At 71.8% G+C, this 56665-nt stretch carries 51 protein-coding genes and 2 tRNA genes (1 of these 53 cut by a window edge); 30 read left to right on the top strand and 23 right to left on the bottom strand.

Going from position 1 to position 56665, the window contains the following annotated elements; genetic code table 11:
- Positions 1-116: the 3' end of a VOC family protein gene (locus ACFV6X_RS24160; RefSeq protein ID WP_385386640.1), read on the top strand. It extends 319 nt beyond the left edge of the window; only the last 116 of its 435 coding nucleotides appear in the window; its start codon lies beyond the left edge, outside the window; the stop codon is at positions 114-116.
- A 66-nt stretch (positions 117-182) separates the two neighbouring features.
- Here ACFV6X_RS24160 and ACFV6X_RS24155 read toward each other — a convergent pair whose 3' ends face one another.
- Positions 183-887: an FG-GAP repeat domain-containing protein gene (locus ACFV6X_RS24155; protein WP_385386638.1), complete on the bottom strand. Its 705-nt coding sequence runs from the start codon at positions 885-887 to the stop codon at positions 183-185.
- A gap of 65 nt (positions 888-952) precedes the next feature.
- Positions 953-1519 (bottom strand): Uma2 family endonuclease, encoded by a 567-nt coding sequence (locus ACFV6X_RS24150; RefSeq protein ID WP_385386636.1) that lies wholly within the window; start codon positions 1517-1519, stop codon positions 953-955.
- A gap of 391 nt (positions 1520-1910) precedes the next feature.
- On the opposite strand from ACFV6X_RS24150, the gene ACFV6X_RS24145 reads away from it, so the two are divergent.
- Positions 1911-2618 (top strand): site-specific integrase, encoded by a 708-nt coding sequence (locus ACFV6X_RS24145; RefSeq protein ID WP_385386733.1) that lies wholly within the window; start codon positions 1911-1913, stop codon positions 2616-2618.
- Between the two features lie 7 nt (positions 2619-2625).
- On the opposite strand, the gene ACFV6X_RS24140 is transcribed toward ACFV6X_RS24145, so the two are convergent.
- From ACFV6X_RS24140 to ACFV6X_RS24130, 3 genes are all read right to left on the bottom strand, one after another.
- Positions 2626-2698: transfer RNA gene (locus tag ACFV6X_RS24140), tRNA-Arg, on the bottom strand.
- 144 nt (positions 2699-2842) lie between these two features.
- Entirely contained in the window at positions 2843-4516 is a 1674-nt protein-coding gene (locus ACFV6X_RS24135) for an IclR family transcriptional regulator C-terminal domain-containing protein (RefSeq protein WP_385386634.1), read from the bottom strand.
- A gap of 82 nt (positions 4517-4598) precedes the next feature.
- Positions 4599-5882: a M6 family metalloprotease domain-containing protein gene (locus ACFV6X_RS24130; RefSeq protein WP_385386632.1), complete on the bottom strand. Its 1284-nt coding sequence runs from the start codon at positions 5880-5882 to the stop codon at positions 4599-4601.
- 367 nt (positions 5883-6249) lie between these two features.
- Between ACFV6X_RS24130 and ACFV6X_RS24125 the strand changes: the two genes are divergently transcribed.
- Positions 6250-6897, top strand: a complete 648-nt coding sequence (locus ACFV6X_RS24125; protein ID WP_365459424.1) for a helix-turn-helix domain-containing protein — start codon at positions 6250-6252, stop codon at positions 6895-6897.
- Between the two features lie 182 nt (positions 6898-7079).
- Positions 7080-8609: an MFS transporter gene (locus ACFV6X_RS24120; RefSeq protein ID WP_385386630.1), complete on the top strand. Its 1530-nt coding sequence runs from the start codon at positions 7080-7082 to the stop codon at positions 8607-8609.
- A 65-nt stretch (positions 8610-8674) separates the two neighbouring features.
- Here the strand turns inward: ACFV6X_RS24120 and ACFV6X_RS24115 are convergent, their stop codons facing one another.
- Positions 8675-9202 carry a MarR family winged helix-turn-helix transcriptional regulator gene (locus tag ACFV6X_RS24115; RefSeq protein WP_385386628.1) on the bottom strand — a complete coding sequence of 176 codons (528 nt, stop codon included), beginning with the start codon at positions 9200-9202 and terminating at the stop codon, positions 8675-8677.
- Positions 9203-9311: 109 nt separating this feature from the next.
- On the opposite strand from ACFV6X_RS24115, the gene ACFV6X_RS24110 reads away from it, so the two are divergent.
- Positions 9312-10103: a dioxygenase gene (locus ACFV6X_RS24110; protein ID WP_385386626.1), complete on the top strand. Its 792-nt coding sequence runs from the start codon at positions 9312-9314 to the stop codon at positions 10101-10103.
- A gap of 15 nt (positions 10104-10118) precedes the next feature.
- Here ACFV6X_RS24110 and ACFV6X_RS24105 read toward each other — a convergent pair whose 3' ends face one another.
- Entirely contained in the window at positions 10119-10706 is a 588-nt protein-coding gene (locus ACFV6X_RS24105; protein ID WP_385386624.1) for a GNAT family N-acetyltransferase, read from the bottom strand.
- Positions 10707-10889: 183 nt separating this feature from the next.
- On the opposite strand from ACFV6X_RS24105, the gene ACFV6X_RS24100 reads away from it, so the two are divergent.
- Positions 10890-11888 carry an RNA polymerase sigma factor RpoD/SigA gene (locus tag ACFV6X_RS24100; protein WP_385386623.1) on the top strand — a complete coding sequence of 333 codons (999 nt, stop codon included), beginning with the start codon at positions 10890-10892 and terminating at the stop codon, positions 11886-11888.
- Positions 11889-12325: 437 nt separating this feature from the next.
- Positions 12326-13006, top strand: a complete 681-nt coding sequence (locus ACFV6X_RS24095) for a TetR/AcrR family transcriptional regulator (protein WP_385386622.1) — start codon at positions 12326-12328, stop codon at positions 13004-13006.
- 72 nt (positions 13007-13078) lie between these two features.
- Here ACFV6X_RS24095 and ACFV6X_RS24090 read toward each other — a convergent pair whose 3' ends face one another.
- The gene (locus ACFV6X_RS24090) at positions 13079-14041 is read right to left on the bottom strand and encodes a helix-turn-helix transcriptional regulator (RefSeq protein WP_385386621.1); all 963 of its coding nucleotides are present in this window, start codon (positions 14039-14041) and stop codon (positions 13079-13081) included.
- Positions 14042-14103: 62 nt separating this feature from the next.
- Here ACFV6X_RS24090 and ACFV6X_RS24085 point away from each other — a divergent pair, with 62 nt between their 5' ends.
- The 4 genes from ACFV6X_RS24085 to ACFV6X_RS24070 all read left to right on the top strand — a co-directional run bounded on the left by ACFV6X_RS24085 (position 14104) and on the right by ACFV6X_RS24070 (position 20205).
- Positions 14104-15636 (top strand): MFS transporter, encoded by a 1533-nt coding sequence (locus ACFV6X_RS24085; protein WP_385386619.1) that lies wholly within the window; start codon positions 14104-14106, stop codon positions 15634-15636.
- A 186-nt stretch (positions 15637-15822) separates the two neighbouring features.
- The gene (locus tag ACFV6X_RS24080; protein ID WP_385386617.1) at positions 15823-16584 is read left to right on the top strand and encodes a DeoR/GlpR family DNA-binding transcription regulator; all 762 of its coding nucleotides are present in this window, start codon (positions 15823-15825) and stop codon (positions 16582-16584) included.
- Positions 16581-17528 carry a 1-phosphofructokinase gene (pfkB, locus tag ACFV6X_RS24075; protein ID WP_385386615.1) on the top strand — a complete coding sequence of 316 codons (948 nt, stop codon included), beginning with the start codon at positions 16581-16583 and terminating at the stop codon, positions 17526-17528. The genes ACFV6X_RS24080 and pfkB overlap by 4 nt, the downstream gene beginning before the upstream one ends.
- A 292-nt stretch (positions 17529-17820) precedes the next feature.
- Positions 17821-20205, top strand: coding sequence for a fructose-specific PTS transporter subunit EIIC (locus tag ACFV6X_RS24070; RefSeq protein ID WP_385386613.1), 2385 nt, complete (start codon positions 17821-17823; stop codon positions 20203-20205).
- Positions 20206-20345: 140 nt separating this feature from the next.
- Here the strand turns inward: ACFV6X_RS24070 and ACFV6X_RS24065 are convergent, their stop codons facing one another.
- From ACFV6X_RS24065 to ACFV6X_RS24050, 4 genes are all read right to left on the bottom strand, one after another.
- Complete coding sequence (locus ACFV6X_RS24065) at positions 20346-21092, bottom strand: DUF6227 family protein (protein ID WP_385386611.1); 747 nt, start codon at positions 21090-21092, stop codon at positions 20346-20348.
- Positions 21093-21257: 165 nt separating this feature from the next.
- Positions 21258-22478 carry an Ig-like domain-containing protein gene (locus tag ACFV6X_RS24060; RefSeq protein ID WP_385386609.1) on the bottom strand — a complete coding sequence of 407 codons (1221 nt, stop codon included), beginning with the start codon at positions 22476-22478 and terminating at the stop codon, positions 21258-21260.
- Between the two features lie 143 nt (positions 22479-22621).
- Positions 22622-23650: a P1 family peptidase gene (locus ACFV6X_RS24055; protein ID WP_385386607.1), complete on the bottom strand. Its 1029-nt coding sequence runs from the start codon at positions 23648-23650 to the stop codon at positions 22622-22624.
- 91 nt (positions 23651-23741) lie between these two features.
- Positions 23742-24980 (bottom strand): low temperature requirement protein A, encoded by a 1239-nt coding sequence (locus tag ACFV6X_RS24050; RefSeq protein ID WP_385386605.1) that lies wholly within the window; start codon positions 24978-24980, stop codon positions 23742-23744.
- Positions 24981-25078: 98 nt separating this feature from the next.
- Here ACFV6X_RS24050 and ACFV6X_RS24045 point away from each other — a divergent pair, with 98 nt between their 5' ends.
- Positions 25079-25261: a hypothetical protein gene (locus ACFV6X_RS24045; RefSeq protein WP_385386603.1), complete on the top strand. Its 183-nt coding sequence runs from the start codon at positions 25079-25081 to the stop codon at positions 25259-25261.
- A 40-nt stretch (positions 25262-25301) separates the two neighbouring features.
- On the opposite strand, the gene mscL is transcribed toward ACFV6X_RS24045, so the two are convergent.
- The 6 genes from mscL to ACFV6X_RS24015 all read right to left on the bottom strand — a co-directional run bounded on the left by mscL (position 25302) and on the right by ACFV6X_RS24015 (position 31021).
- Positions 25302-25787 (bottom strand): large conductance mechanosensitive channel protein MscL, encoded by a 486-nt coding sequence (gene mscL / locus ACFV6X_RS24040; RefSeq protein WP_385386601.1) that lies wholly within the window; start codon positions 25785-25787, stop codon positions 25302-25304.
- 141 nt (positions 25788-25928) lie between these two features.
- Positions 25929-26519, bottom strand: a complete 591-nt coding sequence (locus ACFV6X_RS24035; protein WP_385386599.1) for a hypothetical protein — start codon at positions 26517-26519, stop codon at positions 25929-25931.
- 151 nt (positions 26520-26670) lie between these two features.
- A complete protein-coding gene (locus tag ACFV6X_RS24030) occupies positions 26671-27504 on the bottom strand; it encodes an S-methyl-5'-thioadenosine phosphorylase (protein WP_385386597.1) in 834 nt (277 codons plus the stop codon).
- A gap of 106 nt (positions 27505-27610) precedes the next feature.
- Positions 27611-27928, bottom strand: coding sequence for an FmdB family zinc ribbon protein (locus ACFV6X_RS24025; RefSeq protein WP_385386595.1), 318 nt, complete (start codon positions 27926-27928; stop codon positions 27611-27613).
- Between the two features lie 67 nt (positions 27929-27995).
- Positions 27996-29270, bottom strand: a complete 1275-nt coding sequence (locus ACFV6X_RS24020; RefSeq protein ID WP_385386593.1) for an MFS transporter — start codon at positions 29268-29270, stop codon at positions 27996-27998.
- Between the two features lie 251 nt (positions 29271-29521).
- Complete coding sequence (locus ACFV6X_RS24015; RefSeq protein WP_385386731.1) at positions 29522-31021, bottom strand: potassium/proton antiporter; 1500 nt, start codon at positions 31019-31021, stop codon at positions 29522-29524.
- Positions 31022-31221: 200 nt separating this feature from the next.
- On the opposite strand from ACFV6X_RS24015, the gene ACFV6X_RS24010 reads away from it, so the two are divergent.
- Entirely contained in the window at positions 31222-34032 is a 2811-nt protein-coding gene (locus ACFV6X_RS24010) for a penicillin acylase family protein (RefSeq protein WP_385386591.1), read from the top strand.
- A 79-nt stretch (positions 34033-34111) separates the two neighbouring features.
- Here ACFV6X_RS24010 and ACFV6X_RS24005 read toward each other — a convergent pair whose 3' ends face one another.
- The gene (locus tag ACFV6X_RS24005) at positions 34112-34738 is read right to left on the bottom strand and encodes a 5-formyltetrahydrofolate cyclo-ligase (RefSeq protein WP_385386589.1); all 627 of its coding nucleotides are present in this window, start codon (positions 34736-34738) and stop codon (positions 34112-34114) included.
- A 94-nt stretch (positions 34739-34832) separates the two neighbouring features.
- Here ACFV6X_RS24005 and galU point away from each other — a divergent pair, with 94 nt between their 5' ends.
- The 7 genes from galU to ACFV6X_RS23970 all read left to right on the top strand — a co-directional run bounded on the left by galU (position 34833) and on the right by ACFV6X_RS23970 (position 40475).
- The gene (gene galU / locus ACFV6X_RS24000; RefSeq protein WP_385386587.1) at positions 34833-35735 is read left to right on the top strand and encodes a UTP--glucose-1-phosphate uridylyltransferase GalU; all 903 of its coding nucleotides are present in this window, start codon (positions 34833-34835) and stop codon (positions 35733-35735) included.
- A gap of 4 nt (positions 35736-35739) precedes the next feature.
- Positions 35740-37062 (top strand): gephyrin-like molybdotransferase Glp, encoded by a 1323-nt coding sequence (glp, locus tag ACFV6X_RS23995; RefSeq protein ID WP_365452986.1) that lies wholly within the window; start codon positions 35740-35742, stop codon positions 37060-37062.
- Positions 37063-37145: 83 nt separating this feature from the next.
- Positions 37146-37658, top strand: a complete 513-nt coding sequence (gene moaC / locus ACFV6X_RS23990; RefSeq protein ID WP_365452989.1) for a cyclic pyranopterin monophosphate synthase MoaC — start codon at positions 37146-37148, stop codon at positions 37656-37658.
- The gene (locus ACFV6X_RS23985; RefSeq protein ID WP_385386585.1) at positions 37655-38191 is read left to right on the top strand and encodes a molybdenum cofactor biosynthesis protein B; all 537 of its coding nucleotides are present in this window, start codon (positions 37655-37657) and stop codon (positions 38189-38191) included. Before moaC ends, ACFV6X_RS23985 begins: the two co-directional genes overlap by 4 nt.
- A gap of 23 nt (positions 38192-38214) precedes the next feature.
- Positions 38215-38865 (top strand): GNAT family N-acetyltransferase, encoded by a 651-nt coding sequence (locus ACFV6X_RS23980; RefSeq protein ID WP_385386729.1) that lies wholly within the window; start codon positions 38215-38217, stop codon positions 38863-38865.
- A gap of 185 nt (positions 38866-39050) precedes the next feature.
- A complete protein-coding gene (gene glpR / locus ACFV6X_RS23975; RefSeq protein WP_385386583.1) occupies positions 39051-40319 on the top strand; it encodes a gephyrin-like molybdotransferase receptor GlpR in 1269 nt (422 codons plus the stop codon).
- 82 nt (positions 40320-40401) lie between these two features.
- Positions 40402-40475, top strand: a tRNA-Ala gene (locus ACFV6X_RS23970).
- Positions 40476-40567: 92 nt separating this feature from the next.
- On the opposite strand, the gene ACFV6X_RS23965 is transcribed toward ACFV6X_RS23970, so the two are convergent.
- Complete coding sequence (locus tag ACFV6X_RS23965) at positions 40568-41044, bottom strand: GNAT family N-acetyltransferase (protein WP_385386581.1); 477 nt, start codon at positions 41042-41044, stop codon at positions 40568-40570.
- A 68-nt stretch (positions 41045-41112) separates the two neighbouring features.
- Here ACFV6X_RS23965 and ACFV6X_RS23960 point away from each other — a divergent pair, with 68 nt between their 5' ends.
- A complete protein-coding gene (locus ACFV6X_RS23960; protein ID WP_385386580.1) occupies positions 41113-41916 on the top strand; it encodes an exodeoxyribonuclease III in 804 nt (267 codons plus the stop codon).
- 58 nt (positions 41917-41974) lie between these two features.
- Here ACFV6X_RS23960 and ACFV6X_RS23955 read toward each other — a convergent pair whose 3' ends face one another.
- Complete coding sequence (locus ACFV6X_RS23955; RefSeq protein ID WP_385386578.1) at positions 41975-42625, bottom strand: MerR family transcriptional regulator; 651 nt, start codon at positions 42623-42625, stop codon at positions 41975-41977.
- Positions 42626-42767: 142 nt separating this feature from the next.
- Here ACFV6X_RS23955 and ACFV6X_RS23950 point away from each other — a divergent pair, with 142 nt between their 5' ends.
- From ACFV6X_RS23950 to ACFV6X_RS23935, 4 genes are all read left to right on the top strand, one after another.
- The gene (locus ACFV6X_RS23950; RefSeq protein WP_385386576.1) at positions 42768-44282 is read left to right on the top strand and encodes a flavin-containing monooxygenase; all 1515 of its coding nucleotides are present in this window, start codon (positions 42768-42770) and stop codon (positions 44280-44282) included.
- A complete protein-coding gene (locus tag ACFV6X_RS23945) occupies positions 44279-45205 on the top strand; it encodes an alpha/beta fold hydrolase (RefSeq protein WP_385386574.1) in 927 nt (308 codons plus the stop codon). The genes ACFV6X_RS23950 and ACFV6X_RS23945 overlap by 4 nt, the downstream gene beginning before the upstream one ends.
- The gene (locus ACFV6X_RS23940; RefSeq protein WP_385386572.1) at positions 45202-46086 is read left to right on the top strand and encodes an SDR family oxidoreductase; all 885 of its coding nucleotides are present in this window, start codon (positions 45202-45204) and stop codon (positions 46084-46086) included. Before ACFV6X_RS23945 ends, ACFV6X_RS23940 begins: the two co-directional genes overlap by 4 nt.
- Positions 46087-46161: 75 nt before the next feature.
- Positions 46162-46356: a hypothetical protein gene (locus ACFV6X_RS23935; protein WP_385386570.1), complete on the top strand. Its 195-nt coding sequence runs from the start codon at positions 46162-46164 to the stop codon at positions 46354-46356.
- Between the two features lie 93 nt (positions 46357-46449).
- Here ACFV6X_RS23935 and ACFV6X_RS23930 read toward each other — a convergent pair whose 3' ends face one another.
- Entirely contained in the window at positions 46450-49689 is a 3240-nt protein-coding gene (locus ACFV6X_RS23930; protein WP_385386568.1) for a S41 family peptidase, read from the bottom strand.
- Positions 49690-49877: 188 nt separating this feature from the next.
- Between ACFV6X_RS23930 and ACFV6X_RS23925 the strand changes: the two genes are divergently transcribed.
- From ACFV6X_RS23925 to ACFV6X_RS23910, 4 genes are all read left to right on the top strand, one after another.
- Positions 49878-50480, top strand: coding sequence for a TetR/AcrR family transcriptional regulator (locus tag ACFV6X_RS23925; RefSeq protein ID WP_385386566.1), 603 nt, complete (start codon positions 49878-49880; stop codon positions 50478-50480).
- Positions 50481-50620: 140 nt separating this feature from the next.
- On the top strand, positions 50621-52834 hold the full coding sequence (locus ACFV6X_RS23920) for an MMPL family transporter (protein WP_385386564.1): 2214 nt from the start codon (positions 50621-50623) through the stop codon (positions 52832-52834).
- A 164-nt stretch (positions 52835-52998) separates the two neighbouring features.
- Entirely contained in the window at positions 52999-53496 is a 498-nt protein-coding gene (locus tag ACFV6X_RS23915) for a YbaK/EbsC family protein (RefSeq protein WP_385386562.1), read from the top strand.
- A complete protein-coding gene (locus tag ACFV6X_RS23910; RefSeq protein ID WP_385386560.1) occupies positions 53493-54332 on the top strand; it encodes an EamA family transporter in 840 nt (279 codons plus the stop codon). Before ACFV6X_RS23915 ends, ACFV6X_RS23910 begins: the two co-directional genes overlap by 4 nt.
- A 29-nt stretch (positions 54333-54361) precedes the next feature.
- Here the strand turns inward: ACFV6X_RS23910 and ACFV6X_RS23905 are convergent, their stop codons facing one another.
- The gene (locus tag ACFV6X_RS23905) at positions 54362-55864 is read right to left on the bottom strand and encodes a metallophosphoesterase (protein WP_385386558.1); all 1503 of its coding nucleotides are present in this window, start codon (positions 55862-55864) and stop codon (positions 54362-54364) included.
- 169 nt (positions 55865-56033) lie between these two features.
- On the opposite strand from ACFV6X_RS23905, the gene ACFV6X_RS23900 reads away from it, so the two are divergent.
- Positions 56034-56309, top strand: coding sequence for a DUF1876 domain-containing protein (locus tag ACFV6X_RS23900; protein WP_365453043.1), 276 nt, complete (start codon positions 56034-56036; stop codon positions 56307-56309).
- The last annotated feature ends 356 nt before the right edge of the window (positions 56310-56665 follow it).

The raw sequence follows: 56665 nt of genomic DNA, 5'->3' as shown, positions 1-56665 counted from the left end.
GCGCACGACTCGTCGCGCTCGGCGCGACCCGCGTGCGAGTGCTGCTCGCCGATGACCACAACGAGTCGTGCATCGCGATGCAGGACATCGAGGGCAACGAGTTCTGTCTCGACTGAGAGGGACGAAGGAGTCCGCCGTCGGCGCGGCGACCGCGTCGACGGCGAACTCCCCACACCTCGGTCTCAGAACAGGCCCTTGAAGCCGTTCCAGCCCCCGCTGCCGATCAGCACGCGGCCGCCGTACGTACCGGCCCCCGTGGAGGCGTACCGCCACAGCTTCCCGGCGGTGTCCCGCGCCAGGAGATCGGGGCGTCCGTCACCGGACAGGTCACCGGTCCCGACGAGAGCGGAGTATCCGCCCCATCCGCTGCCGACCCGCACCCGTGTGGTGACGCCACCGGTGGACGTCCCGTAGTAGCGCCACAGCACACCGGCGGAGTCGACCCCGAGCAGGTCGCCACGCCCGTCCCCGTTCAGGTCCCCGGCCCCGACGACCCGCTTGTACAGCTTCCAGTTCGTCCCGATCCGCACCCGGGTCTTCAGCCGGTGATCAGCCATGCCGGCGTAGAAGTACATGTCGCCGGTGGATGCCTGACGTGCGACGAGGTCGACGAAACCGTCCCCGTTGACATCACCCGGGGACGTCAGCTGGTTGTACTGGGCCCATCCGGTGCCGATCAGCGTGTACGGCGACGAGGCGGCGACGATCTTCCCGCAGCCCGGCCGGTAGGCGCGCAGCTGGTCACCCACCCGCGCGAACACATCCGCGCACCGGTCCCCGTTCACGTCCCCGACGGGCAGGAGCACGGAGGTGGTGGCGAACTTGGTGCCGGACCCGGCGATACGGGAGGACAGCCCACCGGTCCCGTTACCCCGGTACAACGACACGGCCCCGGTCAGGCTGTCCGCTCACGCATCGCTCACGCGGTGTCGGCTGCTGAGCAGCGCGTGGGTCAGATCTGGCCGAGGTCGATCTCCACCGAGAAGGGGGCCGTTACCTTGAGGACGCCGGTGAACACGTCTCCGTCCCGGTAGGTTTTCGTCGCGGGGTCGAGAATGTAGGTGTACACGAGAGGAACGCCTGTGGCGGCCTGCTCGATCCGCCAGTAGAAGCCGATGCCTGCCTTGGCGTACTGGTCGACCTTCACGATCCGGTCGGTGGTCTCTGAGCCCGGCGACACCACCTCCGCGACCAGCAGCACGTGCTCAGGGCGGGTGGGGGTGATGTCGATCGTGTCTGCGCGGTACACGACGACGTCCGGACGGCGATTGGTGAGCGGGACGTCCTGAAGCCGGACGTCGAAGTCCGTGTCGGCGTTCCACTCCGGGCCCGCTGCGGCATCCAGGGCGTTCGTCAGAATCCGGGCCAACCTGTTGTGCCGCTTGGATGCACTCGGACTCACGACGATCATGCCGTCCACGATCTCGATGCCGGCGCACTGCTCCTCGGACCAGGACTCGTACTCCTCCGCCGTGATCTGCTCATGCATCCACGCCGGGGCCACCATCTCGGCCGTCATGAAGCACCTCCCGGACACTGTGCCGCGGGCCCGATCCCGCTGGGTTCAGCGTACTGTCTGCCGTCCGTGCGGCATGCTGATCTCGTTCACGCCCCTCCCCGTCGGCCGGCATCCGACCAGCGAGCCCACGACAAGTGAGGAAGCGGCGCGGTGGACTCATCACCAGGGGATCGGAGGGGCGGCTGGCTGGGTCCTGGCTACCAAGGTCATGGCAGGATGTCCCGCCGACCAGTCGTCAGTGACTTGCTTCAGGCGCATCAGCCGGCGATTCCGGCGACTGGACGGATACGGCAGCCGACGGAGGACCGCCTGTACGCGCTGTTCCACCTGATCGCGTTCCGCGGACTGCGGCGGGGCGAGGCGTGCAGGCGGAAAGTGGACCGACACCGACCTGGACGCCGGCCTCATCACCGTCGCCGAGCAACTCGTCGTAGACGGCTGGGAGGTGTACGAGGACGACCCCAAGACCGGTGCCGGCGCTCGCACCATCACGCTGGACTCCGACACGGTCCAGGCCCTCAAGCGGCACCGCGCCCAGCAGGACAAGGACCGTAAGGAGTGGGAGAACGCCTGGGTGGAGACCGGCCGCGTCTTCACCCAGGAGAACGGCGAGATGCTCCACCCCGCCAATGTCACACGGCAGTTCATCGAGCTGTACGAGGAGATCGACCTCCCACCTGTCCGGCTCCACGACCTCCGTCATGGCGCCGTGAGGCCGGCTCATGCGGCCGGGGCCGACCTGAAGGACATCCAGGAGATGCTCGGCCACTCCTCGATCACCATCACGGCCGACACGTACACGAGCCTCCTCCCGGAGGCGGACTTGGCGATCGCCGAGGCAGCAGCTCGGCTCGTACCGCGTGCCCGCGCCACCTCGGAGAACACCGCTCCCGAAGCGGAGCCCGAGGAGCCTGGGGAGCCCGACGAGGCCGATGAGGCGGAGGTGGATTCCGTGCCGGATGGTGCTGGTCCGTCAGGAGAGATATCGGAGCCTGACCCCCATCCGCTCACGCACCCCTCACGCAAACGGCCCCGGACGAGGAGTCCGAGGCCGAGTAGGAGCCTTCCCTGGGGGAGAAACCCCAGTTCAGAGCGGTAACGCGTTGTGCCCCCGGCAGGATTCGAACCTGCGACACCCGCTTTAGGAGAGCGGTGCTCTATCCCCTGAGCTACGAAGGCGGGGCTCCCTGAGGTGGATCAGGGTGCTCGGTCCACAGGGTACCGGATCGGGATGGGGCGAGGGTGCGGCCCGGGGTTGGGGTTGCGTGGACGCCGGGCGGGCGCGGGCTCGCCGGTCTGCCCCGCCGCGTGACCGGGCGTCGGCTAGCTCAGGGGGATCCGGGTGAACCGTGCCGACACGTGCAGGTCCGCCTCGATGGCGTCGGCCGTCTCGCGGAGGGCCGGGGCGAGGTGGTCGACGCATTCCCGGAGGGTGTGCCGGGAGGTGTGCATCGCCGTGTTGAGGGCGGCCACCGCCCGGCCCGTGCGGTCGCGGACAGGTACCGCCAGCGAGCGCAGGCCCTCCTCCAGTTCCTCGTCGACCAGCGCGTAGCCCTGGTCCCGTACCTCGTCCAGGGCGCGGGTCAGGGCCTTCGGGTCGGTGAGGGTGCGGGGGGTGAGCGGGCGCAGCGGGCCGAGGACGCGGTCGGCGGGCGGGAGGTCCGCCAGCAGGACGCGGCCCATGGACGTGGCGTAGGCGGGCAGCCGGGTGCCCACGGTGATGTTCACGCTCATCACCCGGGCGGTCGCCACCCGTGCCGTGTACTGGATCTCGTCGCCGGCCGCCGTCAGCACGGCGAGTGACGTCGACTCGTGGATGCGCTCGGCCAGGCTCGCCAGGTGCGGGGCGGCGATGTGGGGCAGCGAGGTGCGGGACAGGAGCGGGTAGCCGAGGCCGAGGACCCGGGGGGTGAGGGTGAAGGTGCCGGGGCGGGGCTGGGCGACCAGGCCGAGGTGTTCGTAGGTGATCAGGGCCCGGCGGGCGGTGGCGCGGGCCAGGCCGGTCGCCTTCGCCACCTCCGTCAGGGTGAGTTCCGCCCGGCCCGCGCCGAACGCGGTGGGGACGGTCAGGCCGCGGGCCAGCGACTCCACGAACTCCCTGCCCAGTTCCTGCTTCGAGGCGCCCGTCCAGGTCGCGAGGCCCGAGGGGGCCGGGGCGGGCTCGGGGCGCGGCGCCGCGCGCAGGTCCTCCTCCATCGCCGCCACCGCCGCGCGCAGCCGGGGCAGCAGCGTGTCGCGCAGGCCGGCCGCGGTGTGCCGGCTGGTGTGGCTGACCACGCTCGCCGCGCACGTGATCCGGCCGGTGCGGGGATCGCGTACCGGAACCGCCACCGCGACCAGGCCGGGCTCGATCAACTGGTCGTCCAGCGTCCACCCGTCCGCCCGGGCCCCGGCCGAGCGCCGGGTGAACTCCTCGGCGGTCAGCGGGTGTTCGGCCGGGGGTACGGCGGGGAAGCCGTGGTTCGCCGGGTCCGCCGCCCGGCGGGCCCGCCAGCGCTTCCAGTCCTCGCCCGTCCACTCCGTGGCGAACAGCGGGCCCGGCGCGGTGCGTTCGGCGGGCAGCAGGTCGCCGATGCGGAAGCTCAGGGACATCGCGCGGCGCCGGGTGGCCTGGTGGATGAAGCGGATGCCGTCGCCGTCGGCGACCGCGAGGGACACCGACTCGTCCAGTTCGTCGGCGAGGGCGTCCGCGTGGGCGTCCAGCAGGGCGGGCAGGCGCAGGGCGGCCAGATAGGCGTTGCCGAGCTCCATCAGGCGGGGGGCGAGGACCGCGTCGCGGCCGTCCAGGCGGACGTACCCCATGTGCGCGAGGGTCGAGGTGATGCGGTCGACCGTGGAACGGGCGAGGCCGGTGGCGCGTTCCAGGGCGCTCAGGCTCAGGGTGCCGCCCGCCTCCGTCAGCTGCCGCAGCACGGCGATCCCGCGGATCAGCGGTGTGACCGCCTCGTCCGGCACGGCCGGTGCGGCGGCCTCCTTCAGGGTGGGGTTGGCGGGCATCTTCTCTCCGGTACGGCGATCGCGGCAGGCCTACCGTAACGGCGGATCCCCCTCCCGCGTCCGGCCACCGCGGTGCGCGCCCCTAGCGTCGCGTGACCCGCACCGTGTGGTTCCCCTTCACGTCCGCCCCCGCGACCACGATCCGCACGCCCCGCTCCCGGTCCTCGAAGGCCTCCCCGGGGGTGAACGTGGCGTCCGACAGTTCGGCGTGGACGTTGGGGCTGCGCGTGCAGCCGCCGCTGTCCCGGCGGGAGTCGTACACCCGTATCGGGCCGTGGCCGGTGTCCACCTCCGCGTCGACCTTGTAGATCAGCAGACCCGGCCGGCACACCGCCTCGTCGTTGCCGTCGGGGGTGCGCAGCTCGACGGCGTACCCCGAGCGCCGGTCGATGGGTATGAAGATCAGCTTGACCCCGCCCGAGCGGGCCAGCGGGGTGAGGGTGTGCTCGGTGGTGCCGGGGGAGGACGCGCAGTGCACCTGTGCCGTGTCCAGCCACCCCAGCTTCCACTTGTGCCAGCCGAGGAGGTCGTTGTTGGCGCCCCAGTCCTCGCTCATGATGTCCCAGTGCCCGACCGTGCCCCCGCCTTCCTGCGTGTAGAGGTCGGGCAGACCGAAGACATGGCCGTTCTCGTGCGGCAGGACGCGGTAGCCGGTGTCGGAGTAGGTGCCGGAGCCGTCGTCCTGGCGGGAGTAGACGAACGAGGCGTTGGCGACGGGCACCCCGTCCGCCGTCGGCGCCTCGTCGTTGCCCGCGAAGGTCACCGAGAGGACCGTGTCCAGTGCCGACGGGCCCGCGTTCGGCGTCACCAGCACGTTCAGCAGGTCGTACTCGCGGAAGTCGACCTTGGGGTCGGCCGCGGCCACTATGTCCCGCACCAGCTCCCGGTAGCCGGGGTCGAAAGGGGCGCCGCGTTCTATGCCGTACGCCTGGAAGGACTTCGGCATCCGCAGCCAGTCGGCGATCGGGGTCTGCGGGCGGTAGTCCAGGCGGCCGTAGGAGCTGGTGCGGAACCACTCCTGGGTCTGCGGGAAGAACTCGTCGAACCGGTCCAGCGCCTTGCCCTTGCCGGGCGCGTCGGAGAAGTCGACCATCACCGTGAGGGCGCGGACGGTGCCGGTGGAGCGGGAGTAGCCGTCGGGGGTGGGTATGCCCTCCGACATCTGCACGTCGGCCTTGCCGCTGATCATGCACGGCCCGTGGGCGGAGGATCGGGCCAGGGCGGTGGTCGGCCGCGCTCCCGCCGTCGCCGAGCCCACCGTATGGTGGCCCGTGCCGGCCGAGGTGCTCACTGCGAGGGTCACTGCGGTCACGGCGCCGAGCGCGGCCGCTCGGCGCGGGCGTATCCGACGGCGGGACGGCTGCATGCTTGGACCTTTCGCTCCAGGCAGCCACCCGTCTCCGGCTGCACCCTTGCGATTCACCCTGTGCCGGGTGTGGCGCGGGCGCGCGCTGGAGCCGACCGATCGTGGGTTCGCGGTGAGTAAGCGCAGGTCGGTGGGGGTGTGGTCGAGCGGATGGAGCACTGTGACGCGGGTCATAGGAAATCATTCGGCGGGTGGGAAATAACCGGGGATCGATTCCCCGTTTAACCACGCGTACGAGCGAAACGGGGGATCACTCCCCGGAACGCGCCACCGACGAGCGCCATCACCCTGAGCCACGGCTACCCGGCCGCTCAGCCGGCCAGCTACTCATCCATTCACCACTCATCCACTCATCCAGGAGTACGCCGTGCAGACCGCCACCCCCGAACGACGCAAGGCGACCCGGCCGCGCGCCGACGCCCTGCGCAACCGGGAGCGGATCGTCACCGCCGCCCGCGAGATGTTCGTCGAGCACGGGCCGGACGTGCCCCTCGACGAGATCGCCCGCCGGGCCGGCGTCGGCAACGCCACGGTGTACCGCAACTTCCCGGACCGCGACGCCCTGGTCCGCGAGGTCGTCTGCTCGGTCATGGACCGTACCGCCCTGGCCGCCGAGCAGGCCCTGGCCGAGAACGGCGACGCCTTCGCCGCGCTGGAGCGCTTCGTGCACGCCTCCGCCGACGAGCGGATCAGCGCGCTGTGCCCGATGATCTCCAGCACCTTCGACGAGCACCACCCCGACCTGCTGGCCGCGCGCGGCCGGGTCGAGCAGCTCGTCGACGAGGTCATGGCCCGCGCCAAGGCGGCCGGGCAGCTCCGCACCGACGTGGGGGTCGGCGATCTGATGATCGTCGTCGCCCAGCTCAGCCGGCCTCCGGCCGGTGCCGCGTGTTTCAGCGTCGACCGCTTCGTGCACCGGCATCTGCAGATGTTCCTGGACGGCCTGCGGGCACCGGCCCGCTCGGGCAGCCTGCCCGGCACGGCCGTGACCCTGGAGGACCTGCGCCAGGCCTGACAGCCGATCCCTTTCCGTTTACCTCCGTTCTGTTCCGTAGCTCCGTAGTCCCTGGCTCCGGGGCCCGCTCCGTAGCCCGCGGCTCCGTCAGCTCGGTAGCTCCGCAAGTCCTTGTCGTCCCGAAGTCATTTTTTCGTCCCGAAGTCTCTTTTCCGTCCCGAAGTCCCGAAGTGGGTACACCCATGTCTGAAACAGCCGTCAAGGCTCCCGGCGTCCCCGACGCCAACCGCTGGAAAGCGCTGGTCTTCATCGCGCTCGCCCAGCTGATGGTCGTCCTCGACGCCACCATCGTGAACATCGCCCTGCCCTCCGCCCAGCAGGACCTCGGCATCTCCGACGGCAACCGGCAGTGGGTCGTCACGGCCTACGCCCTCGCCTTCGGCGGGCTGCTGCTGTTCGGCGGCCGGATAGCCGACCTGTGGGGCCGCAAGCGCGCCTTCGTGGTCGGTCTGGCCGGCTTCGCCCTCGCCTCCGCGCTGGGCGGTGCCGCCACCAACGAGGCGATGATGTTCGGCGCCCGCGCCCTCCAGGGTGTCTTCGGCGCCCTGCTGGCCCCCGCCGCGCTCTCCCTGCTCGCCGTGATGTTCACCGACGCCAAGGAGCGCGCCAAGGCGTTCGGCATCTACGGCGCCATCGCCGGTGGTGGCGGTGCCGTCGGTCTGATCCTCGGCGGTTTCCTCACCGAGTACCTGGACTGGCGCTGGACGTTCTACGTCAACGTCCCGTTCGCGGTGGTCGCCGCGGCCGGTGCCTGGTTCGTCATCCGTGAGCCCGGAGGCGCCCGCAACCGCTCCTCGCTCGACATCCCCGGCGTCATCCTGTCCACCTTCGGCCTGGTCGCGCTGGTCTACGGCTTCACCCGCGCCGAGTCCGAGGGCTGGAGCGACGCCGTGACCATCGCGATGTTCGTCGCGTCGGTCGTGCTGCTCGCCACGTTCGTGTTCGTCGAGGCGCGGGTCAAGGCCCCGCTGCTGCCGCTGCGCGTGATCACCGAGCGCAACCGCGGTGGCATCTACCTCTCGCTCGGCCTCGCGATCATCGCGATGTTCGGCCTGTTCCTCTTCCTGACCTACTACCTCCAGGTAGTGAAGGGCTACTCGCCGGTCAGGACGGGCTTCGCGTTCCTCCCGATGATCGCCGGCATGATCACCGGCTCCACCCAGATCGGCACCCGCCTGATGACCCGGGTCGCCCCGCGCCTGCTGATGGGCCCGGGCTTCCTGGTCGCCGCGCTCGGCATGCTGCTGCTGACCCAGCTGGAGATCGGCTCCTCGTACGCCGCTCTGCTGCTGCCGGCGATGCTGCTGCTCGGCCTCGGCATGGGTACGGCGTTCATGCCTGCGATGTCCCTGGCCACGCAGGGCGTCGAGCCGCGGGACGCCGGTGTCGCCTCCGCGATGGTCAACACCTCGCAGCAGGTGGGCGGCGCGATCGGCACGGCCCTGCTGAACACCATCGCCGCCTCGGCGACGACCTCGTACATCGCCGACCACATCGGCTCGGCGACCTCCCGCTCGCAGCAGCAGCTCGTCCAGCTGGAGGGCCAGGTCCAGGGCTACACCAGTGCCATCTGGTTCGCCGTCGGAATCCTGGTCGTCGCCGCGGCGATCGCCCTGACCCTCGTCAACGCCGGCCGCCCGGACATGGGCGCGGTCACGGGCGCGGGCAAGGGCGCCGACGACGAGGTGCCGGTTCCGGTGGTCGCGCACTGACCGCCTGACGGCCCCCGTCCAGTCGTACCCCTTCGGGCGTACTCCTTCGGGCGATCCGTACGACCTCAGCGAAGCCAGGGCAGATCCGCCCCGGCCTCGCTGGGCTGAAGTCCCTCGGCGACGATCCGCATGATCTCGCCGAGGGACTTCTGCTGTTCCGGGGTGAGCCGCTCGAACACCGCCTGCCGCACGGCGGCCACATGGCCCGGGGCCGAGCGCTTCAGCACCTCCAGGCCCTCCTCGGTGAGCACCGCGAACTGACCCCGCTTGTCGGAGGGGCAGTCCTCGCGACGCACCCAGCCGTTCTTCTCCAGCCGGGCGACGGCGTGCGAGAGACGGGAGCGGGTGATCTTCGCGTGCATCGCCAGCTCGGTCATCCGCAGCCGGCGGCGCGGGGACTCGGCGAGCTTGACGAGCAGGCCGTAGTAGATGTGCGGCATGCCGGCGTCGCGCTGGAGCTGGCGGTCGAGGTGGTCCTCCAGGAGGGTGGCGGCCTCGATGTACGAACGCCACACGCACTGCTCCTCGTCGGTGAGCCAGGTCGGCTCGTCGCCGGGCGCGGACGCGGGTGCGGATGTGGATGCCGTCTTCATGGGACCACTGTACGAGACTCCTCTTTGAAACTTAAACAACTGCGGCGTAAGCTCTGCAGGCGAGATTGAGAGTTCAAGTAAGTCGGTCCAGCCGGAGGGAGTCGCGGTCATGTCCGCCGCCGCTCAGGAGCGCATGCCCGTCCTGTACCTCAGCCACGGCGCCCCACCGCTGGCTGACGATCCGGTCTGGCCCGGTGAGCTGGCGGCCTGGTCCGCCGGACTGCCCCGGCCGCGCGCCGTCCTCATCGTCTCCGCCCACTGGGAGGAGGCCCCGCTGGCCCTCGGCGCCACCCGGACCGTCCCCCTGGTCCACGACTTCTGGGGCTTCCCCGAGCACTACTACCAGGTCCGCTACGGAGCTCCGGGCGCCCCCGGACTCGCCGAGTCCGTACGCAAACTGCTGCGCGCGCCCGGCATGCCCGTGCAGGACGTGCCGGACCGGGGCCTGGACCATGGCGCGTACGTGCCTCTGGTCGAGATGTACCCCGAGGCCGACCTCCCCGTCCTCCAGATCTCCATGCCGACCCTCGACCCGGTGCGGCTGATGGAGATCGGCCGGCGGCTGGCCCCGCTGCGCGACGAGGGCGTGCTCATCGTCGGCTCCGGCTTCTTCACCCACAACCTCGCCGCGCTGCGGCACCCCGGCGGGGGAGTGCCGGGCTGGTCGGCCGAGTTCGACGACTGGGGCCGGCGGGCGCTGGCGGCCGGTGACGTGGACGCGCTGCTCGACTTCATCCACACCTCCCCGGCCGGGCGGCTCGCCCATCCGCGTACGGAGCACTTCGCCCCGCTGTTCGTGACCATGGGGGCGGCGGACGCGGCGGGCGAGCTCGGGGAACAGAAGTCCGTGATCGACGGGTTCTGGATGGGACTGGCCAAGCGGTCGGTGCAGTTCGGCTGAGCTTCGGGGTTTACGTCACCGGGGACCGAGGTACCGGGCTTGGACCGCCGGGATCGAGGTACCGGGCCGAACCGCGCAGCTGGACTGCAGGGGCTTCTCGTACCAGGCCACGTCCCAGTAGCGGCCGAACTTGCGGCCGACCTCGTGGTACGTGCCGACGTGCCGGAAGCCGAAGCGCTCGTGCAGCCGCGTGGACGCCTCGTTCGGCTGCGCGATGCCGGCGTAGGCGCGGTGCAGGTCCTCGCCGGACAGGGCCTCGAAGAGGGCCTTGTACAGCAGCGTGCCGACGCCGCGGCCGGCGGCGTGCGGGGCGGCGTAGACCGTGACCTCCACGGAGGTGGAGTAGGCGGGCTTCGCGCGATAAGGGCTGGATGTGGCGTACCCCAGGATTTCCTGGGAGTCCGCGTCCGTGGCAACCATCAGGCGGTGCGGCCCGTCTACCGGATGGGAGAGCAGCCAGGGGCGGCGCTCCTCCGGAGTGAAGATCACCGTGTCGAATGTGATGGGCGTCTCACGTACATAGTGGTTGTAAAGGTCGGTGAGGGCCGCGAGATCACCCTCGACTCCTGGTCTGACCTGCACCTCTGTACGTTCCGACGGCATCGAGCCTCCTCGTGTGGCCGGACAGGGTACTGCATGATCAGAAAAATCGAGGGGTGGGTTGGGAATTGTGTCCGGATTCCAGTCGTTGTTTCCATCGGATGCAGGGCACCCGAGGACTGACCGGAGAGGGTGCCGAGCGTCTGAAGGACCACCCGCTGACCTCACCATCGCAAGGGAGCACGCATGGCAACCCGTGCCGTCGCCCGTCGTACGTCCGCCGCCGGCGAGACCGTCGACGCGGCACGCAGTGTTCGCGCCCATGGCGGCGAGATCGCGGACCGCGATCTGGTCGGCATGTATCTGGACGAGATAGCGCGTACACCTCTGCTCGACGCCGCCAAGGAGGTCGAGCTGTCCCAGACCATCGAGGCGGGTGTGTTCGCGCGACAGGTCCTCGACGGGTACGAGGAGTCGAAGGCGGACGCCAGCCGTGAGGAGCTGGAGGCCCTGGTCGCCGCGGGCGAGCGGGCCAAGGACGTCTTCATCCGCTCCAACCTCCGTCTGGTCGTCGCGGTCGCCCGTCGCTACCCGCGCAGCGGTCTGCCCCTGCTGGACCTGATCCAGGAGGGCAACGCGGGCCTGGTGCGCGCGGTCGAGAAGTTCGACTACCGCAAGGGCTTCAAGTTCTCGACGTACGCCACCTGGTGGATCCGTCAGGCGATCACCCGCTCCATAGCCGACCAGTCGCGCACCATCCGGCTCCCCGTCCACCTGGTGGAGGAGCTGGGCCGGATCCGGCGCATCCAGCGCGAGTTCAACCGCGACCACGGCCGGGACCCGGAGCCCGCCGAGATCGCCGGGGAGCTCGGCTCCACGCCGGAGCGCATCACCGACGTCCTGGACTGGGCGCGCGACCCCGTCTCGCTGAACATGTCGGTGGACGACGAGGGCGAGACCCAGTTCGGCGACCTGCTGGAGGACACCTCGGCGGTCAGCCCCGAGCAGTCCGTGATGACCCTGCTGCGCAGCGAGGAGCTGGACGACCTGATCGGCCGCCTCGACCAGCGCACGGCGTCCATCATCAAGATGCGGTACGGCATCGAGGACGGCCGGGAGCGGACCCTGACCGAGGTCGGCAAGGAGCACGGACTGACGCGGGAGCGCATCCGCCAGATCGAGAAGCACGCGCTGCTCGAGCTGAAGAAGCTGGCACGTCAGACCGGCTTCGACGCGGCCGCGTGAGGCTCGCCCGAAGTACCGCACGGAGATCGTTCCGGGGGCGTACGCCGGGGGGCGAAGGCCAGCGTGAACATGGCTGTGTAACGCCGCTTCAAAAGCGCCCGCCCGGGAACAAGACATCAGAGCACGAGAGTTCGGGCCCGAGGGTGAGACCCCCGGGCACCGGCGGCCTCCACGGTCCCACCCACGGCACCGCCCGTGACCAGCAACTGCCGTACGCCACACCACAAGCCACGTCCCGACGCACTCCCCCCGGCGCCGGGACCTCCCTGAGCCGGGCTTCGGCGCCTTCCCCCGGGCGTCGGGGCCCGGCTCTTTCCCGTCGCGTGCGTCCATCGGGCCGGTCGCGGACATGCCTGGGCGGCGGGGCACCCCGTACCTGAACCACGGGGTGGCCCGCCGGGATGGCAGATTGTGCCACATGGGCATAGCCTGCCGACGTGAGCAGCACCACCCCAGCAGAGCACTCCCGGCCCTCGTCGCCGTCCTCCTCCCTGACCGAACGGCGCAAGGCGGAGACGCGGATGGAGATCGCCCGCGCGGCGGCGGGTCTCTTCGCGCGGCGCGGGCTGCGGGCCACCCGCGCCGAGGACATCGCGCAGGCCGCGGGCATCGCACCGCGGACCTTCTACCGCTACTTCGCGTCCAAGGAGGAGGCCGTCGCCCCCCTCTACGCGGCCGGCGCCCAGCGCTGGGTGGAAGCGGTCCGCCGGGCCCCGGCCGGGCTCTCCCTCCCGCAGGCCCTGGAGCACGCCGTACGGCACACGCTGACGCCGGGCGTGGGGGTGTCGGCGCCGTCGTGGGAGTGGGTGCGCACGCTGATCCGGATGGCCGAGGCGAGTCCGGCCCTGCGCAGGGTGTGGGCCGAGGTGTGCCGGGCATCGGAGGACACGCTGGTGACGGCACTGGTGGAGCGGGCGACCGGGGTCACCGAGGGTGACGACAACGTTGCCGCGAGCGTGTCGCCGGAGTTGCGCTTCACCGCGGCGGTCGCGAGCGCGGCCGTACGGGTGGCGGTGGAGTCGTGGTCGGCCGGGACCGCCCCGGCGGCGGGACCGGAGGGGCCGGCGGAACTGGCACTGCGCAATCTGGGGGCGTTGCGAGACTTCCGGTGGACGTGACCCCCCATGTCCCACGGCGCTCCGTGCTGCCCTCACCTCACCGTCCCGGCCCATGCCTCACCGTCCCGGCCCTCACCCCGCCGCCCGGCTCAGCCGGCCCCCCAGCTCGCGGACGTGGTCCACGAGTTCCGTGGGCTCACGCACCGTGAACTCGCACCCCACCATCGCCAGCCGCGCCGCCACCCACTCCAGCGGATCGGCCGTACCGCCCCGCACCGCGCAACGGGACTCGTCGAGCGGCTCGGGCGCGCCCAGCCACCCCCGCAGCCGGGCCGCGACGACCTCGGCGGGTGCGTCGAACGTGACGCCGACCTCGTACGTCTCCTGGCGGCGCCGGATCGACTGCCGCAGGTACTCCGCCGCACTCCCCGTCGGCAGCTCCCGTGGTGTGAACCGCGCGCCGGTCGCGAACGGCTCGCTCACCCGGTCGACGCGGAAGGTCCGCCAGTCCTCGCGCCCGAGGTCGTAGGCGACGAGATACCAGCGCCGCCCGGTGGACACCAGCCGGTACGGCTCCGTCAGGCGCCGCGACTCGCTGCCGTCCCCGGCCCGGTACGCGAACCGCAGCCGCTCCTGGCCGGCCACCGTCGACGCCATCACGATCAGCGTCTCCGGCGCGATCGACGGGCCGTCGCCGCTGGTCAGTGCGGTGGTCGCGGTCTGCAGGGTCGCCACCCGGTGCCGTAGCCGGCTCGGCAGCACCTGCTCCAGCTTCGCCAGCGCCCGTACGGACGCCTCGTCCACGCCCTCCAGCGCGTGCCCCGCCCCGGCCCGCAGACCCACGGCGATCGCCACCGCCTCCTCGTCGTCGAGGACGAGGGGCGGCATGGCCTTGCCCGCGACGAGCCGGTAGCCGCCGTCCGCGCCCTTGGACGCCTGCACGGGATAGCCCAGCTCCCGCAGCCGGTCGACGTCCCGCCGCACCGTGCGCCGCGAGACCCCGAGCCGGTCGGCGAGCTCGCCGCCGGGCCATTCGCGGGGCGTCTGGAGGAGGGAGAGCAACTGAAGGAGCCGAGCCGGAGTGTCCGTCGTCATGAGTCCGAGGATGCCGCACAAGTAGGACACAATCTGACCTAATGCCGGCCTAGCGTGAAGCCATGACCTCCACCGAGACCTCACTGCCCCGGCCCCGGCCCGCCGCGCCGTCCATACCGGATCGACGCCGCTGGTTCGCGCTCGCGATCGTGATGACCGCCGCCTTCATGGACCTCGTCGACGTCACGATCGTGAACATCGCGATCCCGTCGATCCAGCGCGACGAGGGCGCCTCCTTCAGCCAGATCCAGTGGATCACCGCCGGTTACGCGCTCGCCTTCGCCGCGGGCCTGATCACCGGCGGCCGCCTGGGCGACATCCACGGCCGCAGGCGCGTCTTCCTGATCGGCATCGGCGGCTTCACCGTCGCCTCCGCGCTGTGCGGACTCGCCGCGAACCCGGAGATGCTGGTCGCCTCCCGCATCCTGCAGGGCGCGATGGCGGCGCTGATGGTGCCGCAGGTCCTTGCGATCGTGCACGCCACCTTCCCGGCCCACGAACGCGGCAAGGTCTTCGGCCTGTTCGGTGCGGTCGTCGGTCTCGGCGCGGTCTCCGGCCCGCTGCTCGGCGCGCTGCTGACCGAGTGGAACCTCTTCGGCCTCGAATGGCGCCCGATCTTCCTGATCAACCTCCCGGTCGGCATCGCGGGCCTGATCCTGGGCCGTCGCTTCATCACCGAGTCCAGGGCGCCGCACGCCCTCAAGCTGGACGTGGTCGGCGTCGTCCTGGTGACGCTGGGCCTGCTGATGCTGCTGTACCCGCTGACCCGCGGCCGCGAGCTGGGCTGGCCGCTGTGGGGGTACGTCTCGATGGGCGGCGCGCTCGTCGTGTTCGGGGCGCTGGTGGCGTACGAACGGCGCAAGTCGGCGCGGGACGGCTCCCCGCTGATCGAACTGTCGCTGTTCAAGGTCAAGAGCTTCGCCGCGGGTATCGCCGTGCAGACCGTCTTCGGTGTCGGGCTCGGGGTGTTCTTCCTGGTCTGGACCCTGTACATGCAGATCGGCCTCGGCTGGAGCGCGCTGCGGGCCGGGCTGACCGGCGTGCCGTTCTCGATCGCGGTGTCGGTCGCGGCCGGGGTGTCGGTGCAGAAGCTGGTGCCGCGCTTCGGGCGGGGTGTGCTCCAGGCCGGCGCCCTGGTGATGGCGGCCGGGCTGGGACTGTACATCTGGGAGTCCGAGCGGTACGGCCTCGGCATCGCCTCCTGGCAGATGGCCCTGCCGCTGGTCGTGATGGGCGCCGGCATGGGCCTGATCGTCGCCCCGCTGACCGACGCGATCCTCTCCGAGGTGCCGCGTGAGCACGCCGGTTCCGCGTCCGGGCTGATCAGCACGGTGCAGCAGATGGGCAACGCGCTCGGACTGGGGCTCGTGTCCGTGGTGTTCTTCGGTGTGGTCGACGACCGGATGGCGAAGGCCGGGCAGCCTGGCCCGGCGTTCGTGGACGGCTTCCAGAACGCGGTGGGCTGGGTCGCCGGCGTGATGGTGGTGATCTTCCTGCTGATGTTCGCCCTGCCGAGGAGGCCCGCACAGCACGTGGAGGGCGCTGTGGACGAGCCGGCCGCGGTGGTGGCGAAGGAGGCGGAGCTGGTGCACTGAGCGGCCCGGACGGCGGCGGCGTCTCGCGCGGGGCCCGGCACCGAGGTGCCGGGTCCCCTGTGCCGTGGAGCACGACTGAAGTCCGTTCCTGCCCGATTGAAGTCCGAACCTGTTTACTTCCCCGATGTCCAGGCGTAGCCTTCGCCTGAAACCACACGTTCGGGCACAGGTCGGAGGCGAACGGGCATGTACGCACCGGAGCGGCAACAGGAGATCCTCCGGCTCGCCCGCGACGGCGGCCGGGTGGACGTCGTGTCGCTCGCCGAGGAGTTCCAGGTCACGGCGGAGACGATCCGCCGCGACCTGAAGGCCCTCGACCGCGCCGGCCTCGTCCGCCGGGTGCACGGCGGCGCCATCCCCGTCGGCCGCCTCGACTTCGAGCCGGACCTCACCGAGCGCGAGTCCACGGCCGCCGACGAGAAGGACCGCATCGCCAAGGCGGCCCTCGCCGAACTGCCCACCGAGGGCACGGTGATCCTCGACGCCGGTACGACGGTGGTCCGCCTCGCCGCCGCCATCCCGCTGGAGGCCTCGCTCACCGTCGTCACCCACAGCCTGCCGATCGCGGCCCGTCTCGCCGACCACCCCGGCATCCAGCTCCACCTCGTCGGCGGACGCGTCCGGCACCGCACCCGCGCCGCCGTGGACGCCTGGGCACTGCGGGCGTACAGCGAGATCCGGGCCGACGTCTCGTTCGTCGCGGCCAACGGTTTCTCCCCCGAGCACGGCCTGACCACCCCCGATCTCGCCGAGGCCGCCGTCAAGCGCGCGGCCCTCGCCGCCGCCCGCCGGGTGGTGCTGCTCGCCGACTCCTCCAAGCATGGCCAGGAGCACTTCGCCCGCTTCGGTGACCTGGCCGACGTGGACCTGCTGATCACGGACGACGAGCTGAGCCCCGAGGACGCCACCGCCATCGAGGGCGGCGGCACGGAAGTGGTGCGCGCATGATCCTCACCGTCACCCCCAACCCCTCCCTCGACCGCACCTACGAGGTCCCCGCCCTGGAGCGCGGTGAGATCATCCGCGCCACCGGCGAGCGCATGGACCCCGGCGGCAAGGGCGTGAACGTCTCGCGGGCCGTCGCGGCCGCCGGACGGCGCACGGTGGCGGTACTGCCCCTGGGCGGCGCGCCGGGCGCGGTCGTCGCCGAGCTGCTCGACGCGCAGGGCATCGAGGTCGCGCCGGTCCCCATCGCGGGCGCCACCCGCTCGAACATCGCCCTCGTGGAGGCGGACGGCGTCCTCACCAAGATCAACGCACCCGGCCCCGAACTGTCGGCGCGCGAGCGGGAACTGCTCTTCGGGACGGTGCGCGCCCAGGCCCGGGACGCCGACTGGATCGCCTGCTGCGGAAGCCTGCCGCGCGGGCTCGCGCCCTCCTGGTACGCCGAGCTGGTCGCCCGCGCGCACGCCGGGGGCGCCCGGATCGCGCTGGACACCTCGGGGCGCGCCCTGCTGGAGGCGCTGCGGGAGCGGCCCGACGTGGTGAAGCCGAACGCCGAGGAGCTCGCGGAGGCCGTCGGCCGGCCGCTGGCGACGGTGGGCGACGCGGTGAAGGCGGCCGAGGAGCTGCGCGAGCGGGGCGCACGCGCCGTGCTGGCCAGCCTCGGCGCCGACGGCCAGCTGCTGGTGGACGACGCCGGCATCTGGTTCGGCAGTGCCCGCGTGGACGTCGTGCGCTCCAACGTGGGCGCCGGCGACGCCTCGCTCGCCGGCTTCCTGATCGCCGGCGGCAGCGGCCCGGAAGCCCTCGCCTCCGCCCTCGCGCACGGCGCGGCCGCCGTACAGCTGCCCGGCAGCGTGATGCCGACGCCGGGCGACCTGGACCCGGCCGCGGTGACGGTCACCTCGGACGTGCCGGTCGACCGCGAGCTGAAGGAGCCGGTGTCATGAGCGCGCGTACGGCGTTCCGCCCGGCGACCGCGGAACCGGCCGGTGTGCGGCGGGGCGCACCCTTACTCGCCGCGGCCGTCGGCCGACAGGGCACCCTGAGCCGCCCTGCCGTCCCGCGAAGGCGGGGCTTCCCCGGTCCCGCCTCCGCCACCACCCCCGCACCGCCCACCATCCCCATCCCCGTCCCCAGCCCCAGCCCCAGCCCCGTCCCCAGCCCCAGCCCCAGCCCCAGCCCCGTCCCCACCCCCGCCCACCGCACCTCACGGGCGATACGCGTGCGAAGGAGCCCGCGATGAGCGACATGATCACCGCGGACCTGGTCGATCTCGACCTGTCCGCCGACACCAAGCAAGCGGCGGCACGCGCCCTCGCCGAGCGCATGGTGACCCAGGGCCGGGTGACCGACCTGGACGGTTTCCTCGCCGACGTGGCCGCCCGTGAGGCGCAGATGCCGACCGGCCTCGACGGCGGCATCGGCATCCCGCACTGCCGTAGCGAGCACGTGACCGAGCCGACGCTCGCCTTCGGGCGCAGCGCCGGCGGGATCGACTTCGGTGCGGCGGACGGCCCAGCCGACCTGATCTTCCTGATCGCCGCGCCCGCGGGCGCCGACGACGCCCATCTCACGATCCTGTCGTCGCTGGCCCGCCAGCTGATGAACGCCGAGTTCACCGACGCGCTGCGGGCGGTCGGGGACCCGGCGGCCGCGGCGGCGCTCATCCGCGGGGACGAGACACCGGCGTCCGCCACCGCCGGTGAGGCGGCGCCGGCCACGGCGTCCGGTACGGCCTCCGGCATGGTTTCGCAGGCGGCGTCCGGCGCGGTTTCCGAGACGGCGTCCGGCGCGGTTTCCGGGACGGCGTCCGGCGCGGTTCCCGGGACGGCGTCCGGCGCGGTTCCCGAGACGGCCTCCGGCGCGGTTCCCGAGACGGCCTCCGGCACGGTTTCCGAGGCCGGCTCCGAGGACTCCGCGGCGGCGTCGGGAGCGGCCTCTCCCGGCGCCGCCACGGGTGACACCACCGGCACCGGCGCGGGGGGCACCGCCGCCGCGGCCACCACCGGCACCGGGGGGAGCACCGGCTCCGGCACCGGCACCGGCACCGGCACCGGCGAGGGCGTTGGCTCCGGCTCCGGCCCCGGCGAGGGCTTCGGCTCCGGCTCCGGCGACCCGGCCGGGGAGCGCCCCTTCCGTATCGTCGCCGTCACCTCCTGCCCCACCGGTATCGCCCACACCTACATGGCGGCCGAGTCGCTCGAGAACGCGGGCCGCGCGGCCGGAGTCGAGGTCGTCGTCGAGACGCAGGGCTCGGCCGGCTTCACCCGGCTCGACCCGGCGGTCATCGCGGCGGCGGACGGCGTGATCTTCGCCCACGACCTGCCCGTACGCGAGAAGAACCGCTTCGCCGGCAAGCCCACCGTCGACGTCGGGGTCAAGGCGGGCATCAACCGCCCGGCCGAGCTGATCACCGAGGTGCGCGGCAAGGCGGAGCGCGGTGAGGTCACCGCGGCCGCCAGGCCCGGCGGGACCCCCGTCGAGCGCGCCGGTGAGCCCGGCGAGGGCTACGGCACCAAGCTCCGCAAGTGGCTGATGTCCGGCGTGAGCTACATGGTCCCGTTCGTCGCCGCGGGCGGTCTGCTCATCGCCCTCGGTTTCGCCATCGGCGGCTACCAGGTCAACGAGGCCAAGTCCGTCACCGAGCACTTCGACTGGAGCCAGCTCGACAGCTGGGGCGCCCTGCTGTTCCAGATCGGCGGCGCGGCCTTCGGCTTCCTCGTCCCGGTCCTCGCCGGTTACATCGCCTACGGCATGGCCGACCGCCCCGGCCTCGTGCCCGGCTTCGTCGGCGGCGCGATCTCCGTGACGATCGGCGCGGGCTTCCTCGGCGGCCTGGTCGCCGGCCTCATCGCCGGCGGCGTGGTCCTGGCGATCCAGCGCGTCAGCATCCCGGCGCCCCTGCGCGGCATCATGCCCGTGGTGGTGATCCCGCTGATCTCCTCGGCGATCGTCGGGTTCCTGATGTTCGTGGTCATCGGCAAGCCCATCGCCGAGGCCCAGAAGGCCCTCACCGACTGGCTGAACGGCCTGTCCGGCGCCAACGCCGTCCTCCTCGGCGTGCTGCTCGGCCTGATGATGTGCTTCGACCTCGGTGGCCCGGTGAACAAGGTGGCCTACACCTTCGCCACGGCCGGCATCTCCGTCGCGGCGCCCAGCGACTCCGCGATGAAGATCATGGCCGCGGTGATGGCCGCGGGCATGGTCCCGCCGCTGGGCCTGGCCCTGGCCACCACCGTCCGCAGGAAGCTGTTCACCGACGCCGAACGCGAGAACGGCAAGGCCGCCTGGGTGCTCGGCGCCTCCTTCATCTCGGAGGGCGCCATCCCGTTCGCGGCCGCCGACCCGCTGCGGGTCATCCCGTCCGCCATGGCGGGCGGCGCGGTCACCGGCGCCCTGGCCATGTCGTTCGGCTCGACCCTGCGCGCCCCGCACGGCGGCATCTGGGTCACCTTCCTGATCGGCAAGCCGCTGCTGTACCTGCTGGCCATCGCGGCCGGTACGGCGGTCACGGCGGGCCTGGTCATCCTTCTCAAGGGCCTGCGCAAGCCGGCCCCCGGCGCCAAGGAGGCCGAGCCGGTGACCGTACCGGCGGAGGCCAGGCAGCCGGTGGCGGCGGCGTAGTCACCGAGGCGACGGCAAGCCTGGCAAAGGCGGCGCGGCCCGGGACCGACTCAGGTCCCGGGCCGCGCTGTCGGTCGATGGGCTCGCGCCTCAGCACGGTCGACGGGGGCGTCCCTCAGGACGGTCGACGGGCTCGCGCCTCAGGACAACTGCGCGGCCCTGCGCTCCATGGCCTCCCGGGCCGCGTCCTGCGTCGTGTACACCTCGCACATGTGCCGGCCGTCCGGTGTGGCCGTGTGCTCCACCTCCCACAGGGAGACCTCCTGCCCGTCGCACAGCAGGAACGCGTGCTCGTAGAGCGAGAAGCCAAGCCCGGCCCGACCCGCGCGGCAGGGCCTTCCGAAGGCCTGCGTGATCTGGTGGGCGCACGCCGTGGCGAGCAGCGCGGCCGTCTCCGCGCCCGGCCGGTCCGGGTTCTCCGCGCGGCGCAGCAGCCGGCGGGCGTGATCCGCCGAGTCGTCCGGCACGTACGCGTGCCGCGGCGTGGGGACCGACGACAGGTCCACCGGCACCGGCAGCTCGAAGTCCGGCGTCTCCGTGGGCAGCGGGAGCCGGGTGCCCGCGGCGCGCAGCTCCTCCGAGTCGACGTACACCTCGTGCTGCGGGGCGCCCCCGGGCGTGGTGTTGTGGACGAGCTCCCAGAGGGTGAGCGCCGAGCCGTCGGCGAGCAGCCAGGTGTGCCGGTACGTCTCCTGGTGCAGTCCCGCGCTGTGGTGCGCGGAGTGCAGCGAACTGTCGTGCGCCAGCGCGCTGTCGAGTCGCCCGATCGTCTCGTCGGGCAGCTCGAACGAGTTCAGAGCGCGCCCGAGCAGCCGCTCGAGGTGCTCCTCCGGAGACTCGGGCGAATCGGCTGGCTCGTACGCTGCCGTCTCGTACGGAACGCTCAAGGTTTCTCCCGGCGTTGCTGCATGTCACCTTGTGGGTGCATACCGTAGCCCCTCGGTCGGACATCATGTCCGGGAACCGAGAAAACGTTTGCCGGGAAAACGGCCGGGCCGCGCGAGAAGTTCCCACGCGACCCGACATCCCGTCAAAAACCGCTGGTGAAACGGTCAGTCGCCGCTTCCGGCGGTCCACTCGCGCCACGCCATGTTCCAGCCGTTGAGGCCGTTGTCCGGCGCCACGGTGGAGTCGGCGGAGTTCTTCACGATCACGACGTCCCCGAGGGTGGAGTTGTCGTAGAACCACTTGGCCGGAGTGTCGCCCCGCCCGCCCTGCACGTCCTGGAGCCCGACGCAGCCGTGGCTGGAACCGTAGCGACCGAAGGGCGGGTTGGACTGCTTGTACCAGTAGTTGCCGTGGATGAACGTGCCGGACGTGGTCAGCCGCATCGCGTGCGGCACGTCCGGGATGTCGTAGGCGTCGGCGAGGTCGACCGTGCGGCTGTCCATCCGCGTCTCCGCCAGCTTCTCCGAGATCACCATCTGCCCGTTGTACGTGGTGAACTCCGGGCTGCCCGCCGAGATCGGGATCGTCCGGACCGTCCGGCCGTCGCGCACCACCGTCATCGTCTGCGTGGCCGCGTCCACCGTGGAGACCTGCGAGCGCCCGATCGTGAAGGTGACCGTCTTCTGCTGCACTCCGTAGACGCCGTTGGCGCCCTCCACCCCGTCCAGGTCGATCTTCATGGTGACCTTGGAGCCGGCCTTCCAGTACTCCTCCGGCCGGAAGTCGAGCCGCTGCTCCCCGAACCAGTGCCCGGCCACCTTCTGCCCACTGCTCGACGTGACCGTGATGTGTGACTGCACGGCCTTACGGTCGCTGATCGCCTTGTCGAACCTGAAGGACACCGGCATCCCGACCCCGACCGTCGTGCCGTCGTCCGGTGTGTACGTCCCGATGAAGCTGTTGGCCGTCGTCACGGTCGTGAACGTGGAGTCGGCGGCGACGGACTTGCCGTCCGCGTCCTTCGCGGTCGCCGCTATCTCGTACTTCGTCCCCCGCTCCAGCTGCTCCTTCGGCTTCCAGCTGGCGCCGTCCGCGGAGACCGTCCCCGGCACGGCCTGGCCCGTGTCGGCCACCGTCATCCTCACCTCGGTCAGCTTCCCGTCGCTGACCTTCACACCGGTCGAGTTGATCGACGCGCCGGTCGAACCGTCCTTTGCCGAGATGGCGATCCGCGCCGCCGAGTTCTTCGCCCCGGTGCCGTCGCCGTCCTTGCCGTCATTACTGGCCTTGGCGCTGCCCGTGCAGGCGGTGAGGGCGAGGGCGCCGACCACCAGGGCGGCACCGGCCACCAGCGTGCGCCGCGTTGCTGTGTCCGGTGTTGTCACGGGCTGCTCCAGGTTCGTGTGAAGTGGGTGATCCGCTCCGATGCGTGGAGAAAGAGGGGACCGGGGACCGGTCGGGTTCCCTCCACCCGAAAGATGCGTCATCACGTGACAGAACCGGGACAATCACAGACCGCGTGGACCGCTCAACTCCTCCCGTACAGCTCCGAGTACGAGGGCCAGACCCCGCCCTCCGTCGTCACCGGATCGGCCGCCCGCACCGCCCGCACGATCGCGCGGGTCACCAGGTCCGCGCCGGCCGCCAGGATCTCGTTCAGGGCCAGCGGCCGGGCGGCGTCGAGTCCGCGTTTCCCGGTCGCCAGCGCGAAGACCGTGTCACCGTCGTGCAGCAGATGCACCGGTCGAACCGCCCGCGCGATGCCGTCGTGTGCCGTCCCCGCCAGCTTCTGGGCCTGCGCCTTCGACAGGTCCGCGTCCGTGGCGACGACCGCGAGCGTGGTGTTCAGCGGGGGCGGCGCGTTGCGCGCCGCGCTCTCGGCGAGCCGCGTGCGGGCCGCCTCGTGCGTCCGCTCCTGCGGGTAGGTCACCCGACCCTGGAACAACTGCCCGTACAGCACTCCCGTCTCCGGATCCGTCACCGATCCCGCCGCGTTGGCCACCACCAGCGCGGCTACTGTGATCCCCGAGTCGAGGAGGACGCTCGCGGTGCCGACCCCGCCCTTCATCACCCCGGCCACGGCACCCGTACCCGCGCCCACGGAGCCCTCCCGTACCGGCGCGCCGATCCCGCTCGCCGCGGCCGCCTCGACCGCGGCCCTGCCCAGCGCCGCGTCCGGCCTGGCACGGAAGTCGCCGCCCCGCCCCAGGTCGAACACGCACGCCGCGGGCACCACCGGCACGACGTGCGCCGGGTCCGGCCCGACCCGCACCCCGCGCCCCTGCTCCTCCAGCCAGGCCATCACGCCGGACGCCGAGTCGAGCCCGTAGGCGCTGCCGCCGGTCAGGACGACCGCCTCGGCCTTCTGCACCACGTTGCGCGGATCGAGCGCGTCGGTCTCCTTGGTGCCGGGGCCGCCGCCGCGCACGTCCACCGCTGCGGTGGCCCCGCCCTCGGGTGCGAGGACGACGGTGGTGCCGGTGAGCCAGCCGTCGCCGGTGCGCGTCGCGTGTCCCACCCGCAGGCCGGTCACGTCCGTCAGAGCATCAACTGTCATGGGGACCAGTCTCCTGCCCGCGGGCCTTTCCCCAGCGCCCGTCGCGGGAGCCGGGGCGCGCGCTCCGGGAGCCGGGCACCCGCTCGGGGAGTCAGGCGGTCGGCGTGCCCGTCCGTGCCTTGCGCGTCCGGGCGGCCCGGCGGGCCGTCAGGGTCTCCCCGGTCGCCACGGATAGCGCCGAGACGACCCCGGCCGCGAAGACCGCCCAGTGGCCCAGGAAGGAGCAGCAGATCACCAGCAACGCGGTCGTCGGCAGCACGAGTTGCTGGGCGATGCCCACCTTGAAGTGGCCCGCGTGCAGTGCCCATACCGTGAGCAGGAACAGCGCCGTCGGCAGCGTCACCGCGGCCGACGCGGACAGCGTGGAGATGTGCGCCTTGCCGACCGCCTGCTCCACCGACACCTCCAGGCCCGCGCCGATCGCGGCCGCCGAGGAGAGGATCAGGTAGTGGCCGTAACCCCAGACGAAGGACTGCCGACTGGATCGCAGGTGCCCGTGGACCGGGGCCACGAAGTAGATCCACCACGCGGAGAACACGATCAGCAGGCCGCCCGCCGCGATCGGCAGCAGTTCGCCCAGCGCGGCGTTCTCGTCCGCGCCCGTCTTGACGGCGACCGTGGCGGCGGCGATCGTCTCGCCGAGCACGATGATCGTGAACAGCCCGTACCGTTCGGCGATGTGGTGCGGATGCCATGTGGTCGGCCGGTTCCTCTCCGCGTGGAGCGGCACGCACAGCTCGGCGACCACCATCACCAGGAAGAGCCAGGGGCGGTCGGGCTTCGGCAGGAGCACGAGCCCGCACCAACCGATCTGGCAGAGCAGCACACCACCGGCGTACCGCAGCGCCGTGGTGCGCTCCGCTCCCTGGGCGGATCTCGCGGCCCGCAGCCACTGCGCGGCCATGGCGAGCCGCATCACCACGTAGCCGATCAGCACCAGCAGGAAGTCGTGGCTCTCGAAGGCCCGCGGGATCCCGGCGGCGAGCACCAGGACGCCGGCGATCTGCACCAGGGTGACCACGCGATACAGCACGTCGTCGTTGTCGTAGGCCGAGGCGAACCAGGTGAAGTTCATCCAGGCCCACCAGATGGCGAAGAACACCATCGCGTAGTTCAGGATGCCCTCGCCGGCGTGCCCCTCGGCGACGGAGTGCACCAGCTCCAGTCCGGCCTGCGCGACCGCCACGACGAAACACAGGTCGAAGAAGAGCTCCAGAGGCGTGGCGACGCGATGCGCCTCGTTGCGACCGCGGGCGGTGAGCCGGCGCAGCGGCCTCCGAGGGGCCGGCGCGCCGGACGAGGCGGGCGACGGAGTCGGACTGGACGTCATGATTCCAAGCACAGCAGATACCGGCCCGAAAATCTCCGCGAGCCTGGACGAACCAGGCAGCCCTGCCCCCGTCGGTCACCGCCCCGTACCCTGGAGGCATGAGTACCTCCGCCGCTCCCGAGCCGCGTGCGCCCAGGCCCGCGCTGATCTTCGACGACCCGCTGGACGAGCAGTCGTCGGACGACACGGATCGCGGATGGGGCGACCGGCCGCGCGGCGGGACCGACGCGGCCGAGGACCTGAGGCGTTTCCTGGACGAGAAGCCGCCCCACCACCTCTGAGCCGCCCGCAGGGCCTGGAGGGCGCGGCGGACCGCCCCCGTCAGCGCTCGGTGTGGCCCGGGCCGCGCTGCCCGCCCTGCGCCACCAGCGCGTCGCGGATCTCCTTGAGCACCTCCAGTTCGGACACCTCGATGATCTCGTGCGTGCTCTCGCGCGCCTTCCTGCGCGCCTCCTGCCGGGCAAGGTACTTCGCCATCGGCAGGACCATCAGGAAGTAGACCACCCCCGCGGTGATCACAAAGCTCAGCGCCGCTCCCAGGACGGAGCCCCAGAGGATCATGACCCCGCCGGTGACCGATCCGTCCGCCGCCTGCTCGCACGGTCCCTTGAGGCAGGAGCTGTAGCTGTCGAGGTTCTTGGTGCCGATCGCGCCGACCAGCGGGTTGATGACGCCCTTCACCACCGAGTTGACGATGTTGGTGAAGGCGGCGCCGATGACCACCGCGACCGCCAGATCGATGACGTTCCCGCGCATCAGGAAGGCCTTGAAGCCCTGCAAGACGCCCGGCTCCTTCTGCTCGCTCACCGCGTGCCCTCTCCTCATCACATGTACAGCTTGTGGAACAAACAGTTCCGCAACCTACGACAGGGCCGGGCGGCCGTGTCCAATCCCGTGGCCTCGAGGAGGGACTTGGCAGCGATTCGCGCACCACGCGCAAGACGTCGTTCAGCACAACGTCACCGCCAGCCGGGCCGTGGCGCTCGCGCCCGCCAGCCGCGCCGCGGTGGCACGCGGCACCGACAGCACGACCAGTGCCCCGCCGACGGCATCGCCGTCCAGCGGCTCGGGCACCTCGGTCACCAGCGCGCCGCGCGCGACCACCTCGGCCGCGCCGCCCGGCGCCGCCCCCTCGGCGGCGACCACGTCGACCCGGTCGCCGGGGCGCAGCAGCCGGACCGTCGCCGCGTCGGCGATCCGCACGGGCGCGGACACCCGCCGGGCGGCCCGGTGCTCCGGCGCCCGGTCCGCCGCGGGGTGCCCGTGGGCCCGCTCGTCAGCCCCCGCGCCGGCCGGGGCCCGCGGGCCGGCGGCCACGAGGGCGGCGGCGGTGAGCGCGAGCCCGAAGGCCAGAGCCCGCCGCCGATGCCGTACGAACCGGCCCAGCCGATGTCGCCCGCCGCGCACGCGAACGGGTGCGAAGTGCGGCACCTCGCGGGTCGGGGGCGCGTCCGTCCCGAGCGCGCGAGGAGAAAACGGGCCGGAGGGCCGTACGGAGGGCTGTGCGTGGGCCGGTTCGGAGGGCGCAGCGAAGGACACGGGGACCACCACCTGTGACGACGGATCGGTTGCCGCCCACGATGAGGTCTCGTGCCGCCGCCCGCTCAGGCCCGTGCACTACCGACGAGTTGTGGACAACGCCCTCACCCGAAGGGGGAGTTCCGCGCTCGGCCCCGCCGCCGGTCGCCCTCTACGGCAGCACGAACCCCGGATCCATCCCACCCAGCGCGTTCACGCACAGACAGTCCCGCTCCTCGTTCGAGGGCAGCGCCGCCACCGCGTCGAAGAGCACCCCGCGCAACCGGTCCACGTTCGCCGCGAACACCCGCAGCACCTCGTCGTGCGAGACGCCCTCCCCGGTCTCGGCGCCCGCGTCGAGGTCGGTGACCAGGTTCAGCGAGGTGTAGCAGAGCTCCAGTTCACGGGCGAGCGCCGCCTCGGGGTGGCCCGTCATGCCGACCACCGACCAACCCTGCGCCTGGTGCCACAGCGATTCGGCACGGGTGGAGAACCGGGGTCCCTCGATCACGACGAGGGCGCCGCCGTCCACCGGCTCCCAGTCCTGTCCGCGCGCGGCCTTCAGGGCGGCCGACCGTCCGGAGGGGCAGTAGGGGTCGGCCAGGGACACGTGCACCACGTTCGGCACGGTGCCGTCGGGCAGCGGCAGTCCGTCGAAGTACGTGGACGCCCTGGACTTCGTGCGATCGACGAGCTGGTCCGGGACGAGCAGCGTGCCCGGCCCGTACTCGGGGCGCAGCCCGCCCACCGCGCACGGCCCGAGCACCTGGCGCACGCCGACAGAGCGCAGCGCCCAGAGGTTGGCCCGGTAGTTGATCCGGTGGGGCGGGAGATGGTGGCCGCGGCCGTGCCGGGGCAGGAAGGCGACCCGCCGGCCGGCGATCTCGCCGAGGAAGAGGGAGTCGCTGGGGGCCCCGTACGGCGTGTCCACCTGGAGCTCGGTCACGTCGTCGAGGAACGAGTAGAAGCCTGAGCCGCCGATTACACCGATCTCTGCGTTCGCCATGACCAGCACAGTAGCCGCCGTGGGCGCGGCGGCAGGAGGGGGTGCCGCAAAGGCCGAGAACCCCACCGGCCGTAGGGCGGTGGGGTCCCGTGAGCGTGCGGGCGCCTCAGGCGGCGGTGGTGCTGGACGAGCTTCCCGTGCTCGACGCCTTCGAGTCCGAGGACGAAGACGAAGAGGACGAAGAGGACGCCGAAGAGGACGACGTCGAGGACGACCCGGTCGACGCCGGCGAGCTGCTCGACGAGGAGCCGCGGCTGTCGTTGCGGTAGAAGCCCGAGCCCTTGAAGACAATGCCGACCGCGGAGAACACCTTCTTCAGGCGTCCCTGGCAGTTGGGGCACTCGGTCAGGGCGTCGTCGGTGAACTTCTGCACCGCCTCGAGGCCCTCGCCGCACTCGGTGCACTGGTACTGGTAGGTCGGCACTGTCTTCCTCCTGGCACTCTCACTCGATGAGTGCTAACGACGGTCCATAGTGACGTATTCCTCGGGATCAGTCCACTGTGACCGGCGCGCGGTGACCGACGCCACGTGCGACGGTACGGCTCCGGGGCCGGTCGTCCAGCCGTGACCGGAGCGCGACCAGGGTCACCAGCGCGAGCGCCGTGCCCCCGAGCGGGACCAGGAATCCGGCTCCGCCCCAGAACCGGTCCTCCAACTGTCCGGCGACCGTGACGGCACCTGCCTGACCGAGCGCCACCGCGCCGGTCAGCCAGGTGAAGGCCTCGGTGCGCGCCCCGGCCGGGACCAGGTTCTCGACCAGCGTGTAGCCGGTGATGAGGGCGGGTGCCACGCACATGCCGACGAGCAGGCCGAGCCCGGCGAGCAGCAGCACCGAGTGTGCGGCCCACAGACCGGCGGCGGCCAGCGCGAGGGCGCCGTAGCCGACGACCAGGCGGCGTTGCGGGGCCGCCTTCCAGGCGACGGCGCCGCACGCGATGCCGGAGAGCATGTTGCCCGCGGCGAAGGTGCCGTACAGGGCGCCGTTCAGGCCGGGCTCGCCGATCGACTCGGTGAACGCGGCCAGCGACACCTGCATGCCGCCGAAGACGGAGCCGATGCCGAGGAACGCCACGGCCAGCACCCGCACCCCTGGGACGCGCAGCGCAAAGGCGTGCTCCACGCGCGCGTGCCCGTCGGCGCCGACCACCGGCTGCGTGCTCTTCTGCGCGGCGAACAGCAGACCGCCCACCAGAGTGAGCGCAGCCTCGGTCACCAGGCCCGCCGCCGGGTCGACGGCGGTGCACAGGGCGGTGGCCAGCAGCGGGCCGACGACGAAGGTCAGCTCGTCCGTGACGGACTCGAAGGCGGCGGCGGTGGTCATCAGGGGGGAGCCCTGGAGCTTCACGCCCCAGCGGGCGCGCACCATGGGCCCGATCTGCGGGACCGAGGCGCCGGTGGGGACGGCCGCCGCGAACACCGCCCACAGCGGGGCGTCCGCCAGCGCGAGCGCCGTCAGGGTGATGCCCGCGAGGGCGTGCACCAGCACGCCGGGGAGCAGTACGGCGCGCTGTCCGAGGCGGTCGGCCAGGCGCCCGGTCCAGGGCGCGAACAGCGCCATGGAGACGCCGGTGACGGCCGCGGCGGCGCCTGCCGCGCCGTACGAGCCGGTGGTGTGCTGCACCAGCAGCACGATGGAGATCGTCAGCATCGCGAACGGCTGGCGGGCCGCGAAGCCGGGAAGCAGGAACGTCCAGGCGCCGCGCGTGCGCAGCAGTTGCCCGTAGCCAGGGCGGGAGGACTTCGACGAGGTGACCGTGGATGCCACGGCCCTTGCCTTTCTGCCGCCTGGTAGCGCGGCCCGCTTGTGGTGGGCCGGGGCGCCGAGAGCTGTCCTCTTGCGCTGACTGCGGTAGATACCGGTGCCCACTGCGTCGAAGAGCGTTGCCGGCCGCCATACGGTTGCGCCAGCTCTGCGTCAGGCAGAGTTGGTTCGATCTGGGTGACACCTGCATCGTACAGGGGTGAACGCTTGGTACGCCTGTGAAAGCGAGCACCATCGACCTCGCCCACCTGCGATTAGCTCGATCCGTTCGTCCCCAGCCATCCGGCCAGCTTGCCCCCGCGTCCGACCGCCCGCAGCCGCCGCTCGGCCGCGTCCCGGACCGGGTCCGTGGCCACCACGAGCAGTTCGTCGCCCCGGCGCAGCACGGTCGTCGGCAGCGGCACGAAGGACGTGCCCTCCCGTACGACGAGGGTGACCGCGGCCCCGGCGGGCAGCCGCAGCTCGTTGATCTCGACGCCGTGCATCTTCGACCTGCGCGGGATGCTGACGGAGAGCAGATGCCCGCGCAGCTGCTCCAGGGGCGCGGACTCGATGCCGAGGTCGGCGGCGGCCTCGGAGCCGTCGCGCAGGTGCAGGGTGCGGGCCAGCCAGGGCAGTGTCGGCCCCTGGAGCAGGGTGTAGACCACGACCAGTACGAAGACGATGTTGAAGATGCGACGGCTGCCGTCCACGCCGTTCACCATGGGGATGGTGGCCAGGATGATGGGCACGGCGCCGCGCAGCCCGGCCCAGGACATGAGTGCCTGCTCCTGCCACGGCACCCGGAACGGCACGAGGCAGAGCACGACGCTCAAGGGGCGCGCCACCATGGTGAGCACCAGCCCGATGAGCAGCGCGGGCAGGATGTCGTCGCCCAACTCGTGCGGGGTGACCAGCAGACCGAGCAGGACGAACATGCCGATCTGGGCGATCCAGCCGAGCCCCTCCGCGAACCCGCGCGTGGCCGGCCAGTGCGGCAGGCGTGCGTTGCCCATCACCATCGCGGCGAGATAGACGGCGAGGAAGCCGCTGCCGTGCGCCAGGGCGCCGGCGGCGTAGGCGGTGACCGCGATCGCCATCACGGCGATCGGATACAGGCCGGAGGCGGGCAGGGCCACGTGCCGCAGTCCCCAGGCGCCCAGCCAGCCCACCGCGATGCCGATGGCGGCGCCGATGGCGAGCTCCAGCAGTATCTTGCCGACCAGCACGTACCAGTGTTCGAAGGGTCCGGCCGTGGAGAACGAGACGACCAGGATGACCACGGGGGCGTCGTTGAAGCCGGACTCGGCCTCCAGCGTGCCCGTCACACGCGCGGGCAAGGGAATCTTGCGCAGCACCGAGAAGACCGCCGCCGCGTCGGTGGAGGAGACCACCGCCCCGATGATGAGTGCCTGCCGCCAGTCCAGCCCGACCAGGTGGTGCGCCGCCGTGGCGGTGACCCCGACGCTCGCCGCGACCCCGACCAGCGCCAGCGCGCTGGCGGCGGGCAGGGCGGGTTTGATCTCCTTCCACTTCGTGCCGAGGCCACCCTCGGCCAGGATCACGACCAGGGCCGCGTACCCGATGACCTGGGTCAGCTCGGCGTTGTTGAAGTGGATGTCGCCGATCCCGTCCTGGCCCATGAGGACGCCGATGCCCAGGTACACGAGCAGGCTGGGGAGCCCGCTGCGCGAGGAGATCCGAACCGCGGCCACGGCGACGAGCAGGACGAGCGAGCAGACGAGCAGGAGTTCGTTGAGGTCGTGGATGTTCAGCGGCCGGTTCCTTCCCCTGACGAAGTTACTTCGTTACCTTACCTAACTCTTGACGATTTCTTGACGCTTGCCCGGGCAAGATCGAACGTCAGGCCGTGCCGGTTCCCCACTCCGCGTCAAGGGCCGCCGGGCCCTGCGCCTATGGTTGCTCCAGCACTCCAGTACCGCCTGCCGCTCGCGTTAGGACAGCAAGGACAGCGATGCCCCCCAACACCACCGCCTCAACGGGTCAACAGCCCGGCAAGTCCGGCAGGAAGAAGGGGCGAAAAGCCCGACTGTTCGTACTCGTCCTGGTGCTGGCCATCATCGGCGGCGTCGCCTACGGCGCGTACTGGTCCATCAGCACCGTGCGTGCCTCCTTCCCGCAGACCAAGGGCTCGATCGCCCTGCAGGGCCTGACCGCGCCCGTCGACGTGAAGCGCGACGGCAACGGCATCCCGCAGATCTATGCCTCCTCCGAAGACGACCTGTTCATGGCGCAGGGCTACGTCCAGGCGCAGGACCGGTTCTACGAGATGGACGTCCGCCGGCACATGACCTCCGGGCGCCTGTCGGAGATGTTCGGCAAGAGCCAGGTCGAGAACGACGAGTTCCTGCGCACGCTGGGCTGGCAGCGGACCGCGCAGAAGGAGTACGACACCAAGCTGTCCGCCGCCACCAAGAAGTACCTCCAGGCATACGCCAAGGGGGTCAACGCCTACCTGGCGGGCAAGGACGCCGAGGACATCTCCCTGGAGTACGCGGCGCTCGGCTTCAGCAACGACTACAAGCCCGGGAAGTGGACCCCGGTCGACTCGGTGGCGTGGCTGAAGGCGATGGCCTGGGACCTGCGCGGCAACATGCAGGACGAGATCGACCGCTCCCTGATGACCAGCCGCCTCGGCCCGAAGCAGGTCGGCGACCTCTACCCGCGCTACCCGTACGACCGGAACCAGGTCGTCGTCCGGCAGGGCCAGTACGACGAGCTCAGCGCCACGTTCGACGGCGGCGCGAGCGGCACCTCCACGGAGAGCACGGACGGCGGCTCCACGGACGGCACGTCCGAAGCCCCCTCAGGCGATGCCGGGGCGTCCACGGGCACCTCGACGGACTCCTCCTCGTCCACCGACTCCTCGGGGCTCCAGAGCCAGCTGGCGGGCCTCTACGACGAGCTGGAGGACCTGCCCGAGGCCGTCGGCGTGAACGGCAACGGCATCGGCTCCAACTCGTGGGTCGTCGGCGGCGAGCACACCATCACCGGCAAGCCGCTGCTCGCCAACGACCCGCACCTGTCGGCGTCGCTGCCGTCCGTCTGGTACCAGATGGGCCTGCACTGCCGCACGGTCTCCAGCAAGTGCCAGTACGACGTCTCCGGCTACACCTTCGCGGGCATGCCGGGCGTGATAATCGGTCACAACCAGAACATCTCCTGGGGCATGACCAACTCCGGCGTCGACGTCACCGACCTCTACCTGGAGAAGCTCACCGGCGACGGCTACCTCTACGACGGCAAGGTGAAGCCGTTCACCACGTACGAGGAGACCATCCACGTCGCCGGCGGCACCCCCAAGAAGATCGTGGTCCGCGAGACCAACAGCGGCCCCCTGCTGTCCGACCGTGACGACGAGCTCGTGAAGGTCGGCCGCAAGGCCACCGTCGACACCGCGGCCCCCGACCGCGGCGACGGCTATGGCATCTCGCTGCGCTGGACCGCGCTGGAGCCGGGCAACACCATGGACGCCCTGTTCGCGATGAACAAGGCGGCCGACTGGGAAGACTTCCGCGCCGCCTCGGCCCTGTTCGAGGTGCCCTCGCAGAACCTCGTCTACGCCGACACCGAGAACCACATCGGCTACACGCTGCCCGGGAGGATCCCCACGCGCGCGAAGGGCCACGACGGCTCGATCCCGGCGCCGGGCTGGGACTCCGAGTACCGCTGGAGCGGCTACGTCGACCAGGACGAGCTGCCCTACGAGTACGACCCGGAGCGCGGCTACATCGTCACCGCCAACCAGGCCGTCGTCGGCAAGGAATACCCGTACACGCTGACCACCGACTGGGGCTACGGCACCCGGAGCCAGCGGATAAGCGACCTGATCGAGTCCAAGCTCAAGGGTGGCGGCAAGGTCTCCACCGAGGACATGCGGCAGATGCAGACGGACAACAGCAGCGAGATCGCCAAGCTGCTCGTCCCTCAGCTGCTGAAGATCGACGTCGGCGACAAGGACGTGCGCGACGCCCAGAAGCTCCTGGAGGGCTGGGACTACACCCAGGACGCCGACTCGGCGGCCGCCGCCTACTTCAACTCGGTCTGGCGCAACGTCCTCAAACTCGCGTTCGGCAACAAGCTGCCCAAGGAGCTACGGGTCCAGGGCCAGTGCCTGTGGGTCGAGCCGGTCGACACCACCGGCCCGGTGGACGACGACCGGCGGGTGCGCGAGTGCGGCCAGCGTGACACGGACCAGGCCCAGCCGGACGGCGGCGACCGCTGGTTCGAGGTGGTGCGCACCCTCATGGCCGACGAGGACAGCGACTGGTGGACCACCCCCAAGTCGGGCACCCGCCCCGGCGCCGACAACCGTGACGAGCTGTTCAAGCGTGCCATGATCGACGCCCGCTGGGAGCTGACCGCCAAGCTCGGCAAGGACATCGACAGCTGGAGCTGGGGCCGGCTGCACCGGCTGTTCCTGAAGAACCAGACCCTGGGCACCAGCGGCCCCGGATTTTTGCAGTACGTACTCAACCGCGGCCCCTGGGAGCTCGGCGGCGGTGAGGCGACGGTCAACGCGACCGGCTGGAACGCCGCGGGCGGGTACGGCGTCGTCTGGGTGCCGTCGATGCGGATGGTGGTCAACCTCGACGATTTCGACAAGTCGAAGTGGATCAACCTCAGCGGCGCCTCCGGGCATGCCTACAGCGCCCACTACACCGACCAGACGGGCAAGTGGGCCAAGGGCGAGCTGCTGGACTGGTCGTTCACGAAGCAGGCGGTCGAAACGAACACGGACGACACCCTCGTCCTGAAGCCGTGACCTCCTGACGGCGACGCCCAAGGGCCCTCCACGCGCGCGTGGAGGGCCCTTTCGCCTGCCCGGGCGTCCTGTCCGGGCCTCAGTCTCCGGGGCGTGGGAAGCGGCGCACGCCCGACGGTGTGACCACCGCGTGCACGGGCCGGTCGTGCGGCTCGGCGGGGATCCGGGGCAGGACCTCCGCGTCGTACAGCAGCACCACCAGCGCCGGACGGCCGCCCGCGCGCTCCAGCCGCGCCAGGACGCGGTCGTAGGAGCCGCCGCCGCGCCCCAGCCGCATCCCGCGCGCGTCCACCGCGAGCCCCGGCAGCAGCACCGCGTCGGCGCCCGTCACCGCGTCCGGCCCGAGCCGCTCGCCGGCGGGCTCCAAGAGCGCCATCCTGCCGCCGTGTTGCACGCGCGCGAGGGAGCCCTCCCCGGCGTAGACACCCCAGTCGAGGTCGTTGTCGGGCAGAAGCACCGGAAGCAGGACGCGCACGCCCCGCGCGCGCAGCGCGTCGAGCAGCGCGAGGGTGCCGGGCTCGGCGCCCACGGAGACGTACGCCGCCACCGTGCGCGCGTGCGCCAGCTCTTCCAGTGAGAGGGCGTTCTCCGCCAGTGCGGCCGCGGCCCCCTGCACGTCATCTGCGGGCAACCTGCTCCTCACCGCGAGGAGCTCTCGGCGCAATGTGCGCTTGTCAGGCTCGCTCGTGTGTCCGAGGTGACCCATGCGTCGCTCCCGTTCCGCGATCAAAGTGCTCATATGAGTGCGTACTGACCGGAACAGCGGATTCCCCGCAAAGTCACCGGATATGGTTGCGAGCATGACTCAGGCGCAACCACGGATCAGCAAGGCTGTCATTCCCGCAGCGGGCCTCGGCACCCGGTTCCTGCCGGCCACCAAAGCCACTCCCAAGGAGATGCTGCCGGTGGTCGACAAGCCGGCGATCCAGTACGTGGTCGAAGAGGCCGTCGCGGCCGGTCTCGACGATGTCCTCATGATCACCGGTCGCAACAAGCGCCCTCTCGAGGACCACTTCGACCGCAACTACGAGCTCGAGTCGGCTCTGGGCAAGAAGGGCGACGCCGCGCGGCTGGCCAAGGTCCAGGAGTCGAGCGACCTCGCGACCATGCACTACGTGCGCCAGGGCGACCCCAGGGGTCTCGGTCACGCCGTCCTGTGCGCGGCCCCCCACGTCGGCGACGAGCCCTTCGCGGTGCTCCTCGGCGACGACCTCATCGACCCGCGCGACCCCCTCCTGCAGCGCATGATCGAGGTCCAGGAGCGGCACGGCGGCAGTGTGATCGCGCTCATGGAGGTGGCGCCCGAGCAGATCCACCTCTACGGCTGCGCCGCCGTCGAGGCCACCGAGGACGCCGACGTGGTGAAGGTGAGCGACCTGGTCGAGAAGCCGGACGCCGCCGACGCCCCCTCGAACTACGCCATCATCGGCCGCTACGTCCTCGACCCGGGTATCTTCGGCGTACTGCGCGAGACCGAGCCCGGCCGCGGCGGTGAGATCCAGATCACGGACGCCCTCCAGCAGCTCGCCGCCGACGAGAAGGTGGGCGGCCCGGTGCACGGCGTCGTCTTCAAGGGCCGCCGCTATGACACCGGGGACCGCGGCGACTACCTGCGTGCCATTGTCCGACTCGCGTGCGAACGTGAGGACCTGGGCCCGGACTTCCGGACCTGGCTTCGCAGTTACGTCACCGAGGAGATGTAGCCACTTGAGCACCGCCGCGCCCCGCGCCACCGGCCAGGACCACCTGTGGTCGGTGGACGAACACCTGGAGGACATCCTCGAGACCGTCCGCCCCCTCGAACCCATCGAGCTGCAACTGCTCGACGCCCAGGGCTGCGTCCTGGTCGAGGACGTCACGGTGCCGGTCTCCCTGCCGCCGTTCGACAACAGCTCCATGGACGGGTACGCGGTACGGGTCGCGGATGTCGCGGGCGCGAACGAGGAGTTCCCGGCGGTCCTGGAGGTCGTCGGGGACGTCGCCGCGGGCCAGGCGGAGCTCCTGACCGTGGGGCCGGGCCAGGCAGCGCGCATCATGACCGGCGCCCCGCTGCCGCCCGGCGCGGAGACGGTGGTTCCCGTGGAGTGGACCGACGGCGGCCTCGGCGAGGGCCCCGTCACCGGAATGCGGGCCCGCAGCCTCGGCCCCGAGGACGCCTCCGGGCAGGTGCGTGTGCACCGGCCGGCCGAGGCACGCGCGCACGTGCGCCCGAAGGGCAGCGACGTGAAGGCCGGCGACCGCGCCCTGGACGCGGGCACCGTCCTCGGCCCGCCGCAGATCGCGCTGCTCGCCGCGATCGGCCGCGGCACCGTACGCGTGCGCCCGCGTCCTCGCGTGGTGGTGCTCTCCACCGGCAGCGAGCTCGTCCAGCCCGGCGAGGAACTGGGCAGTGGCCAGATCCACGACTCCAACAGCTTCGCCCTCACCGCGGCCGCCCGCGACGCCGGAGCCATCGCCTACCGGGTGGGCGCCGTCGCCGACGACGTCGAGACCCTGCGCACCACCATCGAGGACCAGCTCGTCCGCGCCGACCTGATGGTCACCACGGGCGGCGTGAGCGTCGGGGCGTACGACGTCGTCAAGGAGGCCCTGTCCCACGTCGGCGACGAGGACGAACCGGGCAGCGGCATCGAGTTCCGCAGGCTCGCGATGCAGCCCGGAAAGCCCCAGGGCTTCGGCTCCATCGGCCCCGACCACACGCCGCTGCTGGCCCTCCCCGGCAACCCGGTGTCGTCGTACGTCTCCTTCGAACTGTTCGTCCGCCCCGCGATCCGGACCCTCATGGGGCTTCCCGAGGTGCACCGTCCGCGGAGCCGGGCGACCCTGACGGCCGACAAGGCACTGACCTCGCCGAAGGGCCGCCGGCAGTTCCTGCGCGGCAGTTACGCCGACGGCCGGGTGACGCCGGTCGGCGGGGCCGGCTCCCACCTGGTCGCCGCCCTCGCGCACGCCGACGCGCTGATCGTCGTACCGGAGGACACGGAGTCCGTCGAGCCGGGTGCCGAGGTCGAGGTGGTCCTGCTCGGCTGACCGCCCCAGGTTGGCGGTACCGTGTCGCGCACAACAGGTCCGTGCGCCGCACCGCGACGGGCCCGGACCGGGAGCGCCACACCATGACCGTGCCTTCCCGGGGGGCGACCCCCGGACCGCCTGCGCAGGACCACCTGACGCACCTCGACGACGCGGGCGCCGCCCGCATGGTCGACGTCTCGGACAAGGACGTCACCGCGCGCACCGCGCGCGCGAGCGGACGCGTCCTCGTCTCGCCCCGCGTGATCGAGCTGCTGCGCGGCGAAGGGGTCCCCAAGGGCGACGCCCTCGCCACCGCGCGGATCGCGGGGATCATGGGCGCCAAGCGGACGCCGGACCTGATCCCACTGTGCCACCCGTTGTCGGTGTCGGGTGTGACACTGGATCTGTCGGTCGCGGACGACGCCGTGGAGATCCACGCCACGGTGCGCACGACGGATCGCACGGGCGTCGAGATGGAGGCCCTCACCGCGGTCTCCGTCGCCGCGCTCACCGTGATCGACATGGTCAAGGCGGTCGACAAGGGAGCGGTCATCACGGACGTACGGGTGGAGGAGAAGACGGGCGGCAAGTCGGGCGACTGGAGCAGGTCATGACTGCCGACGCCGGGATCGGCGGTGCGCTCCCCGCGCCGTACGCCGCGCTGGTGATCACCGCCTCCAACCGGGCCGCCGCCGGGGTCTACGAGGACAAGGGCGGCCCGCTGATCGCGGACGGCCTCAGAGGCCTCGGGTTCGCCGTCGACGGCCCGCAGGTGGTCCCGGACGGGGATCCGGTGCAGGCCGCGCTGCGGGCGGGCGTGGACGCCGGGTACGACGTGATCGTCACCACGGGCGGCACCGGCATCTCGCCCACCGACCGCACGCCTGAGGCCACGCGCGCCGTGCTCGACCACGAGGTGCCGGGCATCGCCGAGGCGATCCGGGCGTACGGCCGGGACAAGGTGCCCACCGCCGCGCTCTCCCGGGGACTGGCGGGAGTGGCGGGCGGGACGCTGATCGTCAACCTGCCCGGTTCGTCGGGCGGCGTGCGCGACGGACTGGCCGTGCTGGAGCCCCTGCTGATCCACGCCGTCGACCAGGTCCGCGGCGGTGACCACCCCAGACCCTCCGGTGGGGGTGCGAGCTGAACAGCCCAACCTGGCCCGTCGAACTGGTGGAGGGCGATGTCGTCCTCCGGCCGATAAAGCTGCGTGACCAGCGGGCCTGGCGTGAGGTCAACCGGCGCAACCGCGACTGGCTGCGCCCCTGGGAGGCGACCATCCCGCCGCCCACGCCCAGCGGGCCGATCACGCACCGGCCGACGTACCGACAGATGGTCCGCCATCTGCGGTCAGAGGCGAGCGCGGGCCGGATGCTGCCGTTCGTCATCGAGTACCAGGGGCGGCTCGTCGGGCAGTTGACGGTCGCCGGGATCACCTGGGGCTCCATGTGCTCGGGGCACGTCGGTTACTGGGTGGACGAGTCGGTGGCCGGCCGTGGCGTGATGCCGACGGCCGTGGCCCTCGCCGTCGACCACTGTTTCCGGACCGTCGGCCTCCACCGCATCGAGGTCTGCATTCGCCCGGAGAACGGGCCCAGCCGCCGTGTGGTGGAGAAACTCGGATTCCGCGAGGAGGGCCTCCGGCCCCGTTATCTCCACATCGACGGCGCCTGGCGGGACCATCTCGTCTTCGCGCTCACGGCGGAGGAAGTCCCCGAGGGGCTGCTGCCCCGCTGGCGCCGGTCCCGCACACGGAACACCCCGGGGAACGCGCAGGACCTGCCCCGGAACTCGCAGAACGCCCCGGGGAATCCCGCCTGACTCCGAAATTGAATACGTGTTCGAAAATGATCGGTTGATGACCGGTCCGGGGGCATTGAATTCGCGGGTGCGCCAGCCTGCTGATCGCATCGGTCACAAAAAAAGCTCGAAATATCAGCCAGATCGTGCGACACACCGGCTCAATTGGCAGATGGCCTCACGCAAACCCCTCTACCGTGTGAGGCGTGAGCAGCAGCGGCCTCATCTACGCAGTCATTGTCGGGGCCTGGGCCGCCTACTTGGTGCCGATGTGGCTCCGTAGGCAGGACGAGCTGAACGAGGCCCGTCCGACGGAACGCTTCAGCACAGCCATCCGGTTGCTGTCCGGACGGGCGGGCATGGAGCGCCGGTACGCCAAGGACCTGCGGGCGCGCTCCACCGACGAGGGGGAGCCAGGCTTCGACGACCCGGACGCGGTCACCGACTCGGTGGACGTCCGGGCCTTCGCCATGCCTCCGACCCGCCCGCAGACGGGCGCCGTCACGGCGGCGGCGCCCAAAGCCGCGCCGGCGTCCGAGGCGCGCGCGACCGGCACCGCCCCGGCCCGGGCAGACGTGTCCACGCCCCCACCCCCACGCAAGCCGGTCCCGCCGGCCCCTCGCACACCCGGTGCGGAGGCGGCCGCGGCACGCGCCCGGCGTACCAAGGTGCTGGCGCGCCGCAGGCGCACCACCATCATGCTCTTCCTCGCCTTCACGCTCGGCGCGGTCGTCGCGGCCGTCGGTGGCCTCACGTTCCTGTGGGCGCCCGGTGTGCCCGCCGTGCTGCTCAGCGGATACATCGTGTATCTGCGGGCACAGGAGCGCCGCCGGTTCGCCTACCAGATGGACCGGCGCCAGGCGGAGGCCGCGGCGCAACGGCTCCGTGACCGGGCGCGCCAGCCGCGCCGGCACGCGGTGGCCGAGACCGAGGCCGACGAGCCCGAGGAGGGGCACGAACCGGAGACCGACGCCGGGCTGTCGGCGCTGGCCGCGGACCGGCGGGCACTGGTGGAGCAGACCGACCACGCCGAGTGGGTCGACCAGCAGCGGGAGCGGCAGCGGCGGCCCGGGCACGGGGAGAGCTGGGACCCCGTGCCGGTGCCGTTGCCGACGTACGTGACGGCGCCGGTCGCGCCGCGCGCGACGCCGGAGGTGGATCTCGGGGCCCCGGACGCCTGGAGCTCGGCGCGGTCGAGCCCGGTGGCGCAGGGGCAGGAGGCCGCCGCGGGCTCGCGGGAGCCCGCCTCCCGGACGCCTGCCTCCGCCTCCTCGGCCGACCATGCAGCGGGGGAGCCGGAGCGGACGCGGGCGGCGGACGGCGCGGCGGAGGGCGCGGCGGACAAGGCGGACGGTGAGGGGCGCGGGGACGCGCGGCGCCGGGCGGCCTCGGCGCGGCGGGCACGGGAGCGCGGCCGCACGCCGCTGTTCGACCAGTACGAAGAGGGGGAGCGGCCGCGGGCGGCCAACGAGTAGCCCGCCCGGCTCCGGCCCCGGGTCCAGCGGGAACGGATTTCCAAGCACCCCGACCGGGGTGCTAAAGTTTCACTCGTTGCAAGGGCCTGTGGCGCAGTCTGGTAGCGCACCTCGTTCGCATCGAGGGGGTCTGGGGTTCAAATCCCCACAGGTCCACGCACATAGAGCCCCGTCGGGATCCCGACGGGGCTCTGTCGCATGCCCTGTTGCACTCAGGGGCCCGGTGACGGGCCCTCAAGTGGCGCGCGTCACAGGGCCTTGGCGAAGCAGCGGCTCGACTCGTGGAAGCGGTAGTAGCCGAACTTGGCGCACGGCTCGTAGCCGCTGGACGTGTACAGAGCGATGGCCTCGGGCTGCTCGGTTCCGGTCTCCAGGACCATCCGGACGCGGCCGGCGCCGCGGGCGTCCTCCTCCAGTGCGGTGAGCATGCGCCGGGCGAGGCCCCGACCGCGCAGGTCCCTGATCACGTACATCCGCTTCAACTCGGCGTCGCCGTCCTCGTTGCCCTCGGCGTTCTTGTCCTGCCTGCGCCAGCCGCCGGTGGCGACCGGGCGGTCGGACTCGTCGTAGGCGATCAGGTACACGCCGTTCGGCGGCTGGAAGTCCGACGGGTCGAGGACGGTGGCGTCGCCGCCGTCGCCGTAGCGCTCGTGGTACTCGGCCTGGACCTCGTCGTTGAGCTTCACGGCGTCGGGGTGGTCGAAAGGGACGCGACGTATATTCATGCTGCGGATCGTACACCTATGCAAAATGGGAACCTGGACTCCGTCCAGTGTGCCGGTAAGGTGCCCCGGTGCTCACTGTGACTTCTGTGAATGTGAACGGGCTGCGGGCCGCCGCGAAGAAGGGCTTCGTGGAGTGGCTCGCCGGGACGCAAGCCGATGTGCTCTGCCTGCAGGAGGTGCGCGCCGAGCCGCAGCAGCTGCCCGAGCACGTGCGGGCGCCGGAGGGCTGGCACGTCGTGCACGCCCCCGCGGCCGCCAAGGGGCGCGCGGGTGTCTCCCTGTACACCCGGCGTGAGCCGGACGCCATGCGCGTCGGATTCGGGTCCACGGAGTTCGACGGCGGCGGGCGGTACGTCGAGGCCGACCTGCCCGGTGTGACGGTCGCCTCCCTGTATCTCCCGTCCGGCGAGGTCGGTACCGAGCGGCAGGACGAGAAGGTGCGCTTCATGGGCGAGTTCCTCGCCTACCTCAAGGACCTGCGGGAGCGGGCCGCCGCCGACGGGCGCGAGGTCGTCGTCTGCGGCGACTGGAACATCGCCCACCAGCAGGCCGACCTGAAGAACTGGCGCGGCAACACCAAGAACTCCGGCTTCCTCCCGGAGGAACGCGACTGGCTCACCACGGTGTTCGACACCCAGGCCGGCGGCTACGTCGACGTCGTGCGCGCCCTGCATCCGGACGTCGAGGGGCCGTACACCTGGTGGTCGTACCGGGGGCGGGCGTTCGACAATGATTCGGGATGGCGCATCGACTACCAGGTGGCCACGCCCGGGCTCGCGGAGCGGGCGGTCAAGGCGCAGGTGGAGCGGGCGGCCACCCATGGCGAGCGCTGGTCGGACCACGCGCCGGTGACGGTGGTCTACGACCGCTAGGCGCTGCGCGGCAGGGGCGGTGGTCCGCCGGTCGTCGGGCCCGGCGGGCGGCGGCTGCCTACGGTTCCTTGCGCATGCGGCGGTCCAGGGCCAGGGACAGTTCCGCCTCCACCACGCTGCGGGCCAGGGGGCGTAGGCGGGGCAGGTCCTCCTCGGGGGCGTGGCGGAGGATCAGGGTGGCGAAGAGTTCGGCGAGGGCGTCGGCGTGGGCGCGGACCTCCTTGCCCGCTCGGAGGACCTCCGCGAGCGGGATGCCCTCGCGGACCAGGGCCGAGGAGACGTCGAGCAGGCGGCGGCTGATGTGGACTATCTCGTCGCCGTCGGTGCCGAGGTAACCGAGGTCCATCGCGGCGGCCAAATTCTCCGGTGTGACCTCGCCCTCGAAGCGGGCGGCGAGTTCCTCGGGGGTGAGGCGGACCGGCTCCTCCTCGGTGGGGGCCCCGATGCCGACGCCGAGCAGGTCGGCGACGTCGCGGCCGTGGTCGAAGGCCTCGGCGAGTTCCGCGATGCCGTTAAGGGTGTGGCCGCGTTCCAGCAGCGCGCCGATGGTGCGCAGCCGGGCCAGGTGGTGGTCGTCGTACCAGGCGATGCGGCCCTCCCGGCGGGGCGGCGGGATCAGCTTGCGTTCGCGGTAGAAGCGCAGGGTGCGCACTGTGATGCCGGCCAGCCGGGCCAGCTCCTCCATGCGGTACTCACGCTTCTCGGTCACGTCCGCACCCTACGGTGTACCGCCGGTAACTTTCCTCGTGCCGACCCCTACCCATCAGTACGCCGCTCCTCTAGTCTCCCGATTGCGCCAGTGTTCACTGGCAGAGTTGCAGAGTCGCGGAACGGCATGGAGGGGCGTCGGTATGGCCGAGCACGAACATGTACGGGTGGCGGTGGTCGGGTCGGGCTTCGGCGGGCTCGGAGCCGCCGTGCGGCTTCGCCGCGAGGGGATCACCGACTTCGTCGTCCTGGAACGCGCCGGCAGCGTCGGCGGCACCTGGCGGGACAACAGCTACCCCGGGTGCGCGTGCGACGTGCCGTCCTATCTCTACTCGTTCTCCTTCGCGCCCAACCCCGAGTGGCCGCGCACCTTCTCCGGACAGGAGCACATCCGCGCCTACCTGGAGCACGTCACGGACGTCTTCGGGCTGCGCCCGCACCTCCGCCTCGACTCGGAGGTGAGGCGCATGGTCTGGGACGGCGACGAGCTGAGGTGGGTGATCGAGACCGCCTCCGGCACCCTCACCGCCGACCTCGTCGTCTCCGCCACCGGGCCGCTGTCCGACCCGAAGGTCCCCGACATCCCGGGCCTCGACACCTTCCCCGGCAAGGTGTTCCACTCCGCCCGCTGGGACCACGACGCCGACCTGCGCGGCAAGCGGGTCGCCATGGTCGGCACGGGCGCGTCCGCCATCCAGATCGTGCCCGCCATCCAGCCCGAGGTCGGCCGGCTCACCCTCTTCCAGCGCACCCCGCCCTGGGTCATGCCCCGCATGGACCGCGCGATCAGCGGTGCCGAGCGCCGACTGCACCGCGCCCTTCCGGTGACGGCCCGGCTCCGCCGCGGACTGCTCTGGGGGATCCGGGAGTTGCAGGTGCAGGCCTTCACCAAGCACCCGGGCGAGCTGGGCTTCGTGGAGCGGCTGGCGAAGCAGAACATGGCCCGGGCCATCAAGGACCCGGCCCTGCGCGCCAAGCTCACCCCGGACTACCGCATCGGCTGCAAGCGGATCCTGCTGTCCAGCGAGTACTACCCGGCGCTCGCCCGGCCGAATGTGGACGTCGTCGCGAGCGGGCTCGGCGAGATCCGCGGCTCGAGAGTCGTCGCGGCCGACGGCACCGAGGCCGAGGTCGACGCGATCATCTTCGGCACCGGCTTCCACGTCACGGACATGCCGATCGCCGAGCGGGTCGTCGGGGCGGAGGGCCGGACGCTCGCCGACGTCTGGAAGGGCGGCATGGAGGCCCTGCGCGGTGCCTCGGCCGCCGGATTCCCGAACTGGATGACGATCATCGGGCCCAACACCGGCCTCGGCAACTCGTCCATGATCCTGATGATCGAGTCCCAGCTGAACTATCTGGCGGACTACGTACGGCAGTTGGAGGTGCTCGGCGGGCGCGTTGCCCTCGACGCCCGGCCCGACGCCGTGAGCGCCTGGAACCACGGCGTGCAGGAGCGGATGAGGCGCACGGTGTGGAACACCGGCGGCTGCAACAGCTGGTACCTGGACGCGGCCGGCCGCAACACGACCATCTGGCCCGGTACGACGAGCGACTTCCGGCGCGCGACACGGCGCGTGGACCTCGGGGAGTACGAGGTGCTGCGCCCGCGCGCGGCCGAGGCCACCGAGGAGCCCGTGCGGGAGGCCCTCGCATGAGCCGCCTCATGCACGTCGCCTCCGGCCCCTACGCCCCGCCCGTCCCCGCGCGCGAACTGACGGTCACCTCCGCCGACGGCGCACCCCTGCATGTCGAGGTGCACGGACCCGACGGCGTGCCGGCCGTCGTCCTCGTCCACGGCTGGACCTGCTCCACCGCGTTCTGGGCCGCGCAGATCCGCGCCCTCGCCGCCGACCACCGCGTCATCGCCTACGACCAGCGCGGCCACGGCCGTAGCCCCGCGAGCCGCCTGTGCAGCACGCAGGTCCTCGCCGACGACCTGGAGGCCGTACTCGCCGCGACGCTCGCGCCCGGGGAGCGGGCGGTGATCGCCGGGCACTCCATGGGTGGCATGACGGTGATGGCGGCGGCCGGGCGGGAACGCTTCCGGGCGCACGTCGCGGCCGTCCTGCTGTGCAGCACGGGCAGTTCGCGGCTGGTCGCCGAGTCGACCGTGCTGCCGATGCGCGCGGGGCGGCTGCGGACGTGGCTGACCGGGCACATCCTCGGTTCCCGCGCGCCGCTCGGTCCGGTCACGGCGCCGGCGCGCAGGATCCTCAAGTACGCCACCATGGGCGCCGGTTCCGCCCCGCACATGGTGGAGGCGTGCGCCCGGATCGTGCACGCCTGCCCGCGCACCGTGCGTCACACCTGGTCGCGGGTGCTGGACCTGCTCGATCTCGACCACGGCGTGGGGCAGTTGCAGGTGCCCACCGCGGTCGTCGTCGGGACGGGGGACCGGCTCACGCCGCCGGTGCACGCCCGTGCGCTGGTCGCCGCGCTGCCGCGGTGCGTCGGGCTCACCGAGCTGCCCGGGCTCGGCCACATGACACCGGTGGAGGCTCCCGAGCTGATCACCGGCAGGATTCGCGAACTCGTCACTACGTACGCGCCGGAGGAACCGGTCAAGGAGGGCGCATGAGCAGGGTCAGCCTGGAGGGACAGGTCGCGGTCGTCACCGGGGCCGCGCGGGGCGTCGGGGAGTTGCTCGCCCGCAAGCTGTCGGCGCGCGGCGCCAAGGTGGCGCTGGTCGGCCTGGAGCCGGACGCGCTGAAGCAGGTCTCCGCGCGGCTGCACGGCGAGAGCGGGCACTGGTACGCCGATGTCACCGACCACGAGGCCATGGCGAAGGTCGCCCAGGAGGTCAAGGACCGTTTCGGCAAGGTCGACATCGTCGTCGCCAACGCGGGCGTCGCGAGCGGCGGGCCCTTCGCCGACTCCGATCCGCAGGCCTGGCGGCGGGTCATCGAGGTCAATCTGATCGGGTCCGCGGTGACCGCCCGCGCCTTCCTGCCGGTGCTCACCGAGAGCCGGGGCTATCTGCTCCAGGTCGCGTCCCTGGCCGCGATCACGCCGGCGCCGATGATGACCGCGTACTGCGCGTCCAAGTCGGGCGTGGAGGCGTACGCGCACAGTCTGCGCGCCGAGGTGGGCCATCAGGGCGTGACGGTGGGGGTCGCGTATCTGTCCTGGACCGACACCGACATGGTGCGTGGGGCCGATCAGGACGACGTCATGCGGGAGTTGAGGCAGCGGCTGCCCTGGCCGTCGAACAAGACCTATCCGCTCGGACCGGCCGTGGACCGCATCGTGGCCGGCATCGAGCGGCGGTCGAGCCACGTGTACGGACAGTGGTGGCTGCGCGGGATGCAGGGTGTGCGCGGGTACTTGCCGGCGCTCATCGGGACCGTGGGGCAGCGCGAGATGCGGCGGTTCGCGCCGCGGCTGCAGGGGATGCGTACGGGGCTCGTGGGCGCGGGTGGCGAGGCCGACGAACAGGCGCGGGCTACGCAGCGTAGTTGATCGAAATGCGTGGTGTGTCCGGGCGTGCAAATCTGGTCGAGCCCCATCCCTTACCCACAACGGGAGTGAAATCTCATGGGCATGAAGGACCAGTTCCAGGACAAGGCCGAGCGGATGCGCCAGCAGGCCAAGGAGCGCATGGGTCAGGAGAAGGACGAGCGGCGCGAGCGCCCCTCGGACCCCACGCCTGAGCGTGGCCGCCGCGACCAGGAGTCGGAGCGGGAGCGGCGTGAGGCCGAGGACCGCTTCGCGCAGGACTACGACGCCTAAGCGTGCGTGCGGCTTCACCCGATGACGCAGGGCGCCCTCTCCTTGGGGGCGCCCTGTGTTCGTGTCTTTCGAGGTGTGGGTGGTTCGGTCACGTCACGGCCGGGGCGGCAGCTTCGGCCTCGACCTGTCCGGGACCTGGCTGTAGTCGGGAGGCGTCGCCGCCGGCTCCGTCGTCAGCAGGTGCACGGCGAGTCGGACCGCGTCGTCGAGCTGGGCGTAGCGGCCCTCCGCCCAGTCGAGGGGGGTGCGCAGGGCCTCCACGTCGGGGGTGACGCCGTGGTTCTCGATGGACCAGCCGTAGGCGTCGAACCAGGCCGCGTTCATCGGCACCGTGATGATCGTGCCGTCGCCCAGCCGGTGCCGGCCGGTCATGCCGACGACGCCGCCCCAGGTGCGCTGGCCCACGACGGGGCCCAGCTTGAGGAGTTTGAAGGCGGCCGTGATCATGTCGCCGTCGGAGGACGTCGCCTCGTCCGCCAGCGCCACCACCGGCCCGCGCGGCGCGTTCGAGGTGTACGACACCGGCTGGGCGTCGCGGGTGAGGTCCCAGCCCAGGATCGTGCGGGTCAGCTTCTCGATGACCAGCTCACTGATGTGACCGCCCGCGTTGCCCCGCACGTCCACGATCAGCGCGGGCCGGGAGACCTCCATGCGCAGGTCGCGGTTGAACTGGGCCCAGCCGGAGCCGCCCATGTCGGGGATGTGCAGATAGCCGCACCGGCCGCCGCTCAACTCCCGGACCACCGCCCGGCGTTTGGCCACCCAGTCCTGGTAGCGCAGCGGACGCTCGTCGAGGAGCGGGACGACGGCCACCCGCCGGGAGCGTCCCTCGCCCTCGGCCGGGGTGAAGGTCAGCTCCACCGTCGTACCGCCCGCGCCCGCGAGGAGCGGGTAGGGGCCGGTCAGCGGGTCGACCGGGCGGCCGTCCACGTGGGTCAGGATCGCGCCCTCGCGGATGCCGGAACCGGCCAGCGGGGAGCGTGCCTTGGAGTCGGAGGAGTCGCCGGGGAGGATACGCGCGACGGTCCAGCCGCTGTCGCGCTGGACGAAGTTGGCGCCGAGCAGGCCCTGCCGGCGCTGGTAGTGGGGCGGGCCCTCGTTGCGGCGGGCGGCGGTGACGTAGGCGTGGGAGGTGCCGAGTTCGCCGAGCAGCTCGCGGAGCAGGTCGGCGAACTCGTCCGGCGAGGCGACCCGGTCCACCAGCGGCCGGTACTGGTCCAGCACCGCGTCCCAGTCGATCCCGCACATCTGCGGCTCCCAGAAGTAGGCGCGGATCAGCCGCCCCGCCTCCTCGTACGACTGGCGCCACTCGGCGCCCGGGTCGACCTCGTGCATGATGCGGCGCAGGTCGATCCAGGTCGTCGTGTCGCTGTCGCCGGACTCGGTGGACGGCACGGCGCGCAGGTCGCCCTCGTCGACCACGACGAGGCGGGTGCCGTCGCCGCTGACGGTGAACCAGTCGAGGTGTTCGACGAGTTCGGACTTCTTGGCCTTGACGATGTTGAAGTACTCCAGGGTGGGGCGACCGCTGGTGTCGTCCGGGTTGACGAAGGTCTCGCCGAGCGCGCCCGAGATCGGCCAGCGCAGCCAGACCAGCCCGCCGCCGGCGACCGGGTACAGCCCCGAGTACTTGGAGGCGGCGACCGGGAAGGGCGTCACCCGGCTCTCCAGGCCCTCGACCTCGACCGTCACCGCGCCGCCCTCCCCACCCTCGGCGCCGGCCTCGTCCTCGACCGGGTCCATCCCCCCGGCGGCCGGGCGCCCGTCGGGGCTCAGCGCGAAGGGGGAGGGGGTGGCCGACGTCAGCGGGACCAGGTACGGGCGGCAGCCCAGCGGGAAGGAGAGGTCGCCGGTGTGGACGTCGTACACCGGGTCGAAGCCGCGCCAGGAGAGGAAGGCGAGATAGCGGCCGTCGCGGGTGAAGACCGGGTTCTCGTCCTCGAAGCGGCCGTTGGTCAGGTCGACGATGAAACGGTCCTTGATCCGGGCCAGTTTGATCTGGCGCAGGGACCGGCCGATGCCCGGATGCGACCAGGTGAGCCATGAGCCGTCCGGCGAGAACGCGAGGTCCCGGACCGGCCCGTTGATCGACCGGATCAGCTCGGTCACCGCGCCGTTGGACTCCTCGGTCGCGTCGAGCAGCAGCAGCCGTCCGTCGTGCGCGGCGAGGGCGAGCCGCTCGCCCTCCGGGTCGGAGACCATCTCCAGCACCCGGCCGAGTTCCCCCTGGGCCAGCCGCCGCGGCTCGCGGTCGCCGGTGGCGCGCGGCAGATAGGCGATCTCGATCGCGTCCTCGCCCTCGGCGTCCGTGACGTAGGCGACCTGGCCGCCGGAGCCGAGCATCTCCGGAAGCCGTACCCGTACGCCGGGGGTGTCGGTGATGGTGCGGGCGGGGCCGTCGCGATGCGTGAGCCAGTACAGGCTGCCGCGCACGACCACCGCGCTCGCGCGCCCGGTCTCGTCGACCGAGATGCCGTCCACGTGGTGCGCGGCGGGCACCTGGTAGGTACGACGGCCCGCGCGCGGACCGCTCAGGCGCACGTCGAGGCGGCGGGGCGCCGAGTCGGCGGCGAGGTCGTCGACGAGCCACAGGTCCCCGGCGCACTGGTAGACCACGCGCGTTCCGTCGCTGGCGGCGTGCCGGGCGTAGAAGGCGTCGTGGTCGGTGTGCCGGCGCAGGTCGGAGCCGTCGTACGCGCAGGAGTAGAGGTTGCCGACGCCCTCGTGGTCGGAGAGGAAGGCGACCCGGCCGCCGACGAACATCGGGGAGTGCAGATGGCCGTGGAGGTCGGCGAGCAGACGGGTGCCGTGCAGCCAGAGGCGGCCCATGGCGCCGCCGCGGTAGCGCTTCCAGGAGGCCGGTTCGTGGGGCGGGGTGCCGGTGAGCAGGAGGGTGCGGCGCTCGCCGTCGATGTCGGCGACCTGGAGGTCCGTGACCGGGCCCCAGGGCAGTTTGCGGCCCGGGCAGCCGTCCGTGGAGACCTTGTAGGCCCAGGTGAAGTGCGAGAACGGCTCCCCGTGCGAGGCGACGGCGAGGATGTCGCCGTCCGGGGCCCAGCCGCACACCTGGGTGTCCGGGCTGCCCCAGTAGCTGAGCCGGGGGCCGCTGCCGCCCTCCGTCGGCACCAGGTACAGCTCGGGCACGAGACTGCGCCAGCTCGTGTACGCGATCCGGCGGCCGTCCGGGGAGAAGCGCGGGTGGCCGATCTTGGTGCGGTCGACGGTGAGCCGCCAGGCGCGGCCCGGCCCGTCGAGAGGGGCCAGCCAGAGGTCGTCCTCGGCGACGAAGCACAGCAGGTCACCGCTGAGGTGGGGCAGACGCAGATAGGTCACCTACCCATGCTTCGCCCGGGGGGCGGACCGGAGCAAGTCGTGCAAAAACGGCCACTCGGGTGGGCGGCGCGCGCCGCGTGACCGGCGACACGTACGAAACGGTTTCGTTTCTGAACGGGCTGCGCTACATTCTTCCTGTACGAAACGGTGTCGTACGGAGATCGTCGCGAGCAGGAAGGGTGAGTCGCGTGGCCGAGGTCGCAACGACGCGTCGCAGCCGGATCACACCCGAGCGCGAGGCCGAGTTGTACGAGGCCGTGCTCGACCTGCTCCGGGAAGTCGGCTACGACGCGCTCACCATGGACGCCGTGGCCGCCCGTACGAAGTCCAGCAAGGCGACGCTCTACCGCCAGTGGGGCGGCAAGGCCGAGCTGGTGGCCAAGGCGATCCGGCACAACAAGCCGGGCGGCAGCATCGCGGACGTCGACACCGGCACCCTGCGGGGCGACTTCCACGCCCTGCTGGCCCACGAGGACGACTGCACCATGGAGCAGAACGCCGCGCTGATGCGGGGTCTGGCCATGGCGGCGCACACCAACCCGGACCTGCTGAAGGCGTTCAGGGAACTGCTGGTGGAGCCCGAGGCGCAGGAGTTCCGCAGGATGGTCCAGCGGGCGATCGACCGGGGCGAGGTCCGGGCGGACAACCCGGCGCTGGACTACGTCGTGCACATGATGCTCGGCGCGTTCGCCACCCGTGCGCTGATCGACGACCTGCCGCCGACGAGGGACTTCCTCACCTCCTACATCGACGCCGTGGTCCTCCCCGCCCTCGGCGTTCCCACTCTCTGAGCACCCCCTCAGTCAGTACCAGCACCCCTGCCTGAACCTGACGCGCCCGCTCACGTCGTCGGGACGATCACCCCTGCCTCCCCGCCGGGTGATCACCCCTGCCCTGAACCACCCCACGACCTGACCGGGAGATCGCCCTCGTGGCCACGTTTCTCTACAAACTCGGCCGGCTCGCCTTCAGGCGACGGCATTTCGTCGCCCTGATCTGGGTGGCGCTGCTGACCCTCGCCGGTGTCGGCGCGGCCAGCGCGCCCACCGCCGGCACCACGTCCTTCTCGATTCCCGGCACCGAGGCCCAGAAGGCCTTCGACCTGCTGGAGGAACGCTTCCCCGGGATGAGCGCCGACGGGGCGACCGCGCGGGTCGTCTTCAAGGCGCCGGCCGGTGAGAAGATGACCGACGCCGGCAACAAGGCGACCGTCGAGGAGACCGTCCGGGAGCTCTCCGACGGTTCCGAGGTCGCCGCCGTCGCCGACCCGTACGCCGCGAAGGCGGTCAGCAAGGACGGCGCGATCGCGTACGCGCAGGTCACCTACAAGGTCTCCGGCATGGAGCTTGCCGACTCGTCCCGTGAGGCCCTCGAAGAGGCCGCGCAGGAAGCGCGGGAGGCCGGGCTGACCGTCGAGGTCGGCGGCGACGCGCTGCAGACGACGCCCGAGACGGGGTCCACGGAGATCATCGGCATCGCGATCGCGGCGGTGGTCCTGGTCATCACCTTCGGCTCGCTGCTCGCGGCCGGGCTGCCGCTGCTGACGGCGATCATCGGCGTCGGCATCGGGGTCGCGACGATCACCGCGCTGGCGAGCACGCTGGACCTGGGTTCGACGACGTCGACGCTGGCCACCATGATCGGCCTCGCGGTCGGCATCGACTACGCGCTGTTCATCGTCTCCCGCTACCGGGCGGAACTGGCCGAGGGCCGGGAGCGCGAGGAGGCCGCCGGCCGGGCGGTCGGCACGGCGGGCTCGGCGGTGGTCTTCGCCGGCCTCACGGTCGTGATCGCGCTGGTGGGGCTCGCCGTCGTCAACATCCCGATGCTCACGAAGATGGGCGTCGCGGCGGCGGGCACGGTGGGCATCGCCGTACTGATCGCGTTGACGATGATTCCGGCGCTGCTCGGCTACGCGGGCCGCAAGGTGCGTCCGGCGGGGGAGAAGAGCAAGCTGCTCGGCGGCGGCCGTGCCTCCGCCGCGCGCAAGCAGGGCCGTCCCAACATGGGCACGCGCTGGGCGAGCTTCGTCGTACGGCGTCCGGTCGCCGTCCTGCTGCTGGGTGTGCTCGGCCTCGGTGCCGCGGCCGTCCCGGCGACCTCGCTCGAACTGGGCCTGCCCGACGACGGCTCGCAGCCGACGTCGACGACGCAGCGCCGGGCGTACGACCTGCTCTCGGACGGCTTCGGTCCCGGCTTCAACGGCCCGCTGATGATCGTGGTCGACGCGAAGTCGAGCGACGACGCCGAGGGCGCGTTCGGTGAGGTGGCCGACGAGATCAAGGGCCTGGAGAACGTGGTGACGGTGACCCCGCCGGCGCCCAACAAGGCCGGTGACACGGCGACGATCACCGTGATCCCCGACTCCAAGCCGTCGTCGGTGACCACCGAGGAACTGGTGCACTCCATCCGCGACGCGGGCACCGGGATCAAGGCGGACACGAACGCGGAGGTGCTGGTCACCGGCGCGACGGCGATGAACATCGACGTCTCCCAGAAGCTGAACGACGCGCTGGTCCCGTATCTGATCCTGGTCGTGGGCCTGGCGTTCCTGCTCCTGATCGTGGTCTTCCGCTCGATCCTGGTCCCGCTCAAGGCGGCGCTCGGCTTCCTGCTGAGCGTGATGGCGGCGCTCGGCGCCGTGGTGGCGGTCTTCCAGTGGGGCTGGTTCGCCGGCCTGATGGGCGTCGAGGAGACCGGCCCCGTCATGTCGATGATGCCGATCTTCATGGTCGGCGTGGTCTTCGGCCTGGCGATGGACTACGAGGTGTTCCTCGTGACCCGGATGCGGGAGGCGTACGTCCACGGGGAGAAGCCCAGTCAGGCGGTGGTGACCGGGTTCCGGCACGGCGCGCGGGTGGTCACGGCGGCGGCGGTGATCATGATGGCGGTCTTCGCGGGCTTCATCGGCTCCAGCGAGGCCATGGTCAAGATGATCGGCTTCGGCCTGGCGATCGCGGTCTTCTTCGACGCCTTCGTCGTCCGCATGGCGATCGTCCCGGCGGTCCTGGCGCTGCTCGGCAAGAAGGCCTGGTGGCTCCCGAAGTGGCTGGACCGCGCACTGCCCGACGTCGACGTCGAGGGTGAGGGCCTGCGCACGAAGACGGACCGCGACGACGAGGACCGGGAACTGGTCCACGCCTGACAGCTCCCTGAGAGCAGGCCGGTGAGGGCCCCGTGGGGACGGGGTTTGCCCTCACCGGCCTTTTCATGCCTGGCGGGCGGCCTCGGGTCGTCTCCGACGGTGACGCGTCCTGCTGAGGGGTAACCCGGTCGCGTGTGTCGTACACGGGCCGCTAGCGTGCCGGGATGACCACTTCGGAATCAGGAGTTCACCCACGGTTCGGTGCCGCGCTCGACGCGTTGGGGCTCGGTGATGTGCGGGGGCGGGTCCGGCGTTTTCCCGAGGCCACGCGGACCGCGGCCGAGGCTGCCGCCGCCGTCGGATGCGAGCTCAGCCAGATCTGCAAGTCGCTCGTCTTCGGTGCCGACGGGGTGCCGGTGCTGGTGCTGATGGACGGGGCCTCCCGCGTCGACGTGGAGCTGGTGCGCCAGGAGCTCGGCGCCGGGAAGGTCACCCGGGTCGGTGCCGACGTCGTACGGGAGACCACCGGGTACGCCATCGGCGGGGTGCCGCCGTTCGGGCACCTGAGCAGGACGCGGGTGCTCGCGGACCGGTCGCTGCTCGACCACGACCTGGTGTGGGCGGCGGCCGGGACGCCGTACACCGTCTTCCCGATGGAACCCAAGGCCCTGATCGCCCACGCCGGCGGCACCCTGGTGGACGTCCGCGAGCGCGCTGCGTGACCCCGCTGGTCACCGCGGCCGTCCTGCTCGCCGCCGTCACGCACGCCAGCTGGAACGCCATCGCCCACCGCATCACCGACAAGCTCGTCGGGTTCACGCTGATCTCGGGCGGCGGGCTGGTCATCGGCCTCGTGCTGCTGCCGTTCGTGGCGGTACCGGCGGCCGCAGCGTGGCCGTATCTGCTGCTGTCGGCCGCGCTGCACATCGCCTACTACGCGCTGCTGATGAAGTCCTTCCGGCTCGGCGACTTCGGGCAGGCCTATCCGATCGCCCGCGGCAGCGCACCGCTCATGGTCACCGTGCTGGCCGCGATCTTCGCGCACGAGATTCCCGACGGCTGGGTGGTCGCCGGGATCGCGCTGAGCTGCACGGGGCTGACCGGCGCCGCGCTGTGGGGGCTGCGCGGGCGGCAGCCCGACTGGCCCGCGATCGGGGCCGCACTGGCGACCGGACTGTCCATCGCCGTGTACACGGTCGTGGACGGTCTTGGCGTACGGGCCTCGGGCTCGGCCTTCGGGTACGTGGCGTGGCTGATGGCGGTGCAGGGGGTCGTCATCCCGGCGTACGCGCTGTGCGTCTGGCGCACCCGGACCGTGGCGCGCCTGCGGCCCTTCCTCGGACCGGGGCTGCTGGGCGCCGCCCTGTCCGTGGGTGCCTACGCCCTGATCCTGTGGGCGCAGACCCGCGCCGAACTCGCGCCCATCGCCGCCCTGCGCGAGTCGTCGGTCATCGTGGGCGCGGCCATCGGTGCCGTGGTCTTCAAGGAACGGTTCGGGGCGGCCCGGATCGCCGCCGCGGGACTGCTGGTCGTGGGGATGGGGCTCATGCTGGCGTGATCGCGCCGGTGGGGCGCGACGCCGTCGCGCTACGCCGCCGCGAGCCGACCCGGCACGGGGTCCCTCGGCGTCGGGCGGGTGACGCCCGAGAGGTCGTGGGCCGCGACGCTGTTGCGGTCCGTCACCGAGTGGCCCAGCGCGTGGTGCACCCACAGGCCACCCGCCACCCGGCGGCCGCGCTCCACCCAGGCACGGGCCGCCGTGTCCCGGGGCGTGTAGTGGTTCAGGGCGTATCCGGCCGTGTGCAGGCGCAGCAGGCTGAAGCCGCCCGGATAGTCCTTCACCGCGCTGACCTCCTGGAACGTGACGTGCGGCGCCTCGTCCAGGACCGTGCGCTTGTTGCGGTGGGTGTGGCCGGCGTGATGCAGGAAGACACCCCGCGCGGCGGCGTAGGCCGCGAGGATCGCGCGGGCCTGGGCGCGGGCCAGGCGCTGGCCCGCGCTCACCGGGAACAGGGACTGCCGCACGGTCAGTGGATGGTGGCCGAAAACGAGCGTCGGCTGGTCCCGCGTCTCCCGCAGCCGGGCTCGCAGCCACGCCCGCTGCTCCGCACCCATCCCGCCCGCGTCGCCGCCGGTACCCGTCCTCTCGTAGGTGTCGAGGCCGATGATCCGCAGGCCGCAGACCTCACGGGCGAAGTAGGTGGCCTCGCCTGTGGCGGAGCCGAACGCCCGGTGGAAGGGGTCGCCGCCGGGGCCCGCCCGGTCGTGGTTGCCCCGTACGACGAAGTAGTCCCGTCCGTGGGCACCGAAACCGTCCAGGATGCGCCGCGCCGTCGCCAGGTCGCGCGGCGCGCCGCCCGCCGAGATGTCCCCGGCGGCCAGCAGCAGGTCCGCCCCGCGCCGCAGGGCCTCCGCGACCACGGCGCGGCTCATGATCTCCGGATACGGGTCGCGGCCCGGCGCCTGGGAGACACCGCGCAGGAACGGGAGCCCGGCCACCAGGCCCGCCGTCGTCTCGCCCAGGTGCAGGTCGTTGCAGAGGGCGATCGACAGCAGATGGCGGCCCGGCGGGGGCTGGGGTGTGGTGAAGGAGTACGGGCCCGCGGGCGTGCCCAGGCCGTGCGGCGAGGTGCCCACCGCGTTGCCGCCGGCCAGGTGCAGGGGGGTGGGAGCGGCGGGGACGCCCCGGGAACGGGCCTGGTAGTAGTACGTCCGGCCCGGCTCCAGGTCCGTCAGTTCGATCTGGTGGTGGGCGGTCGGGCGGTCCTCGCCGGCGACCCGGTCCAGCCGCGCCGGGTGGGTGCCGTACACCACCTCGCCCTCGGTGGGCGCCGGGATCATCTGGCCGAGCCCGTCGTCGGTGCCGGGCACACCCGTGAACCAGGTGAGCACGGCGTGGTCCTCGGCCAGCGTGACCAGTTCCAGCTGCACCGCGGCGACGGGGCCGGAGTGCCGGGTGCGCAGGCCGTGCAGGACGACGGGGGCCAGCAGGGCGGCGGAGCGCAGGACGTGGTGGGGAGGGGGGAGCGCGGAGAGGGCTCCGAGGGCTGAGCGGGCGGCTTGGGGAGCGGCGGTCAGGCAGCAGCGCATAGAGCCTTCGTGCCCGGCGGCAGTGAACGGCGGCCGTGGTCGCGGCGGCGTACCCGGGTCCGGAACACGTCAGGAGCGACGGGAACGCGACAAGCCGGGCACTCCGGGAGCACCCTGGAAGCAACCGGCAACGGCTGAGCCTGGAGACAGGTGTCCGGAGGTGATCGTCATGATGCACACCACGGTGGGATGGCATGTCGAGCTGGAGTTCCAGGAGGACGACACCCACACCAGGGCGGCGGCGCTGGTGCGGCTGCCCGACGGGACCGAGGTACGGGCCCACGGACACGCGGCCCGGCACCACACCGACTCCCAACAGCCGCGGGTGGGGGAGGAGATCGCCGGGGCGAGGGCGTTGAACGAACTGGCCATGCGCCTGCTGACCAAGGCGCACGACGAGATCGACTCGGCGTCGGGGCGCACGTCGCACCCGATTCACGTCTGATCCGCGTCCCGCGCGAACCGACCGCCAGGCGCGTGGCGGCATCCGGAGCGGGTTGACTTCCGCGAAGGAGGGCTGTCACGCTCTTGGCGGCGGTTGATGTGTGCCCCCGAGCGCCCCCTTGGCGGGCCAGGGCTTCCCGTCGGCTGATCCTTCTCTTTTCCTTGTGCACCGCCTCATGCTGTCGACACCGCGCGGCAGGCCCTCCGGCCTGCCGCGCGGTGTTTTTTCATGCCGCGCGAAGGAGAGATCCGTGACCATCCCCACCCACCGACCCCAGGAGAGCGTGGGCCCCCCCGACCCGCGGGGGCGCCCCCGCGCCCCGGGGGGGGGGCGGGGGGGGGGGCGCGGGAAAGCGG

This window comes from Streptomyces sp. NPDC059861 (assembly GCF_042731435.1).
GTDB lineage: Bacteria > Actinomycetota > Actinomycetes > Streptomycetales > Streptomycetaceae > Streptomyces.
This window is presented reverse-complemented; position numbering and strand designations above follow the sequence as displayed.

Coding starts and splice junctions, on each gene's coding strand:
- ACFV6X_RS24150 (WP_385386636.1), bottom strand. CDS start 1,519: ATGACGGCCGAGATGGTGGCCCCGGCGTGGATGCATGAGCAGATCACG.
- ACFV6X_RS24135 (WP_385386634.1), bottom strand. CDS start 4,516: ATGCCCGCCAACCCCACCCTGAAGGAGGCCGCCGCACCGGCCGTGCCG.
- ACFV6X_RS24130 (WP_385386632.1), bottom strand. CDS start 5,882: ATGCAGCCGTCCCGCCGTCGGATACGCCCGCGCCGAGCGGCCGCGCTC.
- ACFV6X_RS24120 (WP_385386630.1), top strand. CDS start 7,080: ATGTCTGAAACAGCCGTCAAGGCTCCCGGCGTCCCCGACGCCAACCGC.
- ACFV6X_RS24115 (WP_385386628.1), bottom strand. CDS start 9,202: ATGAAGACGGCATCCACATCCGCACCCGCGTCCGCGCCCGGCGACGAG.
- ACFV6X_RS24110 (WP_385386626.1), top strand. CDS start 9,312: ATGTCCGCCGCCGCTCAGGAGCGCATGCCCGTCCTGTACCTCAGCCAC.
- ACFV6X_RS24105 (WP_385386624.1), bottom strand. CDS start 10,706: ATGCCGTCGGAACGTACAGAGGTGCAGGTCAGACCAGGAGTCGAGGGT.
- ACFV6X_RS24100 (WP_385386623.1), top strand. CDS start 10,890: ATGGCAACCCGTGCCGTCGCCCGTCGTACGTCCGCCGCCGGCGAGACC.
- ACFV6X_RS24090 (WP_385386621.1), bottom strand. CDS start 14,041: ATGACGACGGACACTCCGGCTCGGCTCCTTCAGTTGCTCTCCCTCCTC.
- ACFV6X_RS24085 (WP_385386619.1), top strand. CDS start 14,104: ATGACCTCCACCGAGACCTCACTGCCCCGGCCCCGGCCCGCCGCGCCG.
- ACFV6X_RS24080 (WP_385386617.1), top strand. CDS start 15,823: ATGTACGCACCGGAGCGGCAACAGGAGATCCTCCGGCTCGCCCGCGAC.
- pfkB (WP_385386615.1), top strand. CDS start 16,581: ATGATCCTCACCGTCACCCCCAACCCCTCCCTCGACCGCACCTACGAG.
- ACFV6X_RS24070 (WP_385386613.1), top strand. CDS start 17,821: ATGAGCGACATGATCACCGCGGACCTGGTCGATCTCGACCTGTCCGCC.
- ACFV6X_RS24055 (WP_385386607.1), bottom strand. CDS start 23,650: ATGACAGTTGATGCTCTGACGGACGTGACCGGCCTGCGGGTGGGACAC.
- ACFV6X_RS24050 (WP_385386605.1), bottom strand. CDS start 24,980: ATGACGTCCAGTCCGACTCCGTCGCCCGCCTCGTCCGGCGCGCCGGCC.
- ACFV6X_RS24045 (WP_385386603.1), top strand. CDS start 25,079: ATGAGTACCTCCGCCGCTCCCGAGCCGCGTGCGCCCAGGCCCGCGCTG.
- ACFV6X_RS24030 (WP_385386597.1), bottom strand. CDS start 27,504: ATGGCGAACGCAGAGATCGGTGTAATCGGCGGCTCAGGCTTCTACTCG.
- ACFV6X_RS24010 (WP_385386591.1), top strand. CDS start 31,222: ATGCCCCCCAACACCACCGCCTCAACGGGTCAACAGCCCGGCAAGTCC.
- ACFV6X_RS24005 (WP_385386589.1), bottom strand. CDS start 34,738: ATGGGTCACCTCGGACACACGAGCGAGCCTGACAAGCGCACATTGCGC.
- galU (WP_385386587.1), top strand. CDS start 34,833: ATGACTCAGGCGCAACCACGGATCAGCAAGGCTGTCATTCCCGCAGCG.
- moaC (WP_365452989.1), top strand. CDS start 37,146: ATGACCGTGCCTTCCCGGGGGGCGACCCCCGGACCGCCTGCGCAGGAC.
- ACFV6X_RS23985 (WP_385386585.1), top strand. CDS start 37,655: ATGACTGCCGACGCCGGGATCGGCGGTGCGCTCCCCGCGCCGTACGCC.
- ACFV6X_RS23965 (WP_385386581.1), bottom strand. CDS start 41,044: ATGAATATACGTCGCGTCCCTTTCGACCACCCCGACGCCGTGAAGCTC.
- ACFV6X_RS23950 (WP_385386576.1), top strand. CDS start 42,768: ATGGCCGAGCACGAACATGTACGGGTGGCGGTGGTCGGGTCGGGCTTC.
- ACFV6X_RS23945 (WP_385386574.1), top strand. CDS start 44,279: ATGAGCCGCCTCATGCACGTCGCCTCCGGCCCCTACGCCCCGCCCGTC.
- ACFV6X_RS23940 (WP_385386572.1), top strand. CDS start 45,202: ATGAGCAGGGTCAGCCTGGAGGGACAGGTCGCGGTCGTCACCGGGGCC.
- ACFV6X_RS23935 (WP_385386570.1), top strand. CDS start 46,162: ATGGGCATGAAGGACCAGTTCCAGGACAAGGCCGAGCGGATGCGCCAG.
- ACFV6X_RS23915 (WP_385386562.1), top strand. CDS start 52,999: ATGACCACTTCGGAATCAGGAGTTCACCCACGGTTCGGTGCCGCGCTC.
- ACFV6X_RS23905 (WP_385386558.1), bottom strand. CDS start 55,864: ATGCGCTGCTGCCTGACCGCCGCTCCCCAAGCCGCCCGCTCAGCCCTC.
- ACFV6X_RS23900 (WP_365453043.1), top strand. CDS start 56,034: ATGATGCACACCACGGTGGGATGGCATGTCGAGCTGGAGTTCCAGGAG.